This is a genomic window from Kaistella solincola (assembly GCF_000812875.1).
GTDB classification, from domain to species: domain Bacteria; phylum Bacteroidota; class Bacteroidia; order Flavobacteriales; family Weeksellaceae; genus Kaistella; species Kaistella solincola.
Genome location: NZ_JSYK01000002.1, coordinates 403701 through 460511 on the forward strand (window position 1 = coordinate 403701; position 56811 = coordinate 460511).

Sequence of the window (56811 nt, forward strand, 5' to 3'; positions counted from 1 at the left end):
AGAAAACCAGCTGGTTTTCCCAATTTTGCCAGTACGAAATATGGTGATGTTCCCGAAAGTGATCATTCCGATAACAGCAGGACGGGAAATGTCCATCAAGCTTTTGGAAGAAGCGCAGAAAAACAATCAACTCATCGGGATTTTAAGCCAGAATAATTCGTCTATCGAAAATCCTGAAACTTCCGATTTGTACGAAATCGGGACTTTAGCGAAAATCATTAAAATCATTAAACTTCCCGAAGGAAATATTACCGCCATTACACGCGGTTTTCAGCGTTTTAAAGTAAAAAAATTCACGGCTAAAAGGCCATATTTTTTAGCGGAAATAGAAAAGCTGAAAGACGTTCCCACCAAAAAGAAAGAAGAGTACGAAGCTTTGCTTGAAAATATTAAAGCGCTTGCGCTGAAAATTATTGAGCTTGATCCAAACATACCGAACGCCGCGAATTTTGCGATAAGCAATATGTCGGATAATGAAGATTTGTTAAATTTTATCTGCTGTAATGCCAATTTTTTGTCAAATCAAAAACAGAAGCTTTTGGAAGAAAAAAGCCTGCTGATACGTGCCGAAAAATGTTACACGCTGATGCACGACGAATTTCGCAAGCTGGAATTGCGCAGCCAGATTCACCAAAAAACCTCGAAAGATCTAGACAAACAGCAACGCGAATATTTTCTGAATCAGCAAATTCGCACGATTCAGGAAGAACTGGGCGGCGGTCCGGAATCTGACGTTGAAGAATTACTGGACAAAGCCAAAAAAATAAAATGGAGCGAGGAAGTTGAAGAGCATTTCAAAAAAGAAATTAACCGTTTGCAGCGCCAAAATCCGAATTCTCCGGATTACAACGTGCAGCGAAATTATCTGGATTTTTTTACCGATTTACCCTGGAATAATTACTCGAAAGACATTTTTGATATCGCTAAAGCCGAAAAAGTGCTCGATAAAGCGCATTACGGTTTAGAGGACATTAAAAAAAGAATTTTGGAACACATGGCTGTTCTGAAATTGAAAAATAATATGAAATCGCCGATTTTATGTTTGGTCGGTCCTCCCGGCGTCGGAAAAACCTCACTCGGCAAATCGGTTGCGGATGCTTTGGGTAGAAAATATGTAAGATTATCGCTCGGCGGACTTCATGACGAATCTGAAATCCGTGGTCACCGGAAAACTTATATCGGTGCAATGGCGGGACGAATTTTGCAGTCCATTAAAAAAGCGGGAACCTCCAATCCGGTAATTGTTCTGGATGAAATCGATAAAATAGCGACCGGAATTCACGGTGATCCAAGCTCAGCTTTGCTTGAAGTTTTAGATCCGGAGCAAAACAATTCCTTCTACGACAACTTCCTGGAACTCGGTTATGATTTATCGAAAGTAATGTTCATTGCCACCGCAAACTCTTTATCTACCGTGCAGCGTCCGCTTTTGGACCGAATGGAAATCATTCAGATTGCCGGCTACACTTTAGAGGAAAAAGTAGAAATTGCAAAACGCCATTTAATTAAAAAACAGCAGGAAGAAAACGGTTTAGACACCAAATCATTTAAACTCGGAAATGCCGAGTTGAAACATATTATTGATGCACATACGTCTGAAAGTGGCGTGCGAAGATTGGAAAAACAAATCGCGTCAATAGCCCGCTGGGTCGCCCTGCAAACAGCCATGGAAAAAGAGTACAATCCAAAAATTTCCATAGAAAAAGTGGACGAAATTCTCGGCGTTCCGCGGCCGCGAAATTTGGCGGAAATCTCCGATGTTCCCGGTGTCGTAACAGGTTTGGCCTGGACCGAAGTTGGTGGCGACATTCTTTTCATCGAAAGTATTTTAAGCGAAGGCAAAGGAAATCTCACCATGACCGGAAATCTTGGGAATGTTATGAAAGAATCGGCGACTATCGCGTTGGAATATATTAAAGCAAAACACGACAAACTTGGCATTTCTGCAGAAGATATTCAGAAAAATAATATCCACGTTCACGTTCCGGAAGGCGCGACGCCGAAAGATGGTCCGTCCGCGGGCATCGCGATGTTAACCTCGATTGTTTCGAGTTTCAAAAATCAAAAAGTAAAACCTCATCTTGCGATGACGGGTGAAATTACATTACGTGGAAAAGTGCTTCCTGTCGGCGGAATTAAAGAAAAACTTTTAGCCGCTGCGCGAGCCGGAATTAAAGAAATCATCCTCTGTGAAGCGAATCGCAAAGATGTGGAAGAAATTAAAAAAGATTATCTGAAAGACCTGAAAATAAATTACGTAAAAACCATGAGCGAAGTCGTGGATTTAGCTTTAAAGTAAAAAAGAAAAAATGCCCTTTTTAGGGCGTTTTTTTTATTTCAAAAATGAACTTTTTGGAGATAAAAATTACGGAAATGCAAAAGCTTAAAAATTTGCCGTTTTAGCACCGAAAAATTTAGGTCTACATTTTTAGCAGAATTAAATGATAGAAAATCTCAGAACGTATTTTTTCCCGAGGTTTTATTTTTCCGTAAATTTGCACGACTTTATAATTCGCCGGGCTTTAATCACCATTAAAATTTAAAAAAATGTTGCCTAAAATAAATCCAACGCACACCACTGCCTGGAAAAATCTCACCAAACACTTTGCGGAAACCGATTTCGACCTTAGAACTTTGTTCGCGGAAAATACGGAAAGGTTTAAAGATTTTTCCGTTCAAAGAGAAAATTACCTTTTCGATTACTCGAAGAATTTAATTGATCAAAAAACCTTTGGATTTTTGCAGGATTTAGCTGAAGAATGCGATCTGAAATCTGCAATAAAAGCCATGTTTAGCGGCGAAAAAATTAACGAAACTGAAGGCCGCGCAGTTTTGCACACCGCGCTTCGGGATTTTTCAGCTGACGAAATCTTGGTTGATGACGAAAACATCAAACCTGCGATCAGAAAGGTTTTGGATCAAATGAAAAAGTTTTCGGAAAAAATTATTTCCGGCGCTCACACCGGATTTTCCGGAAAAGAAATTACCGACGTTGTAAACATCGGAATTGGCGGTTCAGATTTAGGTCCGGTGATGGTTTGCTCGGCTTTAAAACATTTTAAAACGCGGCTAAACGCGCATTTTGTTTCGAATGTTGATGGCAATCACATCGCTGAAGTCCTCAAAAATCTAAATCCTGAAACGACGCTTTTCATCATCGCATCGAAAACTTTCACCACGCAGGAAACCATGACCAATGCAGAATCTGCCAAAACCTGGTTTCTAAAAAGTGGAAAAGAAACGGATGTAGAAAAACATTTCGTAGCACTTTCCACCAATGTTGAAGCGGTGAAAAAATTCGGTATTGCAGAGGAAAATATTTTCGAATTTTGGGATTGGGTTGGCGGCCGCTATTCGCTGTGGAGCGCGATAGGTCTCAGCATCGTGCTTTTCGTGGGTTATGATAATTTCGAGCAACTGCTAAAAGGTGCACACGAAACTGATACACATTTCCGAACAGCAGATTTTAAAGAAAACGTGCCGGTTTTAATGGCGCTTTGCGGAATTTGGTATCGTAACTTTTTTGATGCCGGAACGTACGCTATTTTACCATATTCCCAGTATTTAGACCGTTTTCCCGCATATCTTCAGCAAGGCGATATGGAAAGTAACGGGAAATGTGTGGACCGAAACGGTGATTTTGTAGATTACGAAACCGGGCCGGTGATTTGGGGCGAACCGGGGACAAACGGTCAGCACGCCTTTTACCAGCTGATTCATCAGGGAACGCAGCTAATTCCGGCAGATTTTATCGCGTATGCAAAATCCTGCAACGTGGTTTCTGACCATCAAGAAAAATTATTGGCGAACTTTTTTGCGCAAACTGAAGCTTTAGCTTTTGGTAAAACGCCGGATGAAGTTCGGGCAGAATTAGAAAAAACAGGCATTTCAGGGGAAGAAATTGACGAGCTGGTAAACTACAAAGTTTTTCAGGGAAATACACCGACAAATTCCTTTATTTTCGAGGAATTAACGCCGTTTTCTTTTGGACAATTAATCGCGCTTTATGAGCACAAAATTTTCGTGCAAGGTGTAATCTGGAATATTTTCAGTTTCGATCAGTTCGGTGTGGAATTAGGTAAAGTACTCGCAGGAAAAATTTTAGCAGAATTAAAAAGTTCCGAGCCGGTAAATTCTCACGATTCTTCTACCAACGGACTCATCAAATATTTTAAAGCGAAAAAATAAAGTTCTCATAAAAAACTAAAAGTAAAACCATGGCACAAATTCTCGACGGACTGAAAGTTTCCAAAGAAATAAAAGAAGAAATCCGCATCGAAGTTGAAAAAATTGTTCAAAACCACAGACGTCCGCCACATTTAGTCGCTATTTTGGTCGGCAAAAACGGCGCCAGCATGACGTATGTAAATAACAAGATTAAGGACTGTCACGAGGTGGGCTTCCGCTCTTCTTTGTTAGAATTTCCGAGCACCGTTTCTGAAGCCGAACTGTTAGAAAAAATCGATGAGCTGAATAAATCCAAAGAAGTGGACGGTTTTATTGTTCAGCTGCCTTTGCCACCGCAAATCGATCAGGAAAAAATCATCATGGCAATTGATCCCAGAAAAGATGTGGATGGTTTTCACCCTGAAAATTTCGGAAAAATGGCGCTGGAAATGGATACTTTTTTACCGGCCACGCCGTTTGGAATTTTAACTTTATTGGAAAGATATCAAATTGATACGAAAGGAAAACATTGCGTAATTATCGGCAGAAGCCGAATTGTAGGAAAACCGATGAGCATTTTGATGGGAAGAAAAGATTTCCCGGGAAATTCTACGGTAACATTAACGCATTCTTACACGCCGCACATTGAACAGTACACGCTTAAAGCGGATATTGTAATTACGGCGTTGGGCGACCCGAACTTCCTTAAAGCAAATATGATCAAGGACGGCGCCGTTATCGTAGACGTAGGAATTACGCGCGTAGAAGATGATTCCAAAAAAGGTTACCGACTTGTTGGCGATGTCGATTTTGAGAGCTGTAACGACAAAGCCAGCTGGATTACTCCAGTGCCGGGCGGTGTAGGCCCGATGACCAGAGCGATGTTGATGAAAAACACGCTGCTGGCTTACAAAACATCTGTTTATAATGACTAAAGAAGAAGAAAATATTTTATTGAAAGAAGGTAAAATGCTCCCTGTAATGGAGCATTTTTACACCATTCAAGGCGAAGGTGCCCACACCGGAAAAGCCGCATATTTCATCCGCCTTGGCGGCTGCGACGTCGGTTGCCACTGGTGCGATGTGAAAGAAAGCTGGAACCCGGATTTGCACCCACTTTTAAATGCTGAAGAAATTGCCCAAACAGCGGCGAAAAATTGTAAAACCATCGTGTTGACCGGCGGTGAACCGTTGATGTGGAATCTGCAGTTTCTGACTGCAAGGCTAAAAGAGCTCGGCTGTACCATACACATTGAAACTTCAGGAGCTTATGAAATGAGCGGACATCTGGATTGGATTACCCTTTCGCCAAAGAAAACCGGCTTACCAAAACCCGCTATTTACGAGAGAGCAAGCGAGCTGAAAATGATTATTTTCAACAATAACGATTTTAAATTTGCCGAAGAGCAAGCTGCAAAAGTTTCGGAAAACTGTGTGCTTTATCTGCAAAGTGAATGGAGCAAACGCAATGAAATGTACCCGAAAATCACCGACTATATTTTGGCAAACCCGAAATGGCAGGCTTCTGTACAGACGCATAAATATTTGAATATTCCATAAATTATAGTAGATTTACGAGTAGCTTTCCTTTGCAATGCAGAAAATCCGGTACTCGAGATATTTCCGACTTGTTTTTATATTGCTCGATATCCTGGTGATTTCGGCGGTTTTTATTTATTTCTATTTAAAGAACGACCAGGAACTTTTCGCTGATGTAACCACGGAACAAAATATCCTGTCCATTACGGTGCTTATTTTTTTCTGGATCTTACTCAGCGGGCGCACAAAACTGTATTCCGTACCGCGAACCATAACGTACACGCTTTATTTAGAAAGACTCATAACGCATATATTACTCTTCATTTTCGGCGTGGTTTTGCTGGCAAAAGTTAGCAACAACGATTTTCTGAAACAGGACCGCGCCTGGATGGGACTGAGTTTATTTTTCATTTTATTCTTCCTTAAATCAGCCATTTTTTTCGCTTTAAAATACATCCGGACTTTAGGTTGGAATTACCGGAACATTATGTTTCTAGTGGATGACACCTCGGCTAAAATGCTGAAAACCATTTTAAATGAGAGAAAAGATTACGGTTTTAAAAACTGGGAATATCCGCAAAGCGAAAATATAAATCTGCAAAATCTGGTCAATTTCTGGCGAAGAAACGGGATTCACACCATGTATCTTTCCGCGGAATCCGCGGAATTATACCGCGATAAGGAAGATGAAATTTATGAACTTGCGGAAAAATATCAGGTCCGTATCAGCTTAATTCCGAGTGTCATCAATAATTTTTTTGAGTTTGACCTCAGCTATATCGAAACGCAGCCAGTTTTCGTACGGGTAAAATTCCCACTTGATAATCTGGTGAACAGTCTGATAAAAAGAACATTCGACCTGCTTTTTTCGGCGCTTGTTTTGATATTTATCTGCAGCTGGCTTTTTCCTATCATTGCTGTTATGATAAAAATGGGCGATAAAGGCCCGATTTTTTTTGTTCAGAAAAGATACGGTTTTCATGACCGCATTTTTAACTGTATAAAGTTCCGCTCGATGCGCGTGAACGGCGAATGTACCACGAAAACCACCGCGCCGGATGATGACAGAATTACCAAAATCGGCAGATTTTTGCGCAGAACAAGCTTGGACGAAATGCCGCAGTTTTTCAATGTTTTAAAAGGTGAAATGTCTGTCGTAGGACCGCGGCCACACATGCTTTTAATCGATGATTTTTACAAACCGAAAATCGGTCGCTATTCCGTTCGAAGTTTGGTAAAACCCGGAATTTCGGGTCTGGCACAGGTGAACGGTTTACGCGGCGACAATGGCTATATGGAAATTGCCATGAAAAAACGGATTTTGGCAGATAATTTCTACGTGAAAAAATGGACGATGAGTCTTGACATTGTAATCATCATCAAAACCATTATTTTGCTGATTGCCGGCGACAAGAACGCCCGCTAGAGTTGATGAAATAAAAAAAATAAAAAACACTAATTTAGCCAAATGTTAAAAAATCTGTTCAGCCAAGTTGGCGCGTACTTTATACTTTTAGGGAAAACCCTGAAAAGACCTCAAAAGTCTTCGGTATTTTTTAAACTTTTGATGCGTGAGATTTACGATTTGGGCGTAAATTCTTTTGGTTTAACGTTGTTTACTTCCACGTTTGTTGGCGCAGTTGTCGCGATTCAGATGTATAATAACTTTTCCGCCTCCACATTTCCGATTCCGAATTCATTCATTGGATACGCGACGAAAGTCGTTCTTATTTTGGAATTTGCGCCGACGATTATTTCGGTAATTCTTGCCGGAAAAGTGGGTTCTTATATCGCTTCAAGTATCGGCACCATGCGTGTTACGGAGCAAATTGACGCTTTAGATATTATGGGCGTTAATTCACCCAATTTTTTGATTTTACCTAAAATTTTAGCCAGCGTAATTTTCAATCCGTTACTTATTGCCATCAGTATTGTTTTCGGAATTTGGGGCGGTTATCTTGCAGGACTTGCAACCGGAAGTTGGAGCAAAGCCGATTATATCACAGGAATCCAAATGTATATGCCACAACATTTTATTTGGTACGCGTTTTTCAAGACTGCAGTTTTTGCCTTTTTAATTGCGACAATTCCGGCATATTTTGGCTATAATGTGAAAGGCGGCTCACTGGAAGTTGGCCGTGCAAGTACGCAAGCCGTAGTATGGACGATTGTAGCGATCATCGTCATGAATTTAATTTTAACACAAATGTTCCTCAGCTAATGATTGAAGTAAAAGACCTAAAAAAGCAGTTTGATGAGGTAGAAGTTTTAAAAGGTGTTACTACAACTTTCGAAACGGGGAAAGTAAACCTCATCATCGGGCAGAGTGGTTCCGGTAAGACCGTTTTCCTGAAGAGTTTGCTGAATGTTTATCAACCGACGTCGGGCGAAATTTTGTTTGACGGGCGTAACATCAATAAAATGTCGCGCGATGAAAAACAGTTGTTGCGTGCAGAAATTGGTACGGTTTTTCAGGGAAGTGCGCTTTTCGATTCCATGACGGTGGAAGAAAATATCACTTTTCCGCTGGATATGTTTACGAACCTTTCATTCCGTGAAAAAAAACGCCGCGCTTTCGAGGTAATTGGCCGCGTGCATCTGGAAAAAGCAAACCGTAAATTCCCGTCGGAAATTTCAGGTGGAATGCAGAAACGTGTCGCAATTGCGCGCGCTATTGTGAACAATCCGAAATATCTGTTCTGTGATGAGCCAAACTCCGGTCTGGATCCTTACACATCAAATATTATCGATGATTTGCTGCTGGAGATTACTAAAGAATATAAAACCACCACGATTATCAATTCCCATGATATGAATTCGGTGATGACGATTGGCGAGAAAATTGTATATCTGCGAAATGGTCTTAAGGAATGGGAAGGAGACAAAGATATCCTTATCAATGCAGGCAATAAAAATCTGATTGATTTCGTTTACTCTTCAGAATTATTCAAAGAGTTGCGGGACTATTTCCTGGAAACCAACAAAACCTCTATTGAAAACGTTATAACAAAACCTCAAACAAATGAAAAAAATTCTTAGTACTGTTCTTGTAGGCGCCAGCCTTCTGAGCACTGCACAGGTAACATTCGCGGGAAAAGCAAACTTGCTTTTTAAAACGGACTCGCCAAGCTGGAAAAATATAAAAAGCAGCGCGGTATCTGCATACGACCAATCTGGTAAAAACAATGTGGGCTTCAATGTAGGACTTTCTGCAAAAATTGATTTGCCAGCATCGCTTTTTGTGATGCCGGAAATTTATTACACCACTTTTAAAAATGAATTCACTGTCCCGGAAACTTCAACCACCATTGAAGCAAAAAGTAACCGCGTGGATGTGCCGGTGCTTTTAGGTTACCGACTTTTAGGTGATAATTTAGGCGTATTTATTGGGCCGGTTGCTTCATACAATCTTTCTTCAGACAACCAGTATAAAGATTTTAAAGAAAATGCACTAAAAGATTTCACTTTGGGTTACCAGTTCGGTGCACAGGTTCAAATTCAGAAATTGATATTGAACGCGAGATATGAAGGCGCTTTTACTGAAGATCAAAGAGAATTCATCAACAGCACGAATAACGAAGTAATTCGTTATGACAGTCGCCCGAGCTTATTTATGGTCGGAATTGGTTACCAATTATAAAAATACCTGCTTTTATGCGGGAAAAAATCCTCTGAATTAATAATTCGGAGGATTTTTGTTATCATCAGTAACATAAGTTACATTTTGTTTTTTTGCCTGTTCAGCGGCTAATTTTTCCAGTTCTTCTTTTTCTTTCCGAAGCTGTTTCAGTTCGCGGCGCTTTTCTTCAGCTCGCAGCGCAGCGCCTTTGCTGGCGTAACCAACAATTCCACCGATAATTAAACCAATACCAATTCCGGCAAGAATTCCCATTAAACTCATCGGTTCGAAAAGTTTTACCGCGGAAAAATCGGGCAACATGTAGTAAAGCAAAAATGCCAAACCTAAAAGCAACAAACCGATAAAAGATAAATTTTTCATAGCTGGATTTTAAAAGACCTTCCCAAATTTAGTAAAATTATGGGAAGGTCGGTTTATAAATGAATCTGTGATTTTTAAATTTTTCCGCCTGCAGCTTTATAATATTGTAAAGCTTTCGGCATGTGTTTCTCTAAATCTGCTCTTCGTGTATCCGGATTCGGGTGAGTTGAAAGGAATTCCGGTGGTCTGCTGCCGCTGGAAGCGCTTTCCATACGCTGCCAGAAAGGCTGAGCTTCGCGTGGATCATATCCCGCCATCGCCATCAGGTAAAGCCCCATTTCATCAGCTTCTAGCTCTTGGCTTCGTCCGTATTTCAAAAGGGCAACCTGCGCACCGATCGGATAAGCCTGTTGGAAAATTGCCGCCAGTTGTCCGTTAGAAATTGTACTTCCTAAAATTGCTCCACCATATTGAGCAACCATTGCCTGCGAAATTCTTTCGTTACCGTGACCTGCCAGGGCGTGAGAAATTTCATGACCTAATACCACCGCTAAACCTGTGTCAGTTTTGGTAATCGGGAAAATCCCGGTATAAACGGCAACTTTTCCGCCTGGCATTGCCCAGGCATTAATTGCTTTATCATCGATGAGGTTAAATTCCCACTGATAATTCGCGATATCTGCTTCACGACCGATACCACGGTAATAATTAGTCGCTGCATTTTTAATTCTTAATCCTACATTAGTTACGCTTTTCGCCTGACTTGTGCCCGAAACAACTTTAGCTTTAGAAAGCGTTTCGCGATATTGTTGTAAAGCCATCGCCTGGATTTCCTGATCGTTGGCTAACTGAAGAGTTTTTCTGCCGGTAATCGGGTTCGTAGTACACGCAAACATCATCACAGAGACAATGCTGAGCCCGACGAATTTATTTAATTTTTTCATAGTGGTAATTGTTGATTTGTTTCCTTTAAACAATTTTTATTCCAAATGAAAATTAATAGAATTATTGCATAATTTTTGCTACCTGCTAATTTAAACGGCAAATATTAATAAATGTCGTAAAATATTGGAAAAACCAATACCTTTAAAACAAAAATATTCTCCTATGAAAAATTTAATTACAATCCTCAGCTCTCTATTTATATTTATTTTTTTGGGTTCGTGCGGTACACAAAGTACCATTCCTTCGGAAAAAGTGCTGAGTTTGGTGGAAAGCGGCGAGTTTACCTTTATGGCAGAACACGCAAATCCCACAAATTATGATGTAATCAACATCATGAATTCCTTCCCGACCGGCGGTTCTTCGCAAATGTTATCTTTGGACGCTGGCTACACCATCGAACTGAAAAAAAATGAATTGGATGTCGTGATGCCTTACTTCGGCAGAATGTACACCTCATCAATGAAAAGCGATAATTCCTTTAGATTTACTTCAAAAGAATTTACGGTAAACCGTGCAGAGGGCTCCAAAGGCAGTTCTGTCTTTGTCATCATGCCGACCGACCAGCAAATCGTTACCAAAATAGTGATGGAAGTTTTCAAAAACGGAAAAACTTACGTTGCAATCCAGTCAACCGACCGACAACCGATTACCTACGATGGTTACATTACGGCGAATACGACTACAGCTGCTGATTAATTCTTCAGCAGTTCCTCAACAAATAATTTTGCTTCTGAACTCGGATTTACTTCCAGTTCGGAAGCCTTTTTTTTATGCGAATCATACAGCATTTCGCCGTCGTTGCCGGATTTTGTTTTCTGAAGAATAAATTCTTTCACCCAGTAATCAAAACGTTTTTCCGCCTGTTTTTTTCGGGTTGCTAAAAATGAAAAATTTGCGATTTTAAGGGCAATAAATTCCTGAATCTTTTCATAGACCGCTTCCAAGCCTTTGTTTTCCAGCGCGGAACCAAGCAAAACGGGAACTTTCCAGTTTTTCTCTTTTTCGGGCATGAAATGTAAAGCGCGCAGCAGTTCTATTTTGGTGTTTTTAGCAATCTGACGGTTTTGGTCTTCAACTTTATTAATGAAAATCAAATCCACCATTTCCATGACACCGCGTTTAATTCCCTGCAGTTCATCGCCGCCGCCCACAATTTTCAGAAAGACAAAAACATCGGTAATGTCCGAAACCAAAACTTCGCTTTGCCCCACGCCCACGGTTTCAATCAAAATATAATCGTAGCCGGCAGCTTCACATAAAAGCATACTTTCAAAAGTCGCGTTGGCGATTCCGCCTAAATATCCGGAAGTTGGACTCGGACGGATAAAAGCGTTTTTTTCGCGCGCCAATTCTTCCATCCGTGTTTTATCACCGAGAATTGAACCTTTGTTCAGCGAAGAACTCGGATCGATGGCGAGCACGGCAACTTTTTTACCTGCTTTAATGGCAATTTTTCCGAAATTTTCAATAAAGGTAGATTTTCCGGCGCCGGGAACGCCCGTAATTCCAATACGGATGGAATTTCCGGTGAACGGCATTATTGCAGTCAAAATTTCTTCTGCCTGATCCCGATGTTCCGGCTTTTTACTTTCAACCAAAGTGAGGGCTTTGGCGAGCAATCTTTTGTCGCCAGCGCGCAAACCGTCGATTAATTGGGAGGTGGCGTACGTTTTCATCTACTTCAAAAATACAAATTCTTTTCAGAAGAAATCCTGCGGTTTCGGTTTTCTAAATATTTTAAATATTTGTTTAGTACTTCAAAAATTTAATTTAAAATGAAAATCGCTATTTTTGAAAGACTGATAACATAAAATTAAAAAATGACTGAAATTAAAAATTTGAAAAAAAACACCCTTAAACCGGCAATTTTTTTAGCTTTTGCTTTTGCTGTAACCGCAACTACCATTTCGTGTACGCCGAAAGTTCAGGCTGAAGCGGACCAAAAATTTTCCACTGAATATTTAGCGCAGGGACAAACGATTTTCCATAATTCCTGTGCAAAATGCCACGATTTACCAGATCCTTCGGAACATTCTGACGAAGCCTGGACCGGAATTTTAGCTGAAATGGCACCTAAAGCAAAACTCAATGTAACTCAGCACGAAATGGTGTACAATTATATTATTTCCGTAAAAAATTAAAATAAATGACCAAACCTGAAATCACTTGGGCAGATTTTGAAAAATTGGACATCCGAACGGGCACCATTACAGCGGTCGAGGATTTTCCGTTAGCAAAAAATCCTGCCTATCAGCTTGAAATTGATTTCGGTGAACTCGGAACCAAAAAATCTTCTGCGCAAATTACCGAGCTGTACACCAAAGAAAATTTGGTGGGAACGCAAATTTTAGCAGTTGTAAATTTCCCAAAAAAGCAAATCGCCAATTTTATGAGCGAATGCTTGGTGCTCGGGATTTACGGTAAAAACAAAGAAGTTATTTTGGTTTCACCAGCACAAAAAGTTCAAAACGGTTTGTGCCTCGGATAAAATTTTAAAAAATGCAGATTATGATTCAAAATATTCCTTTAGAAAAAATTCTATTTTTAGATATTGAAACCGTGCCGCAAAGCGGTCGCTGGGAAGATTTACATGAAACAGACCAATATCTTTGGGATAAAAAAACACGTTTTCAGCGGAAGGACGAATTTACTCCGGCGGAATTTTACCACGAAAGAGGCGGCATCATGGCGGAATTCGGAAAAATTATCTGCATTTCGGTGGGAATTTTAGAAAAAAGCGAAAGACTTCTCATCAAAAGTTTCTACGGCGACGATGAAAAAAAGCTGCTGGAAGAATTCGGTGAAATTTTCAACCGCCCGAAATTGCGTGACGTGGTTTTATGCGCACACAACGGTAAAGAGTTTGATTTTCCGTGGATTGCGCGGCGCTTTTTAATCAACGGAATGCAGCCACCAAAACCGTTTCAGCTTTATGGCAAAAAACCTTGGGAAATTCCGCATCTGGACACGATGGAACTGTGGAAGTTTGGTGATTACAAATCTTTTGTCTCGCTGGAACTTTTAGCACATATCTTCGGAATTCCAACACCGAAAGATGATATCGACGGTTCACAGGTTTCCTCAATTTACCATATAGAAAAAGACTTATTTAGAATCGTTCAATATTGTGAAAAAGATGTCTTAACTTTGGCAAATGTTTTCCGGCGCATGCGTCAGGAAGATTTATTAGACAAAATTGGAAGCTAAAGTTGAAATAAGAATGAAATATACAGATGACCAGATAGCCGAAATTGGCGAAAATATTATTGTAAATCTTAAAACCGTGTACGACCCGGAAATTCCGGTGGACATTTATGAATTGGGACTTATCTACGACGTACAGATTTCTGATGAAGGCGCCGTAAAAGTCATTATGACTTTAACAACACCAAACTGTCCGGTAGCGGAAAGTTTACCGGCTGAAGTTAGGGAAAAAGTCTCCGAGGTTGAAGGTGTGAAAGAAGTGGACCTCGACCTTACTTTCGAACCAGCCTGGAACAAAGATATGATGAGTGAAGAAGCCCGCTTCGAACTTGGAATGATTTAAAAAAAAAGCCGCTAAAAGCGGCTTTTTTTGTGATTTATAAATGTCCGTATTCAAACAGAACAGTTCGTTGAACATTCGGGTGAATGGAAAGCGCCACCGGGCAATTTAAAGCCGTTTCTTCGATGAATTTCTTTTCATTCTCCGTATAATTTCCAGGAAAACGCACGATGCAGAAAATGGTGCCGATTCTTTTCGGTTGCGGATGCGTAGATTTTTTCAAGTCGCATTTCGCGCCGGTGATATCAATGCCACGTTCTTTTCCCAAAACAGCCACTGCCATCAGCATGGACTGTCCCAGCGAAATACCAAATAAATCCGAAGGTGAGAACATTTCAGAAGTTCCGCCTTCCCGCACGGGCGCACAGGTAATGATTTCGGCGCCGGATTTTTCATGTTTCGAAACGATTTTTTTATCGCCCAAATAAGTAATTGTTGATGTCATAGCAGTGTTTTTTGTTCTTATAAAGATACCAAAATAAAACACGCTTTGTTCTAAGAATCACCTAATTAATATCATAAAACCGAAAAATTCGCTGTTTTAAGCGCAAATTTTTTAATTTTAAAAATCTCAGCTGTCGTAGGTGAAACTGATGGTTTTCTTTAAATCTGAACTCAGCGACAAAGCCACTGGACAGTTGTACGCTGTTTCTTCGATGAATTTTTTCTCATCCTCGCTGAAATTTCCGTTCATGTGAACATCACAAACGATTTCTGCAATTTTTCGTGGCTTTGGGTTCATATTTTTCTGAACTTCCGCATAAGAACCATCGATGGAAATTCCGCGGTCTTTACCTAAAATCGCAATGGTTGTCAGCATACATTGCGCTAAAGAAGTCGCGCAAAGATCGGTTGGTGAAAACGCTTCACCTTTTCCGTGGTTATCTGTCGGCGCATCAGTATAAATGATGGTTCCGGACTGTAAATGTTCGGATTCGCAGCGTAAATCGCCGGAATAAATAACTTTTGAAGTTGCCATGATTTTTAAAAAATTTGGTTAAAAATGGAAGATATTTTTGGCCCTGTTGTAAGCGCTTTCAAAATTGAGCAAGTTCAGCGAATGATCAATCTTTTCGGAGGCCATAAAATTAATGATCTGCTCAGTCGGCATATTTCCTACGAGTTCGTCATTTGCCATGGGACAGCCGCCGATTCCTTTAATTGCTGAATCAAAACGACGGCAGCCACTGTCATAAGCCGCTTTTAATTTTGAATAAGAATCCTGATAGCGGTTGTGAAAGTGCGCACCGAAATCAATGTGCGGATATTTTGGCGGAATTAAGGTAAAAAGCTGCTCAATGATTTCCGGTGTTCCCGTTCCGGTGGTGTCGGAAAGCAAAATATTTTTAATGCCGATGTCGCTGAAACGCTGCGCCCATTTATCAATCTCATCCGCAGTCCAAACATCGCCGTACGGATTCCCGAAAGCCATTGAAAAATAAACGTTTAAAATTCGGCCGTCTTTTTCCAGAAGCGCCGTAATCTTTTTGATTTCATTAAAGGCTTCTTCGCGGCTTTTATTGGTATTTCTGTGTTGAAAAGTTTCGGAAATGGAAAACGGAAAACCCAAAATATCTACGGATTGATGTTTCAACGCTTTTTCGGCGCCGCGAAAATTTGCGACAATCACCGAAAGTTTTGTACTGGAAATTCCTTTATCGATTTCATCCAGAACACTTCCGGAATCCGCCATCTGCGGAATGCTTTTCGGTGAAACAAAACTTCCGCAGTCCAGCACATCAAAACCAACCGCCATGAGCGAATTGATATAATCAATTTTGGTTTGGGTCGCGATAAAATCTGGCCAACCCTGCATGGCGTCGCGCGGACATTCAGTTAGAAACATTTCAATTTTGGTTTTCTCAAATATACCAAAACTTTAAAAAACCGCTAAAAAGCGCCTAAAAAATTTTAATCCGCTGATCGTGTATATTTTAAGGCGTGTATCAACAAGCGCGCGGCAAAAATAATTCCTAAATCATGGGCAGGCTCAGGCTAAAATTTTAACTTTGTTAAAAATACTTTATAATGACAAGCATCGATTTTAATCTTGACTGGAAACTGAAGCTGCAAAACCGCTTTATCACTTATGCAAAAATATATTCAACCAGTGATCCTGAGAGCGAATCTACGCCATCAACTCCGCAACAGTGGGAGATCGCAAATTATATTTTCGAAGAACTGAAAACCTTGGGTTTAAGCGATGTTTCGATTGATGAAAACGGTTATATTTATGCCTATGTTCCTTCAAATCTTGAAAATGATGATGAACCTGTCGTAGGTTTTATCTCGCATTATGACACCTCACCAGACTTTAATGGAAAAGATGTAAAACCGCAAATTTGGGATGATTATGACGGAAAAGATTTGGTTTTAAATAAAGAAACAGGTTTTACGCTTTCACCATCAAAATTTGAAACGTTAAAAGATTATATCGGGAAAACATTAATTACCACCGACGGAACTTCATTGCTTGGCGCTGATGACAAGGCCGGTATTGCGGAAATCGTAACTGGCGCGGAATTTTTGCTTGCACATCCGGAAATTAAGCACGGAAAAATCGCTATCGGTTTTACACCAGATGAGGAAATCGGGCGTGGCGCGCATAAATTTGATGTTGAAAAATTCGGTGCTGAATGGGCGTACACCATGGACGGTTCTGAAGTAGGTGAACTGGAATATGAAAACTTCAATGCTGCCGGTGCGGTGGTGAAAATTCACGGCTTAAGCGTGCACCCGGGATATGCTTATGGGAAAATGGTAAATTCGGCCTTATTAGCGGCAGAATTTATTAAAATGCTTCCGGAAAATGAAACACCGGGAACTACAAGAGAATTTGAAGGTTTCTACCATTTAATGGAAGTTAAAGCTGATATTTCTGAAGCGAAGTTGCAATACATAATCCGTGACCATGACAGCGAAAAATTTGAAGCTCGCAAAAAATTCATCACCGACAAGGTGGCAGAATTTAATGAAAAATTTGGCGAGGGAACGGCAGAAATTGAGATTAAAGAGCAGTACCGCAATATGAAACAGCAGTTTGAAGGCAAGATGCATATCATCGATATCGCTGAACAGGCGCTGAAAGACGCGAATATTGAACCTAAGATCAAAGCTATCCGTGGGGGAACTGACGGCGCGCAGCTGTCCTATATGGGTTTACCTTGCCCGAATATTTTCGCGGGCGGGATCAACTTCCACGGACCGTACGAATATGTCGCATTGGAATCAATGGAAAAAGCCGTAAAAGTGATTATTAATATCGCGAAGGCGGTGAAGAAGAAATAATTTTAAAAGATATTTTGATGGGAAAACCTTCACCTTTTTGGCGGAGGTTTTTTTGGTTTAAAAAGCATTTATTTCCAACCACAAAAGCCACAAAGTGTCATTTTAACGCTGCATAAGGAAAAGAACAAATAAGTTGCGTAAAAAATGGACTAAAGCTTTTAATTTGCCAGTTTACAAAGTTATATAAAACAAAAAACCATCACATTTCTGTGATGGTTTTGCTCCTCTTCTTGGGCTCGAACCAAGGACCCTCTGATTAACAGTCAGATGCTCTAACCAACTGAGCTAAAGAGGAGTGTTTCTCTTTGCTGTAAGCGTTTGCAAATATAAAAACTTTTTTAATTCTGCCAAAATTATTTCAGATAATTTTTTAGAATTTTCCGGTAATCCATTTTAAAATGTCATTTCCAAAAATTAGCACCATTAAGCCCAGTAAAAACACCACGCCGATCATCTGTGCATTTTCCAGAACTTTCTGCGGAACCGGTTTGCCGGTAATCATTTCCCAAAGTGTAAACATCACGTGGCCACCATCTAATCCCGGAATCGGAATTAGGTTAAGGAAAGCCAGCCACACTGAAAACATGGCGGTAAAACTCCAGAAAAACTCCCAATTGATGGTTTCCGGCATCTGCTTGATGATCCCGATTGGTCCGGAAACTTTTTTATAGCCTTCGGTTTTGGTATTAAAGACAATTTTAAACTGCTTGATCTGCATTGTAAGCACATCAATTGTTCTGGTTAATCCGCGCGGAATTGCTTCTGCCCATGTATATTCTTTTTTAACGCGTGTTTTTTCGAATTCCTGCTGAATGATCGAGCTGTCTGCACCAAAACCTAATTCGCCTTTCGCATCAACTTTTACATTAATGTTTTGTCGCGAGTTATTCCGCTCCACATTGAGCACAATATCCTGATTTTTATTTTTGGAAAGTTCTGTCACCAACTCGTCAAAATATCGAACGGGCTGATCATTAACACCCACAATTTTATCACCTTTCAGCAAGCCAGAATTTTTCGCTGCGCCATTTGGAAGCAGACTGTCCACTACTACCGGAAACCTGGGACTGAAATAAGCTTTCGCTTCGTTCTCGGCTAATATCTCGGCAACACCATCTTCATTAACAGGAAAAGTCACTTCTTTGCTATCGCGCAAAACTGTCACTTCATTGGCAAAAAGCATATTTATTGTGGAGGTTTCCATTCGGTCTGCCTTCTTTCCGTCAATTTTTAAAATTTTATCGCCGGTTTGCAAACCCATTTTTTTTGCCGCTGGAGAGGCAGAAATTCCATTTTCAAATTTAGAATTTTCGTGGAAAGTTTCCCCTTTAAAATAACTTAAAGAAGAATAGATCAGCCACGCCAGAAAAAAGTTTACGGTAACACCACCCAGCATGATGATAAGTCGCTGCCATGCCGGTTTACTGCGGAATTCCCAAGGTTCTGCTGGTTTTTTCAGCTGCTCGGTATCCATACTTTCGTCCACCATTCCCGCGATTTTCACGTAACCGCCAAAGGGCAACCAGCCTATACCGTATTCGGTACCGCGGATTTTAATTTTTGCGAGGGAAAACCAGGGATCAAAAAAAAGATAGAATTTTTCCACCTTGGTTTTAAAAAGTTTGGCCGGGATAAAATGTCCTAATTCATGAAGGACCACCAGAATTGAAATACTGAGTATAAATTGAAATAACTGAATTAATGTCATTGATAATTTTTAATAATATGTAAAGATTGCGAAGGTACGAATTCTCAAAAGTATGCCAAAAGAAAAAGGCTCTCAAAATGAGAACCTTTTGTCTGAATTATCGTGCGTTTGCTATAAGTTAAACGAAACCCCAATGCTTCCGTTATTTCCAGCTTCAAGATAAAGACCGAAATTGTCGTTGAAGAAATATCTTACCCCCACGTGAGCACCAAAGTAAGTACCGCTTTTACCTAAAAGACCTAAATCAATACCTGGATAAATGTCCCAGTTTTCCGGTAAACCAAGTGGCTCCTGTAGGTGAAAGTTCAAACGACCGAATACACCGAAATCATCATCTGCATACTTATCGTTGTTATGATCGAAAAAGAAATTCGCACCAGCTCCCAAAGAAATGATGTTAGACAATCCATAATCGTAAGTTCCCGTAATACCAGTACCATAGCCCCAACCGTTAAAACCTACCTGGATTTTTTGGTCGCCTCTACCGTTCCACGCTTGTGCGAATGCCATTTGCCCCATTAGGAGCATAGCGCATACTAAGACTAGCTTTTTCATAATTTCTAAATTTTTAATGTTATTAATGATGATTTTCCTTATTCAAAAATAAGACCACTTTATGATTTTCTTAACTTTTTAACTTAAAAATCGTATATTTAGTTGAAATTGTACTGTCGTGAATAATCTTAAAATATCCGCTCCGCACTTCGATATCATCTGGAAAGACAAAAATGCCAACTTCCGCAGCATCGAAGAAAAATTCGGTGCTATAGAGGCAGATATTTTGGTTTTGCCCGAAATGTTTTCCACCGGATTTTACATGAAACCTGAGGAAATTGCAGACCAAAATGAAGAAACATTAAAGTGGATGCAAAAGTTTGCAAAGGAAAAAAATACCGCCATTTGTGGCAGCGCCTCGGTGAAACAAAACTCTAATTATTTTAACCGGTTTTATTTTGTAGAACCGTCCGGAGCTTATCAATTTTATGATAAACGCCATCTTTTTTCTTATTCCGGCGAAGACAAGACCTATTCCGCAGGCAGCGAAAGAATCATTGTAAGTTATAACGGCTGGCGAATCCTTCTGCAGGTTTGCTACGATTTGCGGTTTCCGGTTTTTTCCAGAAATAACGGCGATTATGATGCAATTTTTTACGTCGCCAATTGGCCATCCACAAGAATTGACGCCTGGAAAACTTTATTGAAAGCGCGCGCTATTGAAAATCAATCTTACGTTCTTGGCGTAAACCGAATTGGAATTGATGGAAATAATCTGGAATATCCCGAAAGCAGCTATTGCTTTTTCGCGGATGGTGAAGAAATTTCTTCCGGCAAAAACGGCATTTTTTCTGCAAATTTAGACTCGGAAAAACTGCAAAAAAACCGGCAAAAATTTCCCTTTCTTTCGGATCGTGACGAATTTAAAATTCTTTAAATCAGGAGTATTGTTTAAGCAAATTGGTGAGTGTATTCACATCGTGCACGCCGCTTTCTTTCCAGAGCAACTGTCCATTTTTGAAAACCGCTAAAGTCGGAACACCGCGCACACCGTACTGTGACGCAATTGCTGGATGCTGGTCCACATCTATTTTTACGATTCTGGCATCGTTGCCGATATTTTCTTTCACCGTCGTAAGAACCGACGACTGTACTTTACACGGTCCGCACCAGGTCGCGAAAAAATCAATAAGCACCGGGCGTTCAGAATTGATGAGTTCTTGAAATTTCTGTGACATAATTTTAAGTTTTTTTTGGTCAAAAAAGGAAATAAAAATTACCCTTTATTTCACCTCTTTTTTTGAAGGAATCTCGCAGGCTCCGCCGGCGCATCCTAATTTAAATAGTGCCATTACAGCAAAATACAATCCAAAAGGCATCATCCACCAAACTCTGTCATTTACTGCAATCAGGACAAAAAATATCCCGGAGCAGAAATAAAGCACCCTGCTCAGTGACCAGTTTTTAAAAATATTTTTGTCCATTTTAAATTAAAAATTTAATATTAAAATCATTGAAAAATCCGTAAAATTTGCCCGAAAAGCGGCTAAAAAATTTATTTAAAAAATATCAGGCTTTGATGTCCTTTTTTTTCGATTTTTCAAAAGTTGAAAACATCAGATAACCCATCATCATTCCGTATGCCGTGGAATTAAATGGTTTTGAAGTTATCGCGCAAGTGCCCGTGTTGCAACCAATAAAATGGTAATAGGCGAAACCTAAAATTCCACCCACCAAAACACCAACAATACTTAGTTTATATTTATTAAAAAACTCCATCATCATTACAATTCCTGCGCTACGGTAAATAAATTTTCCGCGGAAAGTCCGGTAACTTCGTGTTCTACACCAACCGGAATTTCGTACACATCAAACTGGCGAAAATGAAACTGCTCATTTTCCATCACGAAATTTATTTCACCTTTTAATACCACCAAAGTTGAAGGGACCGGCGCTGTATGCTTTTTTAAAACGCCGTTTTTACCTAAAGCAACCGCAAAATATTTCAGTTTGTCGGTCTTTTTTATCGAAAAAACATTTGCTTTTTCGCTGCTGTAAGTGATATTTTCTGATATATTCGTCATTTCTTTTCGTTTTTAATGGCTTCTACGTTGTTTAATGTTTTCGCGTTGTACACGGTGTTCACGCCGTTTTTTTTCAAAATTTCTACAGCTTCACCGGCTTGTCTCCCGGAATTGCAAAAAACCACCACGTTTTTACCTTTCAGCAAACCGAGGTTGTTTTGAAGTTCCGCCAGAGGAATATTTATTGCGCCCTCAGCGCTTTTCTTCTCGAACTGTTCCGGAACTCTTACATCTACCAAAACGGTTTCGGAGTCCAAAACCATTGGTTTAATTTCAGTTCTGTCGGCATTTGACACTACTGCTTTTTGAGTTTGACATGATGCCACAAATGCGGATATCATCATCAATAACACTAACTTTTTCATCTTCATTAAATTTTAGATTGGCAGACAAAATTGCTTTTCGGAACTTTGGTTTCTTTAATCTTGGAAAAACCACCTTCAATCTCGGTAAAATTGCGGATTCCGCGGGAATTTAAAATACTAGCGGCAATCATGCTGCGGTATCCTCCCGCGCAGTGAACGTAAAAATGTTCATTTGGATTAATGGTAAGCGCCCAGTCATTAATTTCAACCAATGGTTTGCTGAAGGCTTCATTTACATGTTCCGCTTCATATTCCGATGGTTTTCTGACGTCTAAGACGACCGATTTTTCCGAAAATTCTTCTGCAAAAGTTTCTGCTGAAATCCTTTTAACCTTGTCTATTTCTTTCCCGGATTTCTCCCAGGATTCAAAACCACCTTGCAGATAACCAATTACATGATCAAAACCTACCCGCGCTAATCTGGTGATTGATTCTTCTTCGGCACCAACTTCGGTAACCAAAAGAATTGGCTGCGCAACATCAACGATCATGGCACCAACCCACGGCGCAAAATCGCCTTTTAAACCGATATTTATTGAGTTTGGCACATAACCTTTGTGGAAGTGTGCAGCACTTCTTGTATCCAAAATTAGAGCTCCGGAATCTTCAGCAACATTCTCAAATTCTTCCGGTGAAAGCGGCTGTTTTCCTTTTTCTAAAATGGAATCGAAATCTTCGTAACCACCTTTATTCATGGCGACATTCATCCCGAAATATTTCGGTGGCGGCGCCAAACCGTCTAAAACTTCGGCAATAAAAGCTTCTTTATTTGGCTGATTAAGCGCGTAATTTGTTTTCTTCTGATTTCCCAGCGTGTCTACAGTTTCTTTTTGCATGTTTTTTCCGCATGCAGAACCCGCACCATGCGCCGGATACACCAAAATATCGTCCGGAAGCGGAATAATTTTTTGCTGCAGACTTTCGTATAAAATTCCGGCTAAATCTTCCTGCGTGATGCTGCCGGCTTTTTGCGCCAGATCCGGTCTGCCGACGTCGCCCAAAAACAACGTGTCTCCACTGAAAATTGCATTTTCCTTTTCATTTTCATCGATGAGCAGAAAAGTGGAACTTTCCATGGTGTGACCCGGAGTGTGCAAAACTTTAATTTTCACCTTTCCAACTTCAAAAATCTGTCCGTCGGTTGCAATTATCGCCTCGAAATGCGGTGTTGCTGTCGGTCCATAAATAATTGGAGCGCCTGTTTTCCTTGAAAGATCCACGTGACCGGAGACAAAATCTGCATGAAAATGCGTCTCAAAAATATATTTCAATTTTACCTCATCTTTTTCCAAACGGTCCAGATAAGGTTTCGTTTCGCGCAGCGGATCAATGATCACCGCCTCTTTTTCGGAAACGATATAATATGCGCCCTGCGCCAGACAGCCTGTATAAATTTGTTCTACCTTCATCATTTTTGTTTTTAAAATTTGAGATTTTTACCCGAAATAATCGGTAATTTTTTAGTCGGTTTTCGGGATTTCAAGATATTCAATGCTGTTTCCTTCAGCATCAGACAATTTTCCACCGGTCCCGATCTTGCCTTCCCACATCCATTTCTCGTTGGTGAAAACAGGTTCACCTTTGCTGGATATTTTTTTCGCAACCAAAATCTGCTCCGGTTCACCTTCCTTTTCCATTTTCATGGCAACGTCGTTTCCCTGTGCAAAATACGTCACTTTCAACTTTTCGCCCTTAGAATTTTCCAGCTCTACCGCGTCCTGCATAAGACTTTCCTCTGTCGGATCGCTGGCTGCAACGGTGGAATTATTTTCCGTATTAACCCGCTCATTTTTTTGGCAAGCCATGAAAAGCGTGAAAGCAACTGCTGCAATTATTAGTTTTTTCATTTTAATATTTTAAAAAAATCATTTTTGGTTTAAAAGCAACAGAAAAAATTCGGCCTTAAAAGCAGGTTTTTTTTGATTTTTTTCCGTTTTAATGTTTTAGCTTTAATTTTTACAAATTTACTTAAAATTTGCCGCAATACTTTATGACCTTGCGCAGCTAAAGACTGAAGTTTAAATTCAAATAAAAATTTCGTCCGGGGCGCGGCAAATGGTTCCAGTCCGCGTAAGAAGTGTAATATCGGTTGAATAAATTTTCAACACCGGCTTTCGCAAATAATTTTGTTTTTCCAAAGTTGAAATTGTAGCCCGCGTTTAGATTTACAATAAAATACGCGGGCGTTTCATTTTCGCCATATTTTGCAGCAAAGTTTCTGTGTTTTGAATTTCCGAAAACGGAAACTTCGGAAGAAAATCTATTTCGCTCAAACCGCAGCGAACTCTGATAGCTGAGCGGACTCATAAACGGCAGATTTTCACCTTCGCTGTCTTTTCCACGCAGATAAACGATTTGCGAATTCCAATTTATAAGTTCCGAAAGCTGAAAATCCGCATTTAAGCTGATATTAAAAATGTCGGCATTTTCCAGAGCGGAATATTTTTTTACACCGCGCGCGCCGATCGTCATCGGAACCAGACCTTGCACAATATTTCCGACGATATAATTGGAGATTTTGAAATAAGATGACGCCAGTTTAAGTTTATAATTTTTCTGTTTTACACCTAAAAAGGCGTTAGCTTCGAGCGAAGATTCATTTCTCAAACTTGGGTTGCCAATATAATCGTATTTCTCGAAACTGTTAAAAAGATAGAAACCGTAACCTTCGGAAACAGACGGCGCGCGGTCGCCATAACCCAAGCCAAAACCGGCTTCAAAGCCATTTTTTTCGAAATTGTAATTTGCAGCTAAACTTTTTAGAAAGCGGGTTTTTTCGGCATTCATTTCGGGATAAAAAATCTGCAGGCTGCTTAATCCAAAATCGCTTTCGACTTTGTTTTGATGCAATGTCGCAGATGCCGAAATTTTTAGGTTTGAATTTTCACTGACTTTAAATTTATCTTCCAGAAAAACCGCTTGCGAAAGTGTTCTCACCTCCGGCCAGGTCAGCATAAACATCAGTCTTTCGCTTTTGTCATTTGGATACATCGTCATTTCCGCGCGTGATTTATTGTAATATCCGGTACCGTTTAACAGAAAATTGTGCTGTTTAGCAGCGAATTTTAGTTGCGAATAATAACCAACGGTGGTGCTCCAGCCCGGCATATCCATGTGAATTTGCGTCTCCGGTCTTTTTGTATCGTCCATGCGGTGGGTGACGGTATTGAAATAAATCTTTGTTTCCCAACTTTTCAGAAAATCGCTTTGCGGTAAAACCTGGAATTTCAACGAAGTAATGAGCGCTTCCGCAAGTGAAACATCCATTGGCAACGCCGGGTAACCGACATCGGTTGCTTTGTCATAAATTATTGAAGCTTCAAGCAGCTTATTTTCTGCTATTTTTGCGCCTGAAATGGCAGATATATTCATTTTTTTAAACTGCGAGTATGGAATTTCCTGGTTATTTCCGGCTTTATAATTTTCAGCATCGCGCAACATGAAATTGACATCGCTGTAAAATTTCGCGGATTTATATTTCACTCCGGTACCAAAAATTTTCTGAGAATTTACCGTTTCAAAACCGGTATTCAGGTTGAAATTCCACTGCTCTTTACCGAATACCGATTTATTTCTTTTCAGGTCAATCGCGCCGCCGATGGTGTTTCCGTGGCACGCACCGCCCTGCCCCGAACTGATTTCAGCTTCCTGCAAATTCGAAATTTCCACATAAGACGTGATTGGATCCATTTTGTCGGTACACGCACCGAAAATCCGCATTCCATCGATGGTTACCAAAGTTCTTTCTGTGGGCAAACCGTTAATCAGCGGTTCCCAGGCATACGCGCCGCGTTTTATCATATCTACTTTCGCCGATTTCTGCAAATATTCATCAATAGAACCCAAAGGTTTATTTTCTTTAGCGGAAAGTTTCGCAGTGCTAATAACAATTACTTCCTGAATGTGGTGAATATTGCCGGAATCCAGCTGCAGCTGCGCATTTATATTTAAAGAAAAAAGGGCAAAACAGGGCAAAAAAATTAAATTTTTCATAGGAAATGTCGTATAACTTTCCGCTGTAATTTTTGAAAAAAATGCTTCTAAAGCAGGAAATAAATTCCCGCATTTTAATTCAACGAAAAGATTAGTTTTGTAAAAAGTGTGTTCTAAATTTTAGAAATCAAGTTCAAAAAATAGAGAGCTCGCAGGATTAGCGTCTGTCACATCTTCACCTTTTAGCACTACTCCACTTTGATTCAGCAACTGTAAATTAATTTTCCAGTAACCGGTCATTGTTAAAGATATTTTTCCTTTGTAAAGTCCGCCGGCGGCTGATTGTGTTGCTGCGACATTGTTCGGTGAACTGTGATTTCCCATTCCCGGCATGCGCGGATCGAGTTTCACGCTGAGACCTTCTGCCACAGGATAACTCATCATGTCCTGCATTTTCCAGACACCGATTGTCACGTCATTTGTCGCCACTTTTGGTGAAATTGGCTCAACGTAAGCCACGATATATTTCACATTATCACTTCCAACAATTACATTCACTGTTTTTTTGGTTGAAGCTGGAACAGACAAATTTCCAGTTGCAGAAAAATCTGCAGTTCCAATCGAATAGTCGATTTTTAAATTCCAGAATTCCATATTATTTTCCGGCATTTGAAAAACCATATAACCGCCATAAATTGTCGCGTCTTTCAATGTATTCTGCAATTCAGATTTCGGACAAGAATGTGTCATATTCATCATGTTCATCAGCGGTGTCCATTTTACATTCGCCGGTGTTTCGTACTGATTAGTTGCTTTGTTTTTAAAGCGAAGTTTCAAATCATTATAGCCCAATTGCGTGGTTCCGGTTTTGGAATAGAGTTCAATAATATGTGTATCGTTGGTGATTTCTTTGATTTTAAGAAAGCCGTTGAGCTCGGTGTTTGTGGTTGGAATTATTTCATCGGAATCTGAAGTCCGACACGAGAGAACAAGAAAAGCCAATGCCAGAAAGGCAAAAATATTTTTAAAGGAAAAATTCATTTTGAAAGCTTTTAATATAACATTAGGGAAAGCCGTTTTCTTTAATAAAAAGAAAATAGCTGCTTATTTTATAAGCAATGAAAAAACGGATGTTGATGTTATATTTGCGGCGGATGCGGCAATATTCCCAGAATAATTTCCGGGAGAAAACCGTCGTGGTAAGAGAAGATGGAAATTATTGTCACAAAGCGCGGCTCTTTAGCAATAGAAAAATAAGCCACTTTAGCCGGTAAAATATTGAACTCAAAAGAGTATTTCACCAAACTGAAAAAATTAGCCGTTTTTTCGCCATTTTTTTTCATTTGACATTTTCCGTGGCAATCCATTTCCGGCTTGGCTTTATTGACGCAATAAATTTCATAAAAATCCCGGTTGATTTTATAGTCCAGCATAAACAAACCATCGCCGAAACTTGCGCCGAAAATAATGATTGAAAGAAGTAAGCTTATTGCCGGTTTCATGATAGAGCAAATTTAAGACTAAATGCTCTGAATTAAAAAATGACTTTCATCAGCACTCTTACTCCTAGTTTTGGTAACTGACCGAATTAACTCTGTAATATTTTTTATCTTTAACAATTGAAAAATAAAAAAAATGGCAGATAAAGCGAAATTTATAGCTGAACTTTCCGCGCGGTACACGCCGAAAGGCGAGTTTATTACCTTAGGAAAAGGCATGCTGGACGGCGAAGTAATTCCCGAAGTGAATGTGACGCTGCCACTGAAAACCATCAACCGCCACGGGCTGATTGCAGGCGCCACAGGAACCGGAAAAACCAAAACGGTACAGGTTTTCGCGGAACAACTTTCACATGCTGGAATTCCGTCGCTGGTGCTTGATATTAAAGGTGATTTTTCCGGAATTGCAGAAAGAGGGACAGAAAATGACATCATCAAAGAGCGCTACGCGAAAACCCAACTCCCGTACGAACCGCAGGCTTTTCCGGTGGAATTAATGACGATTTCCGGCGCGCCGGGCGTAAAACTTCGTGCCACGGTAACGGAGTTCGGACCGATTTTACTTTCCAAAATTTTAGAATTGAATGATACGCAACAAAGCATCATTTCCATCGTTTTTAAATATTGTGATGACAAAGGCTTGCCCCTCGTTGATTTGGATGACCTGAAAAAAGTACTGCAATATGTGACCGATAATCCGCAGGGAAAAGCTGATTTAACGAATAATTACGGCTCCATTTCTTCTGCTTCTTTGGGCGCAATTTTACGGTCTATCGTCGCGATGGAACAGCAGGGCGCCGCGGAATTTTTCGGTGAACCGAGTTTTGACATCCACGATTTGATTCAGCAAAAAAATGGCAAAGGAGTCGTGAATATTTTGAGGGTTGATAATATCCAGAGTAAACCGCAGTTATTTTCAACTTTCATGCTTTCGCTGTTCGCGGAAATTTATATGACTTTACCGGAAGAAGGCGATTCGGGAAAACCAAAACTGGTTTTATTCATCGATGAAGCGCATCTCATTTTCAAAGAAGCATCGAAAACACTTTTAAGCCAGATTGAAACTATGGTGAAATTAATCCGTTCCAAAGGAGTCGGAATTTATTTTATCACCCAAATTCCCGGCGACGTTCCGGAAAACGTACTTTCGCAGTTGGGTTTAAAAATTCAGCACGCGCTGCGCGGATTCACGGCGAAAGACCGGAAAGAAATTTCAAAAGCTGTAGAAAATTACCCGATTACCGAGTTTTATAATTCAAAAGAATTAATTCAGAATCTCGGAATTGGCGAAGCTTTTATCACGGCTTTAGACGAAAAAGGAATTCCGACGCCTTTGGTTCATACTTTTCTGATTTCGCCGGAATCAAGAATGGATATTCTTAACGCTGCAGAAATCGCGGATCTCACAAGCCGTTCGGCTTTGGTGGCGAAATACGAAAATGATTTAAATAAAGATTCCGCTTACGAAATGCTGACCAGCAGAATGGAACAGGCGGTAAAAGAAGCACCGGTCACCGTGAAAACAAAGCCGGTGAAAGAAGAGCCCGGAGTTTTTGAAAGTGTGATGAAATCCCGAGCGGGACGAACTTTTACGACGACACTCGCGCGCGAAGGCGCAAAATTTGTTTTGGGAATGTTCGGTTTAGGCGGAAGAAAAAGATAATTTAAGACAGAAAAAAAATTGTATTCAGTAATCGATATAGAAAGTAACGGCGCAGGTTTCAGGCAGGAAAGCATTATTGAAATTGCAGTTTACAAATACGATGGTCATCAAATAGTTGATCAGTTTATTTCTTTGGTAAATCCCGATGGTCCGATTACACCTTTCGTGCAGAAACTCACCAAAATTTCGCCAAAAATGGTGCTTACAGCGCCGAAATTTCATGAAATTGCGAAGCGCGTGGTAGAAATTACGCAGAACACCACGTTGGTCGGTCATAATATTGAATTTGATTACCGAATGCTCAGACAGGAATTTCGCAGATTAGGTTACGAATTCAAAATCAATACTCTAGACACCATTCCGCTCGCTAAAAAACTGATTCCAACCGCGGAAAGTTATTCGCTCGGAAAACTTGTAAAATCGCTCGGAATTCCGCTCGTTGACCAGCACCGCGCTTCGGGCGACGCGCGCGCAACTTTGGAACTTTTCAAGCTTTTGATGATTAAAGATAAAGATTCGGAAATCATTCAGCAGCATCACGACGAGCTGAACGCGAAAACTTATCCGAATAAAATCCGCGATTTAACGCAGGATTTGCCCGGCGAAAAAGGAATCCTTTATTTTCAGGATGAAAAAGGAAAAATTATTTTCAGCGATTTTGTAGATGATCTGAATAAATCTGCGAAAATAATTTTTAATGCAACTTCAAAAAAATGGCGTCCTATACAGGAAAAGACCGTGCAGGTTCATTATGAATTTACCGGAAGCGATATTCTGGCGAAACTCATGATGCGCACGAAAGGTTTAAAAAAAACCGAGGCGCTGCCGTTCGGACTTTATCATAAAAACGGCCGATATTTCGCGGATAAAATCACCAATCAACTGAGTGTTGAACCATTTTTACAGTTTAAATCTTTTACGCAAGGCAGCAAAGCCGTAAGTTTCATCAAAACAAAAGCAGAATTTTCAAATCCTGAAGAATTGAAAAATTTGCTTGAAATAGGGCTAAAAAATCCACTTTGGATTTCTGCGGGACGTGTTTTGGGTGAAAAATCATTTTTAATTTTTGAAGAAGGAAAACTTTCAGCGTATGGTTTCTTCGAACTTTTCACCCAAATCGATTCTTTAGCAAAACTTTCGAGCAACAAAATCGCTATCGATTTCAAGGTTGATGATTTTGAAAATGATTTAAAATTGGGCCTTTTACGGGGAGATTTTGAAATTATTCCGCTTCCGGAAAAATAAATTGTTCAGATTTAAATTAAAAAATATATTTTTGTCAAAAATTTAGCAAAAATAAAATGTTGATTCTTAAATCTTCCAAACAGGTTAGCGCAAAGGGAAAGAAGTTTTTCTCTAAGCAAATTTTGGTGGATTAAGAGCTCATGTTTTTTAACAATATTGTAAAGCAGACTCTTTTCGGGGTCTGCTTTTTTAATTCAAAAATTAATTTATGACTGATAAAATCTTACTGAAAATTGCGGAAGAATTCGGCACGCCGGTGTATGTTTACGATGCGGAAAGCATTAAAATGCAATACGAAAAACTCACCTCCTCTTTTCACAAAAGCACGCGATTTTTTTATGCGGCGAAAGCGCTTACAAACATTAATATTTTAAAATATATTAAAAACCTCGGCGCAAACCTGGACTGTGTTTCGATTAACGAGGTGAAATTAGGTTTAAAAGCCGGATTTTCTAATGACAAAATTCTCTTCACGCCGAACTGTGTGGATTTGAAGGAAATTGAAGAAGCCATGGCGCTGAAAGTTCACATCAACATCGATAATATTTCGATTCTGGAACAGTTTGGAAACAAGTTTGGCAATTCTTATCCGATTTTTGTCCGCATCAATCCGCATATTTACGCGGGCGGAAACCACAAAATTTCTACCGGTCATATCGACTCAAAATTCGGGATTTCCATTCACCAGCTTCGACATATAGAACGCGTGATGAAATCTACAAACCTTTTGGTGGAGGGCCTTCACATGCACACTGGAAGCGAAATTAAAGATGCGGATGTTTTTCTACAAGGCCTGGAAATAATGTTTGAACTGGCGGAACATTTTCCGGATTTAAAATACGTCGACATGGGAAGCGGTTTCAAAGTTCCGTATCAGGACGGCGACCTGGAAACCGATGTGAAAGCTTTGGGCCGAAAAGTGGAAAAAGCTTTGACAGATTATCACAAAGAAACCGGCAGAAAATTTCAGCTTTGGTTTGAACCGGGAAAATATTTGGTGAGCACCAGCGGACATTTCGTGGTGAAATCAAACGTGATTAAGCAAACTACAGCCACCGTTTTTGTGGGAATTAATTCCGGATTTAACCACCTGATCCGTCCGATGTTTTACGATTCTTACCACATCATTGAAAATCTTTCGAACCCGAAAGGCGCGGAACGAATTTATACCGTGGTCGGAAATATCTGCGAAACCGATACTTTTGCCTGGGACCGAAAATTACACGAAGTTCGCGAAGGCGATATTTTGGTTTTCCGCAACGCGGGCGCTTATGGTTTTGAAATGAGCTCGAATTTCAATTCACGTTTAAAACCGGCGGAAGTCCTTTATTTAGATGGAAAAGCTCACCTCATCCGAAAAAGAGAAGAATTTGATGATTTGCTGAAAAACCAGATTGAAGTTATTTAAAAAAATTCGGTGCAAAAACATGCTTTTTTTTTAATTTTAATTAAAGTAAAGCGCCGAAATTGAAAATAAAAACTTTGCACTTGCTGCAAAGTTTTTTATATTTAAACCCAAAGCTAATTCATAAAAATTTCCCGTTAAAAGGCGGAATTTTTTGAATTTAAATTTAAAAGCAAATACATTTTTCCTGATCACTTAAATATATCGTCAATGAAAATAAAATTTCTACTTCTTTTTTCGCTTTTCACTTTTTCAAATGCTTATTCGCAGGACATTTACGAAAGTTATCCGGAAGGTCAGCAAAGCTACATCGGAGGTGATGTGCAGTTCTATAAAGACTTCCATCAGGTTTTGGTTGATAAAAAACTGGAGCCGTGTGCAAATAAAGATGAAGCATTTTTCTTTCGCTTCGTGGTTTATCCGGACAGCACGGTGAAATATTTAAAAACCGATGATGTGGAAATGCAGGAGAAAAACAAATGTACTTTTGAATTAACGAAAACGGTGGCAAAACACCTGACCGGCTGGAATCCGCCTGTGGTTGACGGGAAAAAAGTGGGCGCAATATATGGTTTTTGGATTGTGCCGTCTCAGCTTTTTCAAAATTTACGGCCCGGCTATGATCCATTTTTTGATACGCAAGACGCAAGCTACCAGGGCGGTATCAATAATTTCAGAAAAAAAGTTTTCCAAAGTGTTGATTTAAATGGTTTTAATATTGAGAGAACGTTCAGACTCGTGGTGACTTTCAACATAGAAAGCGATGGAAAAATGAGCAATGTGGAATTGGCTGAATCGTCCGGTCTGAAAACTTTTGATGATATGGTAATTAAAAGCATTTCAACCATCAGAAGCAAATGGACACCTGCAAATATCAACGGTGTTCCCATCAGATCGAAATTCAAATTGCCTTTAGCCTTCGCAATACAATAAATTCGCTGCCATTCTGTCATAGAAATTCTTATCTTTGCACTTACATTTTGAATTTTAAATCCAAAATTCAAAACCAAAAATTTATACAAAAGTGCAGGAAAAATATATAGACGAAACCAAGCAGGGCGAAGCTTTCGCAATTGCGGAAAAACCTCAGAATACTAAAAAATTATTCTTAGAAAGCTACGGCTGTCAGATGAATTTCTCTGATTCAGAAATTGTTGCTTCCATTCTGAATGAGCAAGGTTATAACACCACTTTACAGGTGGAAGAAGCCGATTTAATCTTATTAAATACCTGTTCCATCCGCGAAAAAGCGGAACAAACCGTCCGCATGCGCCTTTCCCAGTTTAAAAACCTGAAAAAAGAAAAACCGAATTTAACTGTCGGAGTTTTAGGCTGCATGGCAGAACGTTTAAAAACCAAGTTTCTGGAAGAAGAACATCTGGTTGATTTGGTGGTCGGTCCCGATGCGTACAGAGATCTTCCAAATTTGTTGAAAGAAACCGAAGGCGGCCGCGATGCCATCAACGTGATTTTGTCCAAAGAAGAAACGTATGCCGACATCAGTCCGGTGCGTTTGGGCGGGAATGGCGTTACGGCTTTTGTTACCATTACGCGGGGTTGCGACAATATGTGTACGTTCTGCGTAGTTCCATTTACGCGTGGCCGTGAGCGCAGCCGCGATCCGCACTCGATTATCGAAGAATGTAAAGAACTTTGGAACAGTGGTTACAAAGAAGTTACGCTGCTCGGCCAAAACGTAGATTCTTATCTTTGGTTTGGTGGCGGCGCGAAAAAAGATTTTAAAAAAGCCAGCGAAATTCAGCAGTTAACCGCGATTAATTTTGCGCAGCTTATGGAAATGGTTGCCCTGGCAGTTCCAAAAATGCGAATCCGTTTTTCAACTTCCAACCCGCATGATATGAGCACCGATGTTTTCCAGGTTATGGCGAAATACGACAATATCTGCAAATATGTTCATCTTCCGGTTCAAAGCGGCAGCGACAGAATGCTCGAAAAAATGAACCGTCAGCATACGCGTGCGGAATATCTGTCATTGATAAATACCGCAAAAGAACTCATTCCGGAAATGTCTTTTTCTCAGGATATGATCATCGGATTCTGTGGTGAAACTGAGGAAGATCACCAGCTGACTTTAAGCCTGATGCGTGAAGTGGAGTACGATTACGGCTATATGTTCGCTTATTCTGAAAGACCGGGAACGCCGGCGGAAAAGAAAATGGAAGATGATGTTCCCGCCGATGTTAAGCAAAGAAGACTCGCGGAAGTTATTGCCTTGCAGGGCGAACTTTCCCGAAAAAGAATGCAGGGTTACGTGGGTAGAACCCACGAAGTTTTGATTGAAGGAACTTCCCGAAAAAATGAAAACCAATGGAAAGGCCGAAATTCGCAAAACGCTGTTTGCGTATTTGACAAACTGGAAGGTCAGAAATTAGGAGACTTTGTGACCGTTTTTGTTCACGGCAATACGCAGGGAACACTTTTGGGGACAACGGTTGTGGAATAATTTGAGCAGCTTTTTGACTTCGTCGAACGCTAAATTTTAATTTTTTTTAGAAAGCGTTTCCGCCTTCCACTCCTTCCGATGCTTTGGCATCCGTTCAAGTCGGACTGCAGTATTTGAATATTTAAAAATTTGCTGTTAAAGCAGCATGTTTTTTATTTTTTAGCCGCTTTTTCGGCATATTTTCTTAAAATAGAACACAAGCAAAAAATGACAGAATTACAATCTATAAAAACGCGTTTCGGAATTATCGGAAATTATCCGGTTTTGAACCGTGCGCTGCAAAAAGCCATTCAGGTTGCGCCTACTGACATTTCTGTTTTGGTGATGGGTGAAAGTGGTGTTGGGAAAGAATTTATCCCGAAAATCATTCACGGCGAATCGCGCAGAAAACATCAGCCATATATCGTTGTAAACTGTGGCGCAATACCGGAAGGCACCATTGATTCTGAACTTTTCGGCCACGAAAAAGGCGCTTTTACCGGCGCAACTTCCACCAGAAAAGGATATTTCGAAGTCGCAGACGGCGGTACAATTTTCCTCGATGAAGTTGGTGAGTTGCCAGTTCAGACGCAGGTTCGTTTACTTCGTGTTTTAGAAAGCGGTGAATTTATGAAAGTGGGTTCGTCTCAAATTCAGAAAACCAATGTCAGAATTGTTGCTGCAACGAACGTAAATATGCTGAAAGCCATCAATGACGGAAGATTTCGTGAAGATTTATATTACCGTTTGAATACCGTGCAAATTGATATGCCGGCTTTGCGCGAAAGAAAAGGCGACATTCACCTGCTTTTCCGAAAATTCGCCATCGATTTTGCTGAAAAATACAGGATGCCCGAATTAGAGCTTACCGACAGCGCGGTAAATTATTTGGAAAATTATGCCTTTCCCGGAAATGTGCGTCAGCTGCGGAATTTGGTGGAACAAATGACCGTGGTAGAAAAAGAACGTACGGTTGATGCTAAAAAACTGGAAGAATATATTCCGTTCCAGTCGCAACTTCCGGCGGTTATTCAAAAAGGTGGTGGCGTTTCACCAAATGAATTTCATTCGGAGCGTGAAATTATGTACAAAATCCTTTTTGACATGCGGAACGATCTGAATGATTTAAAATCATTAACTTCAGAACTCATCAAAAACCGTGGAAACGGCGATTTAAGTCATCAGGAAAAAAACCTCATCAACCGCGTTTTCACGCCGGATAATTCTTCACAAAATCCGAATTCACTGCTGTATTTTGAAAATAAAAACGCGAATTCTTACCAAAATTCCTCGATGATGTCAGATTCCGACGAAAATTATGATGATGTGGAAGACATCGAAATCGAAGAAACTAAAGCAGATTCGCTTTCACTTCAAAACAACGAAAGAGAACTGATTGTGCGAGCTTTAGACAAACATAAAGGAAGACGAAATAAAGCGGCCGATGAACTGGGAATTTCGCAGCGTACGCTCTATCGGAAAATTAAACAATACAATTTAGAAGACTGATGAATAACTTTCAAATCGAAAAAATTACTTCAAACAGTGGCCTAAAATTGTTCTGTTTTCTGTCACTTTTTTTGTTGGCGAGCTGTTACAGTTTCACCGGCTCCTCTTTAAGCGCAGACACGAAAACCATCGATATTCGTACATTTCCCAATAATGCGCCGCTGATGAACGCCTCGCTATCGCAGGAATTTTCCACCGCGATACAAAATCGGTTTTTGCAGCGAACGACTTTAAAAGGAACGACGGACAGACCGGACATTTTAATTGAAGGTGAAATTACCGATTATTCCATCACGCCAACCACCATTTCAAGCTCCATAAATGCACCGGGCGGAAACATTCAGGCGGCGCAAAACAAGCTGACAATCGTGGTAAAAGTGCATTATGAAAACAAAATCGAGCCTGAAAAAAGTTTTGACAGAACTTATTCCGACGAAGCGGTTTTCAGCAGCGACCTGGACATCAACGCGATCGAAGCATCGCAGGTAAAATTGGTGAATGAAAGAATCATCAATAAAATTTTTAATGACATTGTAGCGAACTGGTAAGATGAACGGACGAATATTACAAATAGCGAGAAACCCTGAATTAATACAGCTTACCGACCTGGATTTGCTGAAGAAAGAAATTTCAACGCATCCATATTTGCAGAGTTTGCGGGCTTTACATTTGCTCGGCACGCATCGGTTGGATGCAGAAAATTACGACAATGAACTTTCGATAACCGCCGCTTACACCACCGATAAAAAAATTCTGTACCAACTCATCAATTCAAAAAAAGAAGAAAAAGCAGAAAGTTTAGATTCTGAATTTAATTCAGTGGAAGAAAAGGAAATTTCAGTAGAAAAGCCGCACGAAAAATATACCGCAGTTGCTTCGAAAGAAGTCGAACCGCTGGCGAAAGTTTATGTGAACGGTGAACTGAACCGCATTTTATTTCCAGGTGAAGAAGATTTCCTGACGCGTGAAAATCCGCACATTGATTTGGAAGCAACTTTGGAAGCGGGAAAAGTTGTAATGTTTGAAGAGGAAGAAACTTCTAAGCCGGTTTCAAATCTCGAAAACGAAGTTCCGGTTGAAGAAATTAAAACCGAAAAAATACCCGAAATAAAGGCCGAAAAATTCGAATCTTTGGATTTAACTTCAAATTTAGAAATAGAAACCATTTCAGAAATTCCGGAAAAAACAGGCGAAAAGCAGGATATTTTTGAAAATGATTCGGAGCCGGAATTTAAAAGTTTGGATGCTGAAAATTTCAGCAAAGAAAAAATCATTCACGAGGAAGAAATTTCAGCGCAGAAAGAAGAAATTAAAGATGCTGAAAAACTCAGTTTTCATGGTTTGGATGAATTTTTACCGGAAGTGAAAATTGAAGCGCCGAAGCCGGAAAAGTTAATAACTGAACCGCCGAAACCCGCTCTGAATAAGCATGAGGAAGAAATGCAAAAACTTATTGCAGAAGTTGAGGCGAAAATGAAAGCTTCCAAAAAAAGGAAAACGGAAGAATCAGAGGAAATTTCTCAAAACTCGGATTTAAACTTTTCCGAAACGCAAGCTTTCGAAGTTTCAGCGGAAAAAACTTCTGATGAAGAAAATGAAAATTCCGAAAAAAATACGGATTTAACACCGAAAAATTCCACAGCGGAAGACGAAAAGCAGATTGCTGAGGTAAACTTTTCGGAAGCACAGTCCTTCGAAGTTTCAGCGGGAAAAAGTTCAGAAGATGAATTAATAAATTCAGAAAAAAACATCGATACAGCACCGAAAAAATCTCCCTCGGGAACAGCAGAGGAAATGCCGGAAACACCTTCAGTTTGGAAACCAATGTCGTTTTCCAGCAACACGCCGGATGCTTTAATTAAAAAAAGATTTGCACAAAATACTGAGTTTGCTGAATCAAAACCAGAAATCCAGACAGAAACCGTTCAAGCTGAACTTGAAGAAAACATCGAAACAGAAGCGAAAAAACCTGAAGCTGAAGTTGAAACTGAGGAACCTAAAGCGGAAATAGAAACTGAAAAAACCGCTGAAAAACCGGTAGAAAGTAACGTGCCGAGTTTTATCAATACCTGGCAAAGATGGCTGAAAATCGACCGAAGCGAAGCGCAACCAAAAGCTGATGAAATTTCAATCACTGAAATCAAAAATAAAGTCATTGAAAATTTCATCGAAAAAGAGCCGAAAATTTCGAAGCTGAAAGAAGAATCTGATTTTGTCATCAAAGAACGCACGGACGACATTTCGCATCTGATGACCGAAACGCTGGCAAACCTTTATGTAGAACAGAAACTGTACGCGAAAGCGATTAAAGCTTATTTTGTTCTCACCGAAAAATATCCGGATAAAACGGCTTATTTTGAGGAAAAAATTAAGGAGATTAAAACTTTGAGACAAAAGTAAAAACGAAAAAAAACCTGCTTTTTGCAGGTTTTTTTTATTCCAGATGCTTGCGGTCAATCGCTTCAACATCAATAGTTGTTGCAGGTTGCTGCCGCCTAAAACCCTGAAGTTTTCGCCAAAGTTTTCTTCCTAAAATAATCACTGTAATAATCAGCAAAATGGTGATGATAAAGGCGATAATGGGTGCTGCCATTGCAAGAAAAGACATGACACCGGCGCCTGCGGTTTCCGTAGTTGCAACGACAGAATTTCCAAAGCCGCCCGTAGTTGCTGTTGATGCCGCGCGCGTTCCGGCAAAACCTGAACTTATCGCGGCCGCCGTTCCGCCACCCGCGATAAGCGCCAGAGCCCATTGCGGAAACGTGCCGACATCAGCAAACTGACTTGCAAACATAATGGAACCCGCGATGGTGGCCATCGGCACCGACATCGTATCTAAAATGTGGTCCACAAACGGAATGTAATACGCTAAAATTTCTACGACAGTGGCAATTGCGGTGGTAATTAAAACCGGCAGACCGCCGAGCCACGCAAAATTCTCGTTAACCGGAATCCAGCCCATAAAGGAAGCTAAACTTACGGCGAACATCGGCAAAAAGACGCGGAAACCTGTGGCAGCCGCTAAGCCTATTCCCATAAAAGCGCTGAGAACATACGGTAAATACGGAATATTATCTAACATTTGGGTGATTTTTGAAATTACTGAAACTCAAATTTACAAAAATCGGCTGGTGAAAACGCTGATTATTTTGCGCTGCTGCACAACTTCAAAAAGTTGTTTTCGAGCGTTTTGAAATCCTCAGGTTTTTTAGGTGAAATCCAGAAAATCATAGAAATGGAATTTTTGCCAAATTTCGCTATAAATTCTTCTTTGTTTAAGCGGTAAGCTTCGCGCAACAATCTTTTAACACGATTACGGTCCACGGCTTTTTTGAAATATCTTTTAGAAACTGAAACACCGACTTTCTGCGTGGTATAAGCAAAACCTTCTTGTGGTCTTTGGTCAAAATTCAGGGTTATAATGCGTAAATTTTCTGAAGTTGTCCACTTCCCTTTTTGAAAAAGTAGATCAATTTCTTTTTTCTGTTTTAATTTTTCGGCTTTCGGATAGCTAAATTCACTCATCTTTTTTAATCAGATATTTAATGACTTCAGCTGCGGCGTAAAGCCCGAAAAGTGCTGGAATATAAGAAATGGTTCCGTAAAATGAACGTTTGTAATTGGTGCCGTCCGTTAATTTCAAGCTGTTTTCATCCTGAATTTCGGTTGAGAAAACGCAGCGCACGCCTTTGTCTATATTTTCTTTTTTCAGGCGTTTCCGAACTTGCTTTGCCAAAAAGCAACTTTGCGTTTTGTGAATGTCGCGAACCAAAACTTTCGAAGGATCTAATTTTCCGCCTGCGCCCATACAGCTTACGATCTTTACTTTTTTGCGCCGCGCACTTTTAATTAAATTGATTTTCGGTGAAACGCTGTCGATGCAATCCAAAACATAATCGAAATCCTGATCATTGAAAATATTTTCCATGTCTTCGGGATTCAGGAACTGGTTTTTTCTGGTAAGTTTCAGTTCCGGATTGATGTCCAAAAGCCGGTCCCCTACCAATTCAACCTTAGATTTTCCCACCGTGGACTGCAAAGCCGGAAGTTGGCGGTTGATATTGGTAAGATCCACCACGTCGCCGTCAACAATCGTCATTTTTCCGACACCTGCGCGCGCTAAAAATTCTGCCGCAAAGGAACCGACACCTCCCAAACCAACAACCAAACAGTTGGCATTTTTCAGCTTCGTTATGCCGTCTTCGGTAATCAAGAGCTCGGTGCGCTCCAGCCAGTCTTTTTTCATAAAATGTCGGGAATATTAAAAATTTTTAGATTTTGATAAATCTGATTTTTTAGGTCTTGTAAGAGCAAATTTTTCAGTTTAGCAACTTTTAAATAAAGCATTTCGAGATTAAAATCAGCTGAATCTGTTTCAAGAAAAGTTTTTTCCAGTGGAAAATCTTCTACAAACTGCTGCAAATTTACATCATGCAAAACCGATTTACCAAAACTTAAATAAAATTCCTGTTTCAAAAGCTCTTCGCCAATGCTTTTTTTCCTGTTATATCCGTGAAAAATTACGGGGACTTCGGCATTTTTCAGCAGCGAAACCACTTGCGAATATCTACGGACGCAATGTATAATTAATGGTTTGCGGATTTTATTAGCGAGGTTAATTTGAAATTTAAATATTTTTTCCTGGTTTTCACGTGGAATATTTATTAAACCGTCTAAACCACATTCACCGATTGCGACGCAGTTTTTGTGCTGCGCTATTTCTTCTAACCAAAGCAGATTTTCTTCTGAAATATTTTCGCTTTTGTTTGGATGAATTCCGGCCGAAAAATAATTTTCAGTGGTAGTTTCGAGAAAATTCAGGTTATAAATGCCGTTTTTTTTCTCCGGCTGATGGTGGTGAAAATCAAAAAATTCCATGTTTAAAAGTATAAATTTAGCTTAATTGTATTAAACGGTTGTTTTAAAATTCCCTAACTTTACTCGAAACTACACCTGATGAAAAAAAAATTTACTGATAAACAGATTCATATTCTTAATGTTGCGGAAAAACTCATCGCAAAAAAAGGATTTGAAGGAACCTCCGTTCGGGATATTTCCACGAGCGCGAACATTAATGTCGCGATGATTTCGTATTATTTTGGTTCGAAGGAAAAGATGATGTCTTATCTGTATCGCTTCCGCGTTCAGAAAACCCGGGAAAGCTTTGCAGAATTTGCAGAAATCATCCGTGATGGAAAACCGGAAATGCAGATGAAAGAGCTTATAAAATATGTGGTAAATCAGCTATTTAAATTTAATTATTTTCATGGTTTCGTCACTCAGGAACTGCGTCATACCGAGCATTTGAAAGACGATTTACTGGAATTTTACAACACTTTTACGGCAAAAATTGATGGTGTCATAAAAAAAGGTGTTGCAAGCGGCGTATTTCATAATGCACCAAAACCGGAAGATATTTTAACCTTAATTGTCGGTTCATCGCTGTTCGTCATCCGCAATAAAAATTTCTACGAAATGTATGTTACCGGCGACGAAGAAAATTACCTGGAAGATGCCGAAAAAAAAGTGCTGGCAAACTTGCTGGTAACGGTGTTTTCGCTTTTGGGCTATCAAACAACCAATTAATTAGTTAAATTATCATAAAAAAAAATCTATTGACAAAAAAGTTATATTTTTGCACACTGAACCGCGGAAATTAGAACTTATAATTTCTGCCATATTTTATTTATGAAAAAATACCTGATCCTGTTTCTTGCCTTTATCGCCTTAGCTGCCTGTAACAAACAGCAGGAACTGGCGCTGAAAAGTGCAGATAAAGATTATATTCTAAAAGTAGCGAACGAAAACTTTGCCAACAAAAAGTGGGCAGACGCGCTTGTTTTATACGAAAGACTTTCGAATCTGGTTGCGGGTACAGACGACGCGCCGAATGTGGTTTATAATTCTGCTTACGCCAATTATTACGATAAAAATTACAAATTGGCCGGTCACCAGTTCAAGAATTTTGCTGTTACTTTCCCGCAGGATCCACGAGTAGAAGACGCTGCATATATGTCTGCGCTTTGCTATTATGAAGGAAGTCTGGATTATAATCTGGATCAAAGTAACACTGAACTCGCGATTAATGAAATGCAAAATTTCCTGAACAATTATCCGAATTCTGAAAAATCTAAAAACATCAACGAACTTATTGATGAGCTGACGTATAAATTGGAATTTAAAGCCTACGAAAACGCCAGACAATATTTTAAAATGGCGGATTATAAAGCATCAAGCACAGCTTTTGAAAATGTTTTAAATGATTTTCCAAGTACAAAGCTTCGCACAAAAATCTACGATTATATTTTGAAATCGAAATATGAACTGGCTGTAAATTCTATCTACGACTTGAAAAAAGACCGGCTGGAAGAAGCCAGCACTTTTGCAAAACAGGTAGAACGCGAAATGCCGGACAGCGAACTGTCTAAAACTGCAGCTGACCTTCGCGCTAAACTTCAGAAAGAAAAAGAAAATTTTGCTGAAGTGGAGAAAAAAGTAGAAGCCAGAAAAATAGAACTCGCTGAGAAACAAAAAGAAGCCGAAGCTCAGCAAAACGCGGAAAAAGACCGCCGCGACGCCGAAAAAAAAGCGCGTGAAATGAAAAAAGATAGCGCAAGTGCTGCTAATGCCGTAGCCGCGCCATCTTTTTAAATTCAAAGATAATACGTATATTTGCAAACTCTAAATATAACAACCAACTGAAAATGAGCGTAAAAGATTCTAAAGCCGAATTAAGTACAATTACTTACGACCGGGATAAAATTGAACAAAATGTAGGTTCTATCTATGAAGCGATTGTGGTGATGGGCAAAAGAGCAGAACAAATCAACGCTGAAATCCGCTCTGAACTTCACAATAAACTGGATGAATTTGCGGTGCACAACTCTACTTTGGAAGAAGTTTTCGAAAATAAAGAACAGATTGAAATCTCCAAACATTATGAAAAGCTTCCAAAACCAACGTCAATTGCCATCAGAGAATGGTTAGATGACGAGATTTACTACAGAAAAACAGAAGACAGAAACTAATTATTTATTTCTTAATTATTATAAAGTCACAAGCCGCTTCGGTTTGTGGCTTTTTCTTTACGCCACTTCGGACTGCCGGGCTTTTGTTTGACAAAATTTAAGTAAATTCGTTTCACCTTAAAATTGAGTTCATGACACTTCAGGGCAAAAATATTCTCATTTGCATTTCCGGCGGCATTGCTGCCTATAAAATCACGTATCTCGTTCGGGATTTTATAAAAAAAGGTGCTGAAGTTCAGGTTCTGATGACGCCGTCGGCGGAAAATTTCGTTTCTAAACTTACACTTTCCACACTATCAAAAAAGCCGGTTTTCAGTGATTTTTATTCTGAAAACGGCACATGGAACAATCATGTGGAACTGGCTTTGTGGGCGGATGTTATTTTAATGGCACCATGCACCGCGAACACTTTGGCTAAAATGGTGCACGGCATGTGTGACAGCCTGGTTTTAGCAACGTATATGTCTGCAAAATGTCCTGTTTTCATCGCGCCTGCAATGGATTTAGATATGTATCAGCATCCATCAACAAAGCAGAATTTGGAATTGGCGGAAGATTTCGGGCATCACGTTATTCCTGCGGAATTTGGCGAATTGGCGAGCGGACTTTCCGGTCAGGGTAGAATGGCGGAACCGGAAACCATTTCACAAATTATTGAAGAATTCTTTAATGCTAAAAAAACTTTAGCCGGAAAAACTGTGCTGATTACGGCCGGACCGACGCATGAACAGATCGATCCCGTAAGGTTTATCGGCAATCATTCGTCGGGAAAAATGGGTTTTGCAATTGCCGAAGAAGCAGCGAAGCGTGGCGCAAAAGTCATTTTGATTTCCGGACCGAGCGCTGAAAATACAAATCACGAAAATATAGCCGTTTACCGGGTAAAATCTGCGAAGGAAATGTTTTCGAAAGTTTTTGAGTTTTACGAACATGTGGACATTGCAATTGCAAGCGCAGCCGTGGCAGATTACGCGCCGAAAGACATCGCTTCCGAAAAAATAAAAAAGAAAGAAGATTTTTTAACGCTTGAACTGGTGAAAAATCCGGATATTCTGAAAACGATGGGTGAGCGGAAAAGAAACCAGTTTTTGGTGGGTTTTGCTTTGGAAACCGAAAATGAAGAAGAAAATGCCAAAGTAAAACTGCTGAAAAAAAATCTGGATATGATTGTATTGAATTCGCTGCGCGACAAAGGTGCAGGTTTTCAGGGAACTACAAATAAAATTAAAATTTTAACCAGCGATTCGCTTCTGGAATTTTCATTAAAATCAAAAAAAGAAGTCGCCAAAGATCTCCTGAATTTCGTGGAAAAACAGCTGGTGAAATAATACACCGAAATTTCCGTTTCAAATTTTACAAATGAAGAAATCTTTTACATTTTTAAGTCTTTTTTTTGCATTTCACCTCAGCTTTTCGCAGGAAATTCTGGCGAACGTTCAGGTGAATTCTCAGCAAATTGCCGGCAGTAACACGCAGGTTTTTCAAACTTTAGAAAAAAGTCTGCGCGACTTCATCAACAATACCAGCTGGACCGGCAAAAAATTACAGAACTTCGAAAAGATTAAATGTAATTTTTCCATCGTGATAACAGAAAGACCCGGAAACAGCAATTTTAAAGGAAGCATCGTGGTGCAGGCCGTTCGCCCGGTTTTTAACACGACTTACGAAACGCCGCTTTTAAACCTGAACGACACCAATTTCACATTCGATTATACCGAAAATGAAAACCTGGTTTTCAATGAAAGACAGTTTTCCGGTAAAAACCTCATCGATGTGGTGAGCTTTTATGTTTACACGATTTTGGGTTACGACGGCGACAGTTTTCGCGCACGTGGCGGCCAGGAATGGTTTGAAAAAGCGCTGAAAATCTCAAACAATTCTCAAAACCAAAACTTTGCCGGCTGGTCGCTGCTGGAAGGTCCGAGAACACGAGCAACATTAATTGATAATATTTTGAAACCTGAGCAAAATACCCTTCGAAATGTTTTTTATACGTATCACCGCGCGGGATTGGATAATCTGGGAAAACAGGACCAAACACCCGCGAAAAAAATTATTGCCGATGCTTTGCTGCAGCTGAAAGTGTACGAAGATAATTTTCAGATGAATTATCCGGTGAGCATTTTTATCGACACCAAAACACAGGAAATTTTCAGTATTTTCAACACCGGAACTAACCCCGGAATTAATATGGCGGAACTTAAAGCGCTTTTCACCACACTATCACCAAAAGATATTGACACCAAATGGAGTAAGTGGAAATAGCAAAAATTACCGCTTATTTTGCCCAAATTTTTTGGTTTAAAAATTTTTTACAATTGGCATTATTGTAGCTGTTTCCGTATTTTTTGCGGTTTGACGGTGTTTTTTAATATCGTAAATTCGCATTCTGAATTTCAGATTTCAAAATTGCTATTTAAACTATGCTATCACGGATTTTCATTAAAAACTTCGCGCTTATAGATTCTCTTGAAATTACTTTAGACCAAGGTTTACAGGTAATTACGGGCGAAACCGGCGCAGGAAAATCCATTATTCTCGGCGCTTTACGCTTGATTTTGGGCGAAAGAGCCGATGTAAAAGTGCTGCAGAATTCTGAAAGCAAAAGTATTGCAGAAGCAGAATTTGTAGTGACTGAAAATTTTCGGAATTTTTTCGAGGAAAACGACCTGGATTTTGAAAAAAATACGGTCATCCGACGGGAAATTTTACCAACCGGAAAATCGCGCGCTTTTGTAAACGATGTTCCCGTGACTTTGGAAACGCTGAAAAAACTGTCCGAAAAGCTTATTGATATTCATTCGCAGTTCGAAACTTCAAATCTCTTCGATCAGGAATATCAGTTTCAAATGATTGACGGACTTTCGAAAAACAAAACCTTGGTTTTCAATTATCAGAAAGAATTTGAAATTTATAAAAAATGGGCAAAAGAGCTCGATATTTTTAAAAACCAACTTGCTGAAGGCAATAAAGAAAACGATTACAAAGCATTTTTACTCACTGAGTTAAATGAGGTAAATCTGGATGAATTTGATTTGGAAGAAGTCCAGAACCAACTTTCAAAACAGGAAAATGCAGAAGCGATAGTAGAAAATCTTTCTTTAATTTTCAATAAAATGGATCAGGAAGAAATTGGTGTTCTGGATTCGCTGTTGGATGTAAAAACCAAACTCGGAAAAATTGCCGGTCTTTCGCACGAATTTTCTAAAATCAGCGCGCGTTTTGAGGAAACTTTTGTTGAATTCAAAGATGTGCTTTTCGATCTTCAAAATCTGGCGGAACAGATGGAAACCGATCCGGAAGTTATTTTTGAACTGGGAAATCAGCTGAACAAGATAAATTCGCTGTTCCTGAAACACAAAGTAAATTCTGTAGAAGAATTACAGGCAATTCGCGACCAGCTTTTCTTGGAACAAAACGGTTTCGCGGATTTGGAAGTGACAATTTCTACACTTGAAACCGAAATTTCAAAGAAGAAAATTCAGTTAGAAAAATTAGCCGCTGAATTGTCCAAAAATCGTAAAAAAACAATTCCGGATTTCATTAATAAAATAGAAAAACTGCTGCATCAATTAGGTTTAGAAAAAGCCAAAATCGAAGTTCAGTTAACCGATTTAGAAAACTTTACGCCGCGCGGAAAAGAAAGTATTCAGCTTTTATTTCAGGCGAATTCCGGTTTTCCTTTAAAACCGATTCAAACCGCAATTTCCGGTGGTGAAAGATCGCGCGTGATGCTTTCCATTAAAAAATTAATGGCTGAAAACACCGAATTGCCAACATTGATTTTAGATGAAATCGACACCGGAGTTTCCGGAAAAGTTGCAGAAGAAATCGGCAACGTAATGAAAGAAATGTCGGAAAATATGCAGCTCATTATCATCAGCCACCTTGCGCAGGTAGCTGCAAAAGGAAACAGCAATTATAAGGTGATCAAGCGGGAAATTTCCGGGAAAACCCAATCGACCATTATTCGCCTCAACGAAGAGGAAAAACTTCAGGAAATTGCGCAACTTCTTTCAGGCGCGCAAATTACCGAAGCTGCCGTTGCACAGGCGCGCGAATTAATGAAGTAAACTGTAACAAAACGCGGTTTTTGCGCACTTATTAGCAAACAATCGCCATGTATGGTAAACTTTTAAAATTAGAACTCCAAAGTTTTTTTAGAAATCCACAATTCGGCGCGAATCTCGCCATGAAAATCCTGATGGGTTTTACCTACATGTGGCTCGGTTTTTCGCTGGTGGCGATGGCGTTTGGACTTTATTTCTACAGCCGCGAAGAGCTTAGCGCCGATCCAGTGCGCATTTTCAGCAAATATTTTCTTTATTACGCCGTGGCAGATTTGGTGATCCGGTATTTCATGCAGCAAATGCCAACGCAGAATATTAAACCTTTTCTGAGCCAAAATATTTCCAAAAAAACTTTGGTAAATTATACCATTTTAAAAATATTTTTTAATTTTTTCAACTGGGGTTACCTGCTGTTTATGTTGCCGTTTTGTGGATTGCTCATCTTCCATGGCGGATTTTCGGTGATAAAAGTTCTGATGTTTTTAACCGGAATTATGTTTGTTTTTTACTTTAATAATTTTCTGAATATCTTGCTGAACAAGAAAAACGCGGTTTTATATGCGGTGGGAGCTATTGTTGCTGCAATTGGTGTTGCGGAATATTATGGTTATATAAAACTGTCCGATTATTCGGAGCAGATTTTCTACTCATTTTACCAAATTCCGGGAATGTTTTTAATTCCGGTTTTGCTTACTGCGTTAACAGCTTATTTAGCGTACCGAAATATTTTAGCTAATTTCTACCTGGACCGCGGTCTTGAAATGGAAAAAGAAGTTGGTAAAACCGAAAATATTGAATTTCTGAACCGTTTCGGCACCACCGGAACTTTCATCAATAATGACATCCGGCTTTTGAAAAGAAGCAAAGCCGCAAAATCTGCGCTTTTTGCGGGCATTATGTTTCTGTTTTACGGTTTGCTTTACTTCAGCGGAAAAGCGTACAGCACAGATTTTATGCGCATTTTCCTAGGCCTTTTTGTGACCGGCGGTTTCCTTTTTATGTTTGGTCAACGGGTTCCCGCCTGGGACAGTTCGTATTACCAGCTGATGATGACGCAAAATGTGCCGTACAAAGATTACCTGAAAGCGAAATGGAGCGTCGTGGTTTTAGCGACAATTATTTCGATGGTTTTGGCCGTTTTTTATGTGTTTATCAGCTGGGAATTTTACCTAACCATCTTTGCAGCAGGGCTTTATAATCTTGGTGTAAATTCTTACCTCACACTGCTTGCCGGTGCGTACAACAAAAAACCAATTGACCTGAATTCCCGGGCAAAATCTTTCGGTGGCGGCGCCAATAATATGAATATGAAAGTTGTGCTGATCATGGTTCCGCAAATGGTACTTCCGATGGCAGTTTTTGCAGCGGTAAAATACTTTTTCAGTTTGGAAATGGCAGTCGCGAGTTTAGCAGTTCTGGGCTTAACCGGTTTTTTATTACGTGACAAAATCTTTGACCTGATCGTTAAAACCTACAAAAACCAAAAATATTCAACCATTAGCGCCTTTAAAAAAATATAATTATGATTACAATTAACAATATTTCTAAAGTTTACGGCAACAAAAAAGTGCTTCAAATCGATCTTCTGGAAATCCCGAAAGGTCAGAGTTTTGGTTTGGTTGGAAATAATGGCGCCGGGAAAACCACGCTTTTCAGCCTTCTTCTGGATTTAATTGAGCCTTCAAGCGGCTATATTGAAATTGAAGGAAATAAAGTAAACGAAAATGAACTCTGGAAAAAGCAGGTTTCAGCTTTCATTGACGAATCTTTTTTAATCGGTTATTTAACGCCTGAAGAATATTTTAATTTTTTAGGTGAACTGCGCGAACAAAATAAAGCGGACGTTGCGGAATTTTTGCAGCAATTTACGGACTTTTTTAATGGTGAAATTTTAAATGCCGGAAAATACATCCGTGATCTCTCAAAAGGTAACCAGAAAAAAGTGGGAATTGTGGGCGCTTTAATCGGCAAACCTGAAATTATTGTTTTAGATGAACCTTTCGCAAATCTTGATCCGTCTACACAGATAAAACTAAAAAAACTCATCAAAAACTGGTCAGAAAATGAAAAAGTAACTTTTCTGATTTCAAGTCACGATCTGGCGCACACCACCGAAGTCAGCGACAGAATTGTGCTGCTTAACAAAGGCGAAGTCGCGAAAGACATCATCACGACACCGGAAACTTTGGAAGAGCTTGAAGAATTCTTTGCTACGTCGGTTGAAAGTGAAGTTTTAGCTTAATTTAAAAACAAAAATTCCGGGCAAAAACCCGGAATTTTTCAATTAATTAATAACCTAAAACTATATCATTTCTATTTCTTAAACCATATCGCCAGGTTTCACCCATTCATCAAATTGGTCTGCGGTTAATAAACCAAGGTTCACCGCTTCTTCTTTCAAAGTCGTACCGTTTTTATGGGCTGTTTTGGCAATTTTTGCTGCATTTTCATAACCGATATGCGTGTTCAGCGCAGTTACCAACATCAATGATTTATCCACCAGTTCGGTAATTCTTTCATTGTTTGGCTCGATTCCTACCGCGCAATGGTCATTAAACGAAATACACGCATCGCCCAAAAGCTGCGCAGACTGTAAAAAATTGTACGCCATTACCGGCTTGTACACATTGAGTTCAAAATTCCCCTGAGTTCCGGCAAAAGAAATCGTGGTATCATTACCTAAAACCTGCGCGCAAACCATGGTCATCGCTTCATTTTGCGTCGGGTTTACTTTTCCTGGCATGATGGAAGAACCCGGTTCGTTTTCCGGAATATAAATTTCGCCAATTCCACTTCGCGGGCCGGAAGCTAAAAAGCGAATATCCTGCGCAATTTTATAAAGCGCCACAGCAAGTTGCTTCAAAGCGCCGTGCGTTTCTACAATCGCGTCGTGTGCTGCAAGCGCTTCAAATTTATTTGGTGCCGTTTCGAACGGAAGACCTGTAAATTCAGAAATATATTTCGCAACCAAAACGTCGTAACCTTTTGGTGTATTTAATCCGGTTCCAACTGCAGTTCCGCCCAAAGCGATTTCCTGCAAATGATCCAAAGTATTGGTAATGGCTTTCATGGCATAATCCAGCTGCGCAACGTAACCTGAAAATTCCTGACCTAAAGTTAATGGCGTAGCATCCATTAAATGCGTACGTCCGATTTTCACGACAGACTGAAATTTTTCGGCTTTTTCGTTCAAAGTATTTCTTAGTTTTTCTACCGCCGGTAAAGTATGCTCCACTACTTTCTTATAAGCAGCAATGTGCATTGCGGTTGGATACGTGTCGTTTGAACTTTGAGATTTGTTGACATCGTCATTCGGGTGAATTTCAGATTTTTCGCCCAAAACACCGCCATTTTTTACGTGAGCCCTGTTCGAAACCACTTCGTTCACATTCATGTTTGATTGCGTCCCGGAACCGGTTTGCCAGATAACGAGCGGAAACTGGTCGTTCAGTTTGCCTTCCAAAATCTCATCGCAAACTTTTGCGATCATATCTCTTTTTTCGCTGGCCAAAACACCTAATTCTGCATTGGTATAAGCGGCAGCCTTTTTCAGATAAGCAAAAGCTTCGATGATTTCGTGTGGCATAGAAGCCTCGGGACCAATTTTAAAATTGTTGCGGGACCGCTCGGTTTGTGCGCCCCAAAATTTATCTGCAGGCACCTGAACATCACCCATCGTATCTTTTTCTGTTCTGTAATTCATTCCTTTTATTTTATGCCTAAAATTAAGAATTTTAAAAATGTCGGGCAAAGTTTTTTGAATGATAAATATCTCACATTAACGCGCATCTTTAATTTAACCTCCAAAAAAATTCCGGCCTTATATTGGCAAAAAATTGCAAAACGTCTTTAGCGAATTTAAAATCAGTTTAAATAAGAAAAATCGGCGCAAAATCTTTGTACCAATCAAAATTTATCCTATTTTTGCCTAAAATCTACGAGATGATGTTATTATCAGCGTTTTGGCCTTTCTATCAGTTCCTTTGGACCGTGTATTTCGTAATCATGTTCCTGGTTGGGTTCTGGTGTATTTTTATGTTTTTCGGTTATGTAATCCCGATCTGGTTAACTTCAGGGTTAGCAGAATATTTCGGCAAAACCAAAGCTTTTGATCCGGAAGAAGTACGCAGAAAAACTTTGCCGGAACAGGGTGCAGAAATTGTTTTCAGCAATCCAAAAGGTCGTGGTCCATTTCTCCACACCGGCGACAGTCACGGTCATCACTAGTTGATGTCATTGCTTTCCCACCATAATTCCGGAAAAAGCAATCACAAAGCAAAACCATATATAGCATCAGTTTCTATTTTTTAGAAGCTGATTTTTTTTTGCAAAAATTAGGAGCTTGAAGGGCATTTTTTTCGTACACTGCTACAACCCGCTCTTCATTGCAATTCCTCAGCGCGGCTTTGCAGCCGCGCTTCCGGGATTTCCACTGCGATCGGGGCTAGAATTCCTTTTCAGCATCTTCCGACGGGAGAATTCTTGCCGTTCTTTTGCCTCATTTTCGCTATCTTTGCAGACACAAAAATCCAGAAAATGTCTAAGTCTCTTATACCAAAACTACAAGCCATAAAGCAACGTTACAACGAAGTTGCTGACTTAATTATTCAGCCTGACATTATTTCTGACCAGAAAAAATACTCTGCTTTAAATAAAGAATACAGCGATTTAGGTAAAATCGTGACCGTTTTCGACAAATATCAGCAAGCTTTAAATACCATTGAAGAATCCGACGAAATCATTGCAGACGGGTCCGACAAGGAATTTGTGGAAATGGCAAAACTTGAAAAATATGAAATGCTGGATAAAATTCCGGCACTGGAAGAAGAACTGAAAGTTTTGCTTATCCCAAAAGATCCTACCGATGACAAAAACGTCATCGTGGAACTCCGTGCAGGAACCGGCGGCGACGAAGCTGCAATTTTCGTGGAAGATGTTTACCGTGCGTACGCCATGTATTTCAAATCAAAAGGTTGGAAACACGAGATTACCGATGCCAGCGAAGCTGCAAAAGGTTACAAAGAGCTTATTTTGAAGGTTGAAGGTAACGACGGCGTTTACGGAATTATGAAGTTCGAATCCGGTGTGCACCGCGTTCAGCGTGTTCCGGAAACTGAATCTCAAGGACGCGTTCACACTTCAGCAATTACCGTCGCGGTTTTACCCGAAGCTGAAGAAGTTGATTTTGAACTAAATCCGGCAGATATCGAAATGCAGACTTCCCGATCCGGCGGTGCTGGTGGTCAGAACGTAAATAAGGTTGAAACCAAGGTTCAGCTTACGCACAAACCAACCGGAATGGTGGTTGTCTGTCAGCAGGCACGCTCGCAATTAGCTAACCGTGAACTTGCGATGGAAATGCTGAGAACCAAACTATACGACATCGAACTTCAAAAAGCAGTTGGCGATATTGCGGCACAAAGAAAATCTATGGTTTCTACCGGCGACCGTTCCGCGAAGATTAAAACCTACAATTATTCTCAGGGAAGAGTTACGGATCACCGCATTAACAAGTCCATGTACAATCTTGATGCGTATATGAACGGCGATTTGCAGGAAATGATCGATGCTGTAATTATGGCAGAAAATGCGGAAAAAATGAAAGGTGAAGAAGAAAATTATTAGGAGTATAATAATAATTTAATATATTAGCGGAAATATTTAAAACAAACGTATTATGAAAAAATCAATTTTTATTCTAGGAGCAGTTGGATTTCTTGCTTTGACATCTTGTAAAAAAACAGAAACGGTAGCTACTGATTCTGATATGGACACTACTGCATCAGTTGTTGTTGTAGATAACGATTCCATGCCAATCACCAATGATTCTACTGTAAATGAAGTAGACAACGCAGCAGAAAACGCTGTTGATGCTACAGGTGACGCAATCAAAGACGGCGCAAACGCTGTAAAAGATGCTTCTAAAGACGCTACAGACGGAGATGGCGACATCACCAACTAATTAAATTTACTTTTTATATCGGAAACCCTGCACGAAAATTGCAGGGTTTCTGCTTTTACACCTTGCAAATTTTTATATTTGAAACACACAAAAAAATTGAAATTATGAAAAAACTGATTTTTGGCCCCTTTATTTTGCTTTTGGCTTTTACGTCCTGCGAAAAAAAGGTCACCACTACGATTGAAGATGATGGCGACCGCACCACGGTAGAAACCGTAGGCCTCGATAAAGAAAGAATTGATTCCACCGCCGAAAAAGTTGGTGATAAAATAGAAGTCGTAGCGGAACAAACCGGCGATGCATTACAGGAAACCGGTGAAAACATCAAAGAAGAAATTAATAAAGCCGACCACGAAGTAACAATCCAGAAGGAAAGACGCGAAACTCGCAAAAAACCTGACAGTCTTTAAAATAAAAAATCCGTCTCCACACGAAACGGATTTTTTTTACCTGTTATTTGGGCAAATTTTTCGGTTTTCCTAAAAACTTCATATTTCCACCGAAAGCTTCTACTCCTGAAAAAATTGTAACTTTACCTCCATTAAAGTCAACATCAATGCGCCACGCCATTAAAAATACCACTCCGGATTTCTCCATAAAATTACCGGCTAAAACGCCCTATTTTTTCGAAAAAGACGGTTTGGAAATGAAATCTTCCTACACCGAAAAAGATTCTGAAAAATTTACCGAACAGCAATTTTCCGCCGGATTAGCGCCGTATTTACGCGGCCCGTATTCCACGATGTACGTTCAGAAACCCTGGACAATCCGCCAGTATGCGGGTTTTTCTACCGCTGAAGAATCCAATGCTTTTTACAGAAGAAATTTAGCAGCGGGACAAAAAGGTTTGTCTGTAGCTTTTGATTTAGCAACGCACCGCGGTTACGATTCCGATCATCCGCGTGTTCAGGGTGACGTGGGAAAAGCCGGTGTTGCTATCGATTCTGTGGAAGACATGAAAATTTTATTTAATGAAATTCCTTTGGATGAAATCTCTGTTTCAATGACGATGAACGGCGCAGTTTTACCCGTTTTGGCCTTTTATATTGTGGCTGCGGAAGAGCAAGGTGTATCTCAGGAAAAACTTTCCGGAACCATTCAGAATGATATTCTGAAGGAATTCATGGTGCGTAACACCTATATTTATCCGCCGACTCCGTCGATGAAAATTATCGCGGACATTTTTGAATATACCTCGAAAAATATCCCGAAGTTCAACTCGATTTCAATTTCGGGTTATCATATGCAGGAAGCCGGCGCGACACCGGTTCTCGAAATGGCTTACACTTTAGCCGACGGTTTGGAATATGTACGCACCGGAATAAAAGCGGGAATGAACATCGATGATTTTGCGCCAAGGCTTTCGTTTTTCTGGGCGGTTGGCATGAACCATTTTATGGAAATTGCAAAAATGCGCGCGGCGCGGTATATTTGGGCAAATCTTTTAACGCAGTTCGATCCCAAAAATCAAAAATCTTTAGCTTTACGAACGCATTCCCAGACTTCCGGGTGGAGCTTAACCGAGCAGGAACCTTTCAATAATATTACGAGAACCACGATTGAAGCGCTGTCAGCTGCTTTGGGCGGAACCCAATCTTTGCACACCAATGCTTTGGACGAAGCCATTGCTCTTCCAACCGATTATTCCGCAAAAATTGCCCGAAATACCCAGATAATTTTACAACAGGAAAGCGGCATCTGCGACGTCGTAGATCCGATGGGCGGAAGCCATTTGGTTGAAGGTCTGACGCAGCAGATGATTGATGAAGCCATGAAATTCATTGAAGAAGTGGAAAAAGAAGGCGGAATGACGAAAGCCATCGAAGCCGGAATCCCAAAAATGAGAATTGAAGAAGCTGCAGCGAAAAAGCAGGCAAAAATCGACAGCGGCGAAGAATTTATTATTGGTGTAAATTCTTTTCAATCCACGCAAAAACAGATGGAACTGGAGATTTTAGACATCGATAATTCTGAAGTTCGGCGGAAACAGATAGAAAGGTTAAATCACATAAAAGCCTCAAGAAACCCGGAAAAAACGGCAGAAATACTCGAAAAAATTAAAGAATGCGCGAAATCAGGGGAAGGAAATCTTTTGGAAATCTGCATCGAAGCTGCGCGCCGACGCGTAACTTTAGGTGAAATGAGCGACGCGATGGAAGAAAGTTTCGGGCGTTATAAAGCCAACATTAGAACTATTGAAGGAATTTATGCCATGAACGCAAGCAAAAATGAATATTTCGGAAAAGCACTTTCTTTAGCGGAGAAATTTGAGGAAAATGAAGGCCGCAGACCGAGAATTATGGTGGTGAAAATGGGTCAGGACGGTCACGATCGCGGTGCAAAAGTAGTCGCAACCGCATTTGCAGACATGGGTTTTGACGTTGATGTCGCGCCGCTTTTCCAAACTCCGGAAGAAGTGGCAAAACAGGCGGTGGAAAACGACATTCATATTTTGGGTGTTTCATCTTTGGCTGCAGGACACAAATATCTGGTTCCGGAAGTCGTAGCAGAGCTGAAGAAATTGGGTGCTGACGATATTACGATTGTCGTTGGCGGCGTCATACCGAAGCAGGATTACGATTTTCTTTACGAAAACGGCGCGGATTTTATTTTCGGGCCTGGAACGAATTTACCGAAATCTGCGTGCGAGATTTTGGAAGGTTTTCTTAAAAACGAATAAAGAATTACTTTTTAAAATAATTTTGGTAAAACGAAAAAAAACGGTCTTTTAGCCCGTTTTTTCTATTTCTGATATTGGTTAGAACGTTTGGTTTCCTTTAAGGACGTATTCGCGACCCGGCCTGAACGGAGCTCTTTTTGCGAAGCGAAGCGGAGCAAAAAAGCGGGAGTGGAGGACGGAAAAAGTCGCCCGAAAAACCAGATTTACAAAATAGAAAAATTGGCCCTTTTAGCGGCAAATTTTCCTGAATTGCAAAGTTGAACTTTACAGATCATTTCGTAAACCAAAAAAAAATGCCGTTTAAACGGCAAATTTTTATTTTTAGAATATATCTTCAAAAGCCATATCGACTTCCAGTTTTTCGGCGAGAAGTTTTGATATTTTTATGCGAAGTGGCTCAATATCAATGTTTTCCATCGCGTCATTAGCGAAAGCGAAAAGTAACATGGCCTGCGCTTCTTTGTGTGAAATTCCGCGCGCGCGCAGGTAAAACAGCGCATCTTCATTGAGCTGACCGACGGTACAGCCGTGGGAACATTTCACATCATCAGCGAAAATTTCAAGCTGCGGTTTACTATCCACCGAAGCGCCTTCGTTCAGCAAAACATTGTTGTTTTGCTGATAAGCATTGGTTTTCTGCGCGATTTTGTCCACGTAAACTTTGCCGTTGAAAACGCCGTGAGATTTGCCTTTGTAAATCCCTTTATAATTTTGGTAGCTTTCACAATTCGGCGTTTTGTGATGCACGGCTGTGTGGTGATCCACGTGCTGCTCGTTGTCGATAATCGTGATTCCGTTCATGAACGAGTTGATGTTTTCGCCGTTATGAATGAAATCCAGGTTGTTTCTTACGAGTTTTCCGCCGAAGGAAAAAGTGTTCACGGTGGTTAAACTGTCGCGCTCCTGTTTTGCAAAAGTGTGGTCCACTAGGTAAGATGTGTCGCTGTCGTTCTGCACTTTGTGCCAGTCTGCCTTCGCGTTCTGATAAGTGAAAATTTCGGTAACCGTGTTGGTGAAAACGTAGGTTTCATCGAAGTTATGGTGACTTTCAATGACCTCGATTTTGGAACCTTCTTCTGCAATCAGCAAATTTCTGGTGTTGTAAAAGGTATTTTCGTCCTGATTTTGCGAAATGTAAAAAACGTGGATGGGTTTTTCAATCACCACATTTTTCGGTACTTTCAGGAAAAATCCCTGCTTGCAGTATGCCGTGTTTAAATTGGTGAAGGCCAGATTTTGGTCGGCGATGGTATTGAAATAATGCTCGAAAACATCTTTATGATTCGGATCGTTCAGCGC

General features: G+C 40.0%; 60 protein-coding genes and 1 tRNA gene (2 of these 61 running past the window's edge). 36 read left to right on the forward strand and 25 right to left on the reverse strand.

Annotation, left to right across the window (positions count from 1 at the left end; all coding sequences use genetic code 11):
• The 8 genes from lon to OA84_RS02890 all read left to right on the forward strand — a co-directional run.
• Positions 1 to 2299, forward strand: the 3' portion of a protein-coding gene (lon, locus tag OA84_RS02855; protein WP_039342020.1) for an endopeptidase La. Its footprint begins 104 nt before the window's first position; the window shows 2299 of its 2403 coding nt (coding positions 105–2403); its start codon lies beyond the left edge, outside the window; it ends in the stop codon at positions 2297 to 2299.
• Between the two features lie 248 nt (positions 2300 to 2547).
• A complete protein-coding gene (gene pgi, locus OA84_RS02860; RefSeq protein WP_039342023.1) occupies positions 2548 to 4188 on the forward strand; it encodes a glucose-6-phosphate isomerase in 1641 nt (546 codons plus the stop codon).
• A 29-nt stretch (positions 4189 to 4217) separates the two neighbouring features.
• Positions 4218 to 5102, forward strand: a complete 885-nt coding sequence (locus tag OA84_RS02865) for a bifunctional 5,10-methylenetetrahydrofolate dehydrogenase/5,10-methenyltetrahydrofolate cyclohydrolase (protein WP_039342027.1) — start codon at positions 4218 to 4220, stop codon at positions 5100 to 5102.
• Entirely contained in the window at positions 5095 to 5727 is a 633-nt protein-coding gene (locus tag OA84_RS02870) for a 7-carboxy-7-deazaguanine synthase QueE (RefSeq protein ID WP_039342031.1), read from the forward strand. The genes OA84_RS02865 and OA84_RS02870 overlap by 8 nt, the downstream gene beginning before the upstream one ends.
• A gap of 34 nt (positions 5728 to 5761) precedes the next feature.
• Positions 5762 to 7132 (forward strand): exopolysaccharide biosynthesis polyprenyl glycosylphosphotransferase, encoded by a 1371-nt coding sequence (locus OA84_RS02875; protein WP_039342034.1) that lies wholly within the window; start codon positions 5762 to 5764, stop codon positions 7130 to 7132.
• Between the two features lie 42 nt (positions 7133 to 7174).
• Positions 7175 to 7927 (forward strand): MlaE family ABC transporter permease, encoded by a 753-nt coding sequence (locus OA84_RS02880; RefSeq protein WP_039342038.1) that lies wholly within the window; start codon positions 7175 to 7177, stop codon positions 7925 to 7927.
• Entirely contained in the window at positions 7927 to 8745 is an 819-nt protein-coding gene (locus tag OA84_RS02885; protein WP_039342041.1) for an ABC transporter ATP-binding protein, read from the forward strand. Before OA84_RS02880 ends, OA84_RS02885 begins: the two co-directional genes overlap by 1 nt.
• The gene (locus OA84_RS02890; protein ID WP_039342044.1) at positions 8729 to 9346 is read left to right on the forward strand and encodes an outer membrane beta-barrel protein; all 618 of its coding nucleotides are present in this window, start codon (positions 8729 to 8731) and stop codon (positions 9344 to 9346) included. Before OA84_RS02885 ends, OA84_RS02890 begins: the two co-directional genes overlap by 17 nt.
• A gap of 36 nt (positions 9347 to 9382) precedes the next feature.
• Here the strand turns inward: OA84_RS02890 and OA84_RS02895 are convergent, their stop codons facing one another.
• Together OA84_RS02895 and OA84_RS02900 are read right to left on the reverse strand one after the other, a co-directional pair.
• On the reverse strand, positions 9383 to 9706 hold the full coding sequence (locus tag OA84_RS02895; protein WP_039342046.1) for a hypothetical protein: 324 nt from the start codon (positions 9704 to 9706) through the stop codon (positions 9383 to 9385).
• 74 nt (positions 9707 to 9780) lie between these two features.
• The gene (locus OA84_RS02900) at positions 9781 to 10590 is read right to left on the reverse strand and encodes a M48 family metallopeptidase (protein ID WP_039342706.1); all 810 of its coding nucleotides are present in this window, start codon (positions 10588 to 10590) and stop codon (positions 9781 to 9783) included.
• Between the two features lie 163 nt (positions 10591 to 10753).
• On the opposite strand from OA84_RS02900, the gene OA84_RS02905 reads away from it, so the two are divergent.
• Positions 10754 to 11287, forward strand: a complete 534-nt coding sequence (locus OA84_RS02905; protein ID WP_039342049.1) for a DUF4251 domain-containing protein — start codon at positions 10754 to 10756, stop codon at positions 11285 to 11287.
• Here OA84_RS02905 and meaB read toward each other — a convergent pair.
• Positions 11284 to 12267, reverse strand: a complete 984-nt coding sequence (gene meaB, locus OA84_RS02910) for a methylmalonyl Co-A mutase-associated GTPase MeaB (protein ID WP_039342052.1) — start codon at positions 12265 to 12267, stop codon at positions 11284 to 11286. The two genes, OA84_RS02905 and meaB, sit on opposite strands and share 4 nt — an antisense overlap.
• 144 nt (positions 12268 to 12411) lie before the next feature.
• Here meaB and OA84_RS02915 point away from each other — a divergent pair, with 144 nt between their 5' ends.
• The 4 genes from OA84_RS02915 to OA84_RS02930 are packed head-to-tail and all read left to right on the forward strand — an operon-like array spanning position 12412 to position 14138.
• Positions 12412 to 12732, forward strand: coding sequence for a hypothetical protein (locus tag OA84_RS02915; protein WP_052252077.1), 321 nt, complete (start codon positions 12412 to 12414; stop codon positions 12730 to 12732).
• Between the two features lie 5 nt (positions 12733 to 12737).
• Positions 12738 to 13079, forward strand: coding sequence for a tRNA-binding protein (locus OA84_RS02920; RefSeq protein WP_039342054.1), 342 nt, complete (start codon positions 12738 to 12740; stop codon positions 13077 to 13079).
• Between the two features lie 20 nt (positions 13080 to 13099).
• Positions 13100 to 13798, forward strand: coding sequence for a 3'-5' exonuclease (locus OA84_RS02925; protein WP_039342710.1), 699 nt, complete (start codon positions 13100 to 13102; stop codon positions 13796 to 13798).
• 13 nt (positions 13799 to 13811) lie between these two features.
• Positions 13812 to 14138 carry an SUF system Fe-S cluster assembly protein gene (locus OA84_RS02930; RefSeq protein WP_039342712.1) on the forward strand — a complete coding sequence of 109 codons (327 nt, stop codon included), beginning with the start codon at positions 13812 to 13814 and terminating at the stop codon, positions 14136 to 14138.
• A gap of 34 nt (positions 14139 to 14172) precedes the next feature.
• Here the strand turns inward: OA84_RS02930 and OA84_RS02935 are convergent, their stop codons facing one another.
• The 3 genes from OA84_RS02935 to OA84_RS02945 form a co-directional block, all read right to left on the reverse strand.
• Complete coding sequence (locus OA84_RS02935) at positions 14173 to 14580, reverse strand: OsmC family protein (protein ID WP_039342057.1); 408 nt, start codon at positions 14578 to 14580, stop codon at positions 14173 to 14175.
• A 126-nt stretch (positions 14581 to 14706) separates the two neighbouring features.
• A complete protein-coding gene (locus OA84_RS02940; protein ID WP_039342059.1) occupies positions 14707 to 15114 on the reverse strand; it encodes an OsmC family protein in 408 nt (135 codons plus the stop codon).
• 18 nt (positions 15115 to 15132) lie between these two features.
• Complete coding sequence (locus OA84_RS02945; protein WP_039342062.1) at positions 15133 to 15981, reverse strand: hydroxymethylglutaryl-CoA lyase; 849 nt, start codon at positions 15979 to 15981, stop codon at positions 15133 to 15135.
• 182 nt (positions 15982 to 16163) lie between these two features.
• Between OA84_RS02945 and pepT the strand changes: the two genes are divergently transcribed.
• Positions 16164 to 17423 (forward strand): peptidase T, encoded by a 1260-nt coding sequence (gene pepT, locus OA84_RS02950; protein WP_039342065.1) that lies wholly within the window; start codon positions 16164 to 16166, stop codon positions 17421 to 17423.
• 221 nt (positions 17424 to 17644) lie between these two features.
• Here the strand turns inward: pepT and OA84_RS02955 are convergent.
• The 3 genes from OA84_RS02955 to OA84_RS02965 all read right to left on the reverse strand — a co-directional run bounded on the left by OA84_RS02955 (position 17645) and on the right by OA84_RS02965 (position 19686).
• A tRNA-Asn gene (locus OA84_RS02955) sits at positions 17645 to 17718 on the reverse strand.
• 75 nt (positions 17719 to 17793) lie between these two features.
• A complete protein-coding gene (gene rseP, locus OA84_RS02960; protein WP_039342068.1) occupies positions 17794 to 19131 on the reverse strand; it encodes an RIP metalloprotease RseP in 1338 nt (445 codons plus the stop codon).
• A gap of 111 nt (positions 19132 to 19242) precedes the next feature.
• On the reverse strand, positions 19243 to 19686 hold the full coding sequence (locus OA84_RS02965; protein WP_039342071.1) for a DUF6646 family protein: 444 nt from the start codon (positions 19684 to 19686) through the stop codon (positions 19243 to 19245).
• A gap of 118 nt (positions 19687 to 19804) precedes the next feature.
• Between OA84_RS02965 and OA84_RS02970 the strand changes: the two genes are divergently transcribed.
• The gene (locus OA84_RS02970; RefSeq protein WP_039342075.1) at positions 19805 to 20563 is read left to right on the forward strand and encodes an amidohydrolase; all 759 of its coding nucleotides are present in this window, start codon (positions 19805 to 19807) and stop codon (positions 20561 to 20563) included.
• 1 nt (position 20564) lies between these two features.
• On the opposite strand, the gene trxA is transcribed toward OA84_RS02970, so the two are convergent.
• From trxA to OA84_RS11130, 10 genes are all read right to left on the reverse strand, one after another.
• Positions 20565 to 20864: a thioredoxin gene (gene trxA, locus OA84_RS02975; RefSeq protein ID WP_039342078.1), complete on the reverse strand. Its 300-nt coding sequence runs from the start codon at positions 20862 to 20864 to the stop codon at positions 20565 to 20567.
• Between the two features lie 45 nt (positions 20865 to 20909).
• Positions 20910 to 21110 carry a hypothetical protein gene (locus tag OA84_RS02980; RefSeq protein WP_039342082.1) on the reverse strand — a complete coding sequence of 67 codons (201 nt, stop codon included), beginning with the start codon at positions 21108 to 21110 and terminating at the stop codon, positions 20910 to 20912.
• Positions 21111 to 21195: 85 nt separating this feature from the next.
• Entirely contained in the window at positions 21196 to 21408 is a 213-nt protein-coding gene (locus OA84_RS02985; RefSeq protein WP_039342714.1) for a DUF6132 family protein, read from the reverse strand.
• A gap of 2 nt (positions 21409 to 21410) precedes the next feature.
• A complete protein-coding gene (locus tag OA84_RS02990; RefSeq protein ID WP_039342086.1) occupies positions 21411 to 21710 on the reverse strand; it encodes a cupin domain-containing protein in 300 nt (99 codons plus the stop codon).
• Positions 21707 to 22075 carry a rhodanese-like domain-containing protein gene (locus OA84_RS02995; protein WP_039342716.1) on the reverse strand — a complete coding sequence of 123 codons (369 nt, stop codon included), beginning with the start codon at positions 22073 to 22075 and terminating at the stop codon, positions 21707 to 21709. Before OA84_RS02995 ends, OA84_RS02990 begins: the two co-directional genes overlap by 4 nt.
• A gap of 5 nt (positions 22076 to 22080) precedes the next feature.
• Complete coding sequence (locus OA84_RS03000) at positions 22081 to 23484, reverse strand: MBL fold metallo-hydrolase (protein WP_039342089.1); 1404 nt, start codon at positions 23482 to 23484, stop codon at positions 22081 to 22083.
• A gap of 51 nt (positions 23485 to 23535) precedes the next feature.
• Positions 23536 to 23922 carry a putative periplasmic lipoprotein gene (locus OA84_RS03005; protein WP_039342092.1) on the reverse strand — a complete coding sequence of 129 codons (387 nt, stop codon included), beginning with the start codon at positions 23920 to 23922 and terminating at the stop codon, positions 23536 to 23538.
• Between the two features lie 157 nt (positions 23923 to 24079).
• Positions 24080 to 26068 (reverse strand): TonB-dependent receptor plug domain-containing protein, encoded by a 1989-nt coding sequence (locus tag OA84_RS03010; protein ID WP_039342094.1) that lies wholly within the window; start codon positions 26066 to 26068, stop codon positions 24080 to 24082.
• Between the two features lie 120 nt (positions 26069 to 26188).
• Entirely contained in the window at positions 26189 to 27049 is an 861-nt protein-coding gene (locus OA84_RS03015; protein ID WP_052252079.1) for a FixH family protein, read from the reverse strand.
• A gap of 98 nt (positions 27050 to 27147) precedes the next feature.
• Positions 27148 to 27510 carry a hypothetical protein gene (locus OA84_RS11130; RefSeq protein ID WP_052252080.1) on the reverse strand — a complete coding sequence of 121 codons (363 nt, stop codon included), beginning with the start codon at positions 27508 to 27510 and terminating at the stop codon, positions 27148 to 27150.
• Positions 27511 to 27643: 133 nt separating this feature from the next.
• Between OA84_RS11130 and OA84_RS03025 the strand changes: the two genes are divergently transcribed.
• From OA84_RS03025 to OA84_RS03060, 8 genes are all read left to right on the forward strand, one after another.
• Positions 27644 to 29170 carry a helicase HerA-like domain-containing protein gene (locus OA84_RS03025; RefSeq protein ID WP_039342096.1) on the forward strand — a complete coding sequence of 509 codons (1527 nt, stop codon included), beginning with the start codon at positions 27644 to 27646 and terminating at the stop codon, positions 29168 to 29170.
• Positions 29171 to 29188: 18 nt separating this feature from the next.
• Positions 29189 to 30415 (forward strand): 3'-5' exonuclease, encoded by a 1227-nt coding sequence (locus OA84_RS03030; RefSeq protein ID WP_039342099.1) that lies wholly within the window; start codon positions 29189 to 29191, stop codon positions 30413 to 30415.
• A gap of 208 nt (positions 30416 to 30623) precedes the next feature.
• Positions 30624 to 31823, forward strand: coding sequence for a diaminopimelate decarboxylase (gene lysA / locus OA84_RS03035; RefSeq protein WP_039342101.1), 1200 nt, complete (start codon positions 30624 to 30626; stop codon positions 31821 to 31823).
• Between the two features lie 207 nt (positions 31824 to 32030).
• Positions 32031 to 32753: an energy transducer TonB gene (locus OA84_RS03040; RefSeq protein ID WP_039342103.1), complete on the forward strand. Its 723-nt coding sequence runs from the start codon at positions 32031 to 32033 to the stop codon at positions 32751 to 32753.
• 91 nt (positions 32754 to 32844) lie between these two features.
• Positions 32845 to 34284 carry a tRNA (N6-isopentenyl adenosine(37)-C2)-methylthiotransferase MiaB gene (miaB, locus tag OA84_RS03045; RefSeq protein ID WP_039342105.1) on the forward strand — a complete coding sequence of 480 codons (1440 nt, stop codon included), beginning with the start codon at positions 32845 to 32847 and terminating at the stop codon, positions 34282 to 34284.
• Between the two features lie 207 nt (positions 34285 to 34491).
• Positions 34492 to 35772 (forward strand): sigma-54 interaction domain-containing protein, encoded by a 1281-nt coding sequence (locus OA84_RS03050; protein WP_039342724.1) that lies wholly within the window; start codon positions 34492 to 34494, stop codon positions 35770 to 35772.
• Positions 35772 to 36320 carry an LptE family protein gene (locus OA84_RS03055; RefSeq protein WP_052252081.1) on the forward strand — a complete coding sequence of 183 codons (549 nt, stop codon included), beginning with the start codon at positions 35772 to 35774 and terminating at the stop codon, positions 36318 to 36320. Before OA84_RS03050 ends, OA84_RS03055 begins: the two co-directional genes overlap by 1 nt.
• Before the next feature lies 1 nt (position 36321).
• Positions 36322 to 38172: a putative sodium/potassium/calcium exchanger gene (locus OA84_RS03060; protein WP_039342107.1), complete on the forward strand. Its 1851-nt coding sequence runs from the start codon at positions 36322 to 36324 to the stop codon at positions 38170 to 38172.
• A 34-nt stretch (positions 38173 to 38206) separates the two neighbouring features.
• Here OA84_RS03060 and OA84_RS03065 read toward each other — a convergent pair whose 3' ends face one another.
• The 4 genes from OA84_RS03065 to OA84_RS03080 form a co-directional block, all read right to left on the reverse strand.
• On the reverse strand, positions 38207 to 38854 hold the full coding sequence (locus tag OA84_RS03065; protein ID WP_039342110.1) for a DUF4126 domain-containing protein: 648 nt from the start codon (positions 38852 to 38854) through the stop codon (positions 38207 to 38209).
• 62 nt (positions 38855 to 38916) lie between these two features.
• Positions 38917 to 39297, reverse strand: a complete 381-nt coding sequence (gene rnpA, locus OA84_RS03070) for a ribonuclease P protein component (protein ID WP_039342113.1) — start codon at positions 39295 to 39297, stop codon at positions 38917 to 38919.
• On the reverse strand, positions 39290 to 40018 hold the full coding sequence (locus OA84_RS03075) for a tRNA threonylcarbamoyladenosine dehydratase (RefSeq protein WP_039342116.1): 729 nt from the start codon (positions 40016 to 40018) through the stop codon (positions 39290 to 39292). The genes rnpA and OA84_RS03075 overlap by 8 nt, the downstream gene beginning before the upstream one ends.
• Positions 40015 to 40650, reverse strand: coding sequence for a TatD family hydrolase (locus tag OA84_RS03080; protein ID WP_039342119.1), 636 nt, complete (start codon positions 40648 to 40650; stop codon positions 40015 to 40017). Before OA84_RS03080 ends, OA84_RS03075 begins: the two co-directional genes overlap by 4 nt.
• 78 nt (positions 40651 to 40728) lie before the next feature.
• On the opposite strand from OA84_RS03080, the gene OA84_RS03085 reads away from it, so the two are divergent.
• The 8 genes from OA84_RS03085 to OA84_RS03120 all read left to right on the forward strand — a co-directional run bounded on the left by OA84_RS03085 (position 40729) and on the right by OA84_RS03120 (position 49112).
• Positions 40729 to 41358 carry a TetR/AcrR family transcriptional regulator gene (locus OA84_RS03085; protein WP_039342122.1) on the forward strand — a complete coding sequence of 210 codons (630 nt, stop codon included), beginning with the start codon at positions 40729 to 40731 and terminating at the stop codon, positions 41356 to 41358.
• A 102-nt stretch (positions 41359 to 41460) separates the two neighbouring features.
• Positions 41461 to 42423 (forward strand): outer membrane protein assembly factor BamD, encoded by a 963-nt coding sequence (gene bamD / locus OA84_RS03090; protein WP_039342124.1) that lies wholly within the window; start codon positions 41461 to 41463, stop codon positions 42421 to 42423.
• Between the two features lie 53 nt (positions 42424 to 42476).
• On the forward strand, positions 42477 to 42800 hold the full coding sequence (locus OA84_RS03095) for a DNA-directed RNA polymerase subunit omega (protein ID WP_039342126.1): 324 nt from the start codon (positions 42477 to 42479) through the stop codon (positions 42798 to 42800).
• Between the two features lie 131 nt (positions 42801 to 42931).
• Positions 42932 to 44128: a bifunctional phosphopantothenoylcysteine decarboxylase/phosphopantothenate--cysteine ligase CoaBC gene (coaBC, locus tag OA84_RS03100; RefSeq protein ID WP_039342129.1), complete on the forward strand. Its 1197-nt coding sequence runs from the start codon at positions 42932 to 42934 to the stop codon at positions 44126 to 44128.
• Between the two features lie 31 nt (positions 44129 to 44159).
• Positions 44160 to 45065 (forward strand): type IX secretion system protein PorD, encoded by a 906-nt coding sequence (gene porD / locus OA84_RS03105; RefSeq protein ID WP_039342133.1) that lies wholly within the window; start codon positions 44160 to 44162, stop codon positions 45063 to 45065.
• A gap of 158 nt (positions 45066 to 45223) precedes the next feature.
• Positions 45224 to 46873, forward strand: coding sequence for a DNA repair protein RecN (locus OA84_RS03110; RefSeq protein WP_039342136.1), 1650 nt, complete (start codon positions 45224 to 45226; stop codon positions 46871 to 46873).
• 47 nt (positions 46874 to 46920) lie between these two features.
• Positions 46921 to 48390, forward strand: a complete 1470-nt coding sequence (locus OA84_RS03115; RefSeq protein WP_039342139.1) for a DUF5687 family protein — start codon at positions 46921 to 46923, stop codon at positions 48388 to 48390.
• Between the two features lie 2 nt (positions 48391 to 48392).
• Positions 48393 to 49112, forward strand: coding sequence for an ABC transporter ATP-binding protein (locus tag OA84_RS03120; RefSeq protein WP_039342142.1), 720 nt, complete (start codon positions 48393 to 48395; stop codon positions 49110 to 49112).
• A 78-nt stretch (positions 49113 to 49190) separates the two neighbouring features.
• Here the strand turns inward: OA84_RS03120 and fumC are convergent, their stop codons facing one another.
• Positions 49191 to 50573 carry a class II fumarate hydratase gene (fumC, locus tag OA84_RS03125; protein ID WP_039342145.1) on the reverse strand — a complete coding sequence of 461 codons (1383 nt, stop codon included), beginning with the start codon at positions 50571 to 50573 and terminating at the stop codon, positions 49191 to 49193.
• 242 nt (positions 50574 to 50815) lie between these two features.
• Between fumC and OA84_RS03130 the strand changes: the two genes are divergently transcribed.
• From OA84_RS03130 to scpA, 5 genes are all read left to right on the forward strand, one after another.
• Positions 50816 to 51097 (forward strand): hypothetical protein, encoded by a 282-nt coding sequence (locus OA84_RS03130; RefSeq protein ID WP_185093399.1) that lies wholly within the window; start codon positions 50816 to 50818, stop codon positions 51095 to 51097.
• Between the two features lie 309 nt (positions 51098 to 51406).
• Entirely contained in the window at positions 51407 to 52495 is a 1089-nt protein-coding gene (prfA, locus tag OA84_RS03135; RefSeq protein ID WP_039342151.1) for a peptide chain release factor 1, read from the forward strand.
• 142 nt (positions 52496 to 52637) lie between these two features.
• Entirely contained in the window at positions 52638 to 52832 is a 195-nt protein-coding gene (locus OA84_RS03140; protein ID WP_169743474.1) for a hypothetical protein, read from the forward strand.
• 104 nt (positions 52833 to 52936) lie between these two features.
• Positions 52937 to 53242 carry a hypothetical protein gene (locus OA84_RS11135; RefSeq protein WP_156965023.1) on the forward strand — a complete coding sequence of 102 codons (306 nt, stop codon included), beginning with the start codon at positions 52937 to 52939 and terminating at the stop codon, positions 53240 to 53242.
• Between the two features lie 146 nt (positions 53243 to 53388).
• On the forward strand, positions 53389 to 55512 hold the full coding sequence (gene scpA, locus OA84_RS03150; RefSeq protein WP_039342156.1) for a methylmalonyl-CoA mutase: 2124 nt from the start codon (positions 53389 to 53391) through the stop codon (positions 55510 to 55512).
• 321 nt (positions 55513 to 55833) lie between these two features.
• On the opposite strand, the gene sufD is transcribed toward scpA, so the two are convergent.
• Positions 55834 to 56811 carry the 3' portion of a Fe-S cluster assembly protein SufD gene (gene sufD, locus OA84_RS03155; protein WP_039342158.1) on the reverse strand. Its footprint extends 342 nt past the window's final position, so only the last 978 of its 1320 coding nucleotides appear in the window; its start codon lies beyond the right edge, outside the window — the gene reads right to left on this strand; its stop codon occupies positions 55834 to 55836.

Bases quoted from the DNA above. Each gene is read 5' to 3' on its own strand.
- porD (WP_039342133.1), top strand. From the start codon at position 44,160: ATGAAGAAATCTTTTACATTTTTAAGTCTTTTTTTTGCATTTCACCTC.
- OA84_RS02915 (WP_052252077.1), top strand. From the start codon at position 12,412: ATGACTGAAATTAAAAATTTGAAAAAAAACACCCTTAAACCGGCAATT.
- lysA (WP_039342101.1), top strand. From the start codon at position 30,624: ATGACTGATAAAATCTTACTGAAAATTGCGGAAGAATTCGGCACGCCG.
- OA84_RS02865 (WP_039342027.1), top strand. From the start codon at position 4,218: ATGGCACAAATTCTCGACGGACTGAAAGTTTCCAAAGAAATAAAAGAA.
- OA84_RS02965 (WP_039342071.1), bottom strand. From the start codon at position 19,686: ATGAAAAAGCTAGTCTTAGTATGCGCTATGCTCCTAATGGGGCAAATG.
- OA84_RS03005 (WP_039342092.1), bottom strand. From the start codon at position 23,922: ATGAAAAAACTAATAATTGCAGCAGTTGCTTTCACGCTTTTCATGGCT.
- OA84_RS02930 (WP_039342712.1), top strand. From the start codon at position 13,812: ATGAAATATACAGATGACCAGATAGCCGAAATTGGCGAAAATATTATT.
- meaB (WP_039342052.1), bottom strand. From the start codon at position 12,267: ATGAAAACGTACGCCACCTCCCAATTAATCGACGGTTTGCGCGCTGGC.
- OA84_RS02995 (WP_039342716.1), bottom strand. From the start codon at position 22,075: ATGAAAAAGTTAGTGTTATTGATGATGATATCCGCATTTGTGGCATCA.
- fumC (WP_039342145.1), bottom strand. From the start codon at position 50,573: ATGAATTACAGAACAGAAAAAGATACGATGGGTGATGTTCAGGTGCCT.
- OA84_RS03075 (WP_039342116.1), bottom strand. From the start codon at position 40,018: ATGAAAAAAGACTGGCTGGAGCGCACCGAGCTCTTGATTACCGAAGAC.
- OA84_RS03050 (WP_039342724.1), top strand. From the start codon at position 34,492: ATGACAGAATTACAATCTATAAAAACGCGTTTCGGAATTATCGGAAAT.
- OA84_RS03025 (WP_039342096.1), top strand. From the start codon at position 27,644: ATGGCAGATAAAGCGAAATTTATAGCTGAACTTTCCGCGCGGTACACG.
- OA84_RS03015 (WP_052252079.1), bottom strand. From the start codon at position 27,049: ATGAATTTTTCCTTTAAAAATATTTTTGCCTTTCTGGCATTGGCTTTT.
- OA84_RS03140 (WP_169743474.1), top strand. From the start codon at position 52,638: ATGGACACTACTGCATCAGTTGTTGTTGTAGATAACGATTCCATGCCA.
- OA84_RS02945 (WP_039342062.1), bottom strand. From the start codon at position 15,981: ATGTTTCTAACTGAATGTCCGCGCGACGCCATGCAGGGTTGGCCAGAT.
- OA84_RS03110 (WP_039342136.1), top strand. From the start codon at position 45,224: ATGCTATCACGGATTTTCATTAAAAACTTCGCGCTTATAGATTCTCTT.
- OA84_RS02870 (WP_039342031.1), top strand. From the start codon at position 5,095: ATGACTAAAGAAGAAGAAAATATTTTATTGAAAGAAGGTAAAATGCTC.
- OA84_RS02990 (WP_039342086.1), bottom strand. From the start codon at position 21,710: ATGACGAATATATCAGAAAATATCACTTACAGCAGCGAAAAAGCAAAT.
- OA84_RS03085 (WP_039342122.1), top strand. From the start codon at position 40,729: ATGAAAAAAAAATTTACTGATAAACAGATTCATATTCTTAATGTTGCG.
- OA84_RS03120 (WP_039342142.1), top strand. From the start codon at position 48,393: ATGATTACAATTAACAATATTTCTAAAGTTTACGGCAACAAAAAAGTG.
- OA84_RS02880 (WP_039342038.1), top strand. From the start codon at position 7,175: ATGTTAAAAAATCTGTTCAGCCAAGTTGGCGCGTACTTTATACTTTTA.
- OA84_RS03060 (WP_039342107.1), top strand. From the start codon at position 36,322: ATGAACGGACGAATATTACAAATAGCGAGAAACCCTGAATTAATACAG.
- OA84_RS02940 (WP_039342059.1), bottom strand. From the start codon at position 15,114: ATGGCAACTTCAAAAGTTATTTATTCCGGCGATTTACGCTGCGAATCC.
- OA84_RS03010 (WP_039342094.1), bottom strand. From the start codon at position 26,068: ATGAAAAATTTAATTTTTTTGCCCTGTTTTGCCCTTTTTTCTTTAAAT.
- OA84_RS02875 (WP_039342034.1), top strand. From the start codon at position 5,762: ATGCAGAAAATCCGGTACTCGAGATATTTCCGACTTGTTTTTATATTG.
- OA84_RS02900 (WP_039342706.1), bottom strand. From the start codon at position 10,590: ATGAAAAAATTAAATAAATTCGTCGGGCTCAGCATTGTCTCTGTGATG.
- OA84_RS03055 (WP_052252081.1), top strand. From the start codon at position 35,772: ATGAATAACTTTCAAATCGAAAAAATTACTTCAAACAGTGGCCTAAAA.
- rseP (WP_039342068.1), bottom strand. From the start codon at position 19,131: ATGACATTAATTCAGTTATTTCAATTTATACTCAGTATTTCAATTCTG.
- OA84_RS03080 (WP_039342119.1), bottom strand. From the start codon at position 40,650: ATGGAATTTTTTGATTTTCACCACCATCAGCCGGAGAAAAAAAACGGC.
- OA84_RS11130 (WP_052252080.1), bottom strand. From the start codon at position 27,510: ATGAAACCGGCAATAAGCTTACTTCTTTCAATCATTATTTTCGGCGCA.
- OA84_RS02925 (WP_039342710.1), top strand. From the start codon at position 13,100: ATGATTCAAAATATTCCTTTAGAAAAAATTCTATTTTTAGATATTGAA.
- OA84_RS02890 (WP_039342044.1), top strand. From the start codon at position 8,729: ATGAAAAAAATTCTTAGTACTGTTCTTGTAGGCGCCAGCCTTCTGAGC.
- pgi (WP_039342023.1), top strand. From the start codon at position 2,548: ATGTTGCCTAAAATAAATCCAACGCACACCACTGCCTGGAAAAATCTC.
- OA84_RS11135 (WP_156965023.1), top strand. From the start codon at position 52,937: ATGAAAAAACTGATTTTTGGCCCCTTTATTTTGCTTTTGGCTTTTACG.
- OA84_RS02985 (WP_039342714.1), bottom strand. From the start codon at position 21,408: ATGATGGAGTTTTTTAATAAATATAAACTAAGTATTGTTGGTGTTTTG.
- OA84_RS03065 (WP_039342110.1), bottom strand. From the start codon at position 38,854: ATGTTAGATAATATTCCGTATTTACCGTATGTTCTCAGCGCTTTTATG.
- rnpA (WP_039342113.1), bottom strand. From the start codon at position 39,297: ATGAGTGAATTTAGCTATCCGAAAGCCGAAAAATTAAAACAGAAAAAA.
- OA84_RS02920 (WP_039342054.1), top strand. From the start codon at position 12,738: ATGACCAAACCTGAAATCACTTGGGCAGATTTTGAAAAATTGGACATC.
- OA84_RS03000 (WP_039342089.1), bottom strand. From the start codon at position 23,484: ATGAAGGTAGAACAAATTTATACAGGCTGTCTGGCGCAGGGCGCATAT.
- OA84_RS03040 (WP_039342103.1), top strand. From the start codon at position 32,031: ATGAAAATAAAATTTCTACTTCTTTTTTCGCTTTTCACTTTTTCAAAT.
- OA84_RS02980 (WP_039342082.1), bottom strand. From the start codon at position 21,110: ATGGACAAAAATATTTTTAAAAACTGGTCACTGAGCAGGGTGCTTTAT.
- OA84_RS03095 (WP_039342126.1), top strand. From the start codon at position 42,477: ATGAGCGTAAAAGATTCTAAAGCCGAATTAAGTACAATTACTTACGAC.
- OA84_RS03130 (WP_185093399.1), top strand. From the start codon at position 50,816: ATGTTATTATCAGCGTTTTGGCCTTTCTATCAGTTCCTTTGGACCGTG.
- coaBC (WP_039342129.1), top strand. From the start codon at position 42,932: ATGACACTTCAGGGCAAAAATATTCTCATTTGCATTTCCGGCGGCATT.
- OA84_RS03115 (WP_039342139.1), top strand. From the start codon at position 46,921: ATGTATGGTAAACTTTTAAAATTAGAACTCCAAAGTTTTTTTAGAAAT.
- prfA (WP_039342151.1), top strand. From the start codon at position 51,407: ATGTCTAAGTCTCTTATACCAAAACTACAAGCCATAAAGCAACGTTAC.
- trxA (WP_039342078.1), bottom strand. From the start codon at position 20,864: ATGTCACAGAAATTTCAAGAACTCATCAATTCTGAACGCCCGGTGCTT.
- OA84_RS02905 (WP_039342049.1), top strand. From the start codon at position 10,754: ATGAAAAATTTAATTACAATCCTCAGCTCTCTATTTATATTTATTTTT.
- OA84_RS02885 (WP_039342041.1), top strand. From the start codon at position 7,927: ATGATTGAAGTAAAAGACCTAAAAAAGCAGTTTGATGAGGTAGAAGTT.
- pepT (WP_039342065.1), top strand. From the start codon at position 16,164: ATGACAAGCATCGATTTTAATCTTGACTGGAAACTGAAGCTGCAAAAC.
- OA84_RS02895 (WP_039342046.1), bottom strand. From the start codon at position 9,706: ATGAAAAATTTATCTTTTATCGGTTTGTTGCTTTTAGGTTTGGCATTT.
- OA84_RS02935 (WP_039342057.1), bottom strand. From the start codon at position 14,580: ATGACATCAACAATTACTTATTTGGGCGATAAAAAAATCGTTTCGAAA.
- bamD (WP_039342124.1), top strand. From the start codon at position 41,461: ATGAAAAAATACCTGATCCTGTTTCTTGCCTTTATCGCCTTAGCTGCC.
- scpA (WP_039342156.1), top strand. From the start codon at position 53,389: ATGCGCCACGCCATTAAAAATACCACTCCGGATTTCTCCATAAAATTA.